Annotated in this window: 44 protein-coding genes (2 of these 44 cut by a window edge); 23 read left to right on the top strand and 21 right to left on the bottom strand. The window is 72.1% G+C overall.

Translation table 11 applies throughout. The features are described from left to right. The 5 genes from WG209_RS09400 to cysK form a co-directional block, all read right to left on the bottom strand. On the bottom strand, nucleotides 1–131 hold the 5' portion of the coding sequence (locus tag WG209_RS09400; RefSeq protein WP_337174769.1) for a hypothetical protein. It extends 88 nt beyond the left edge of the window; only the first 131 of its 219 coding nucleotides appear in the window; the start codon lies at nucleotides 129–131; its stop codon lies beyond the left edge, outside the window. A 41-nt stretch (nucleotides 132–172) separates the two neighbouring features. Then, a complete protein-coding gene (locus WG209_RS09395; RefSeq protein WP_337174768.1) occupies nucleotides 173–457 on the bottom strand; it encodes a hypothetical protein in 285 nt (94 codons plus the stop codon). Nucleotides 458–473: 16 nt separating this feature from the next. Further along, complete coding sequence (gene ndk / locus WG209_RS09390; RefSeq protein ID WP_337174805.1) at nucleotides 474–938, bottom strand: nucleoside-diphosphate kinase; 465 nt, start codon at nucleotides 936–938, stop codon at nucleotides 474–476. 86 nt (nucleotides 939–1,024) lie between these two features. Continuing rightward, nucleotides 1,025–1,498, bottom strand: a complete 474-nt coding sequence (locus WG209_RS09385; protein WP_337174767.1) for a M67 family metallopeptidase — start codon at nucleotides 1,496–1,498, stop codon at nucleotides 1,025–1,027. 4 nt (nucleotides 1,499–1,502) lie between these two features. Continuing rightward, nucleotides 1,503–2,477, bottom strand: coding sequence for a cysteine synthase A (gene cysK, locus WG209_RS09380; RefSeq protein ID WP_337174766.1), 975 nt, complete (start codon nucleotides 2,475–2,477; stop codon nucleotides 1,503–1,505). A gap of 302 nt (nucleotides 2,478–2,779) precedes the next feature. Between cysK and WG209_RS09375 the strand changes: the two genes are divergently transcribed. After that, the gene (locus WG209_RS09375; protein ID WP_337174765.1) at nucleotides 2,780–4,495 is read left to right on the top strand and encodes a porin; all 1,716 of its coding nucleotides are present in this window, start codon (nucleotides 2,780–2,782) and stop codon (nucleotides 4,493–4,495) included. A 16-nt stretch (nucleotides 4,496–4,511) separates the two neighbouring features. After that, nucleotides 4,512–4,886, top strand: coding sequence for a hypothetical protein (locus WG209_RS09370; RefSeq protein WP_337174764.1), 375 nt, complete (start codon nucleotides 4,512–4,514; stop codon nucleotides 4,884–4,886). 47 nt (nucleotides 4,887–4,933) lie between these two features. Here WG209_RS09370 and WG209_RS09365 read toward each other — a convergent pair whose 3' ends face one another. Together WG209_RS09365 and WG209_RS09360 are read right to left on the bottom strand one after the other, a co-directional pair. Further along, the gene (locus WG209_RS09365) at nucleotides 4,934–6,598 is read right to left on the bottom strand and encodes a permease (protein ID WP_337174763.1); all 1,665 of its coding nucleotides are present in this window, start codon (nucleotides 6,596–6,598) and stop codon (nucleotides 4,934–4,936) included. A gap of 40 nt (nucleotides 6,599–6,638) precedes the next feature. Next, on the bottom strand, nucleotides 6,639–7,841 hold the full coding sequence (locus tag WG209_RS09360; protein ID WP_337174762.1) for a sialidase family protein: 1,203 nt from the start codon (nucleotides 7,839–7,841) through the stop codon (nucleotides 6,639–6,641). 626 nt (nucleotides 7,842–8,467) lie between these two features. On the opposite strand from WG209_RS09360, the gene wrbA reads away from it, so the two are divergent. Beyond that, the gene (gene wrbA / locus WG209_RS09355; protein WP_337174761.1) at nucleotides 8,468–9,085 is read left to right on the top strand and encodes an NAD(P)H:quinone oxidoreductase; all 618 of its coding nucleotides are present in this window, start codon (nucleotides 8,468–8,470) and stop codon (nucleotides 9,083–9,085) included. Between the two features lie 30 nt (nucleotides 9,086–9,115). Here the strand turns inward: wrbA and WG209_RS09350 are convergent, their stop codons facing one another. Next, the gene (locus WG209_RS09350) at nucleotides 9,116–11,917 is read right to left on the bottom strand and encodes a hypothetical protein (protein ID WP_337174760.1); all 2,802 of its coding nucleotides are present in this window, start codon (nucleotides 11,915–11,917) and stop codon (nucleotides 9,116–9,118) included. Between the two features lie 80 nt (nucleotides 11,918–11,997). Further along, the gene (locus tag WG209_RS09345) at nucleotides 11,998–13,011 is read right to left on the bottom strand and encodes a methyltransferase (protein ID WP_337174759.1); all 1,014 of its coding nucleotides are present in this window, start codon (nucleotides 13,009–13,011) and stop codon (nucleotides 11,998–12,000) included. Nucleotides 13,012–13,209: 198 nt separating this feature from the next. On the opposite strand from WG209_RS09345, the gene WG209_RS09340 reads away from it, so the two are divergent. Both WG209_RS09340 and WG209_RS09335 read left to right on the top strand, forming a co-directional pair. Beyond that, nucleotides 13,210–14,514 carry a replication-associated recombination protein A gene (locus tag WG209_RS09340; RefSeq protein WP_337174758.1) on the top strand — a complete coding sequence of 435 codons (1,305 nt, stop codon included), beginning with the start codon at nucleotides 13,210–13,212 and terminating at the stop codon, nucleotides 14,512–14,514. A gap of 142 nt (nucleotides 14,515–14,656) precedes the next feature. Beyond that, nucleotides 14,657–16,144 (top strand): hypothetical protein, encoded by a 1,488-nt coding sequence (locus tag WG209_RS09335; RefSeq protein ID WP_337174757.1) that lies wholly within the window; start codon nucleotides 14,657–14,659, stop codon nucleotides 16,142–16,144. A gap of 15 nt (nucleotides 16,145–16,159) precedes the next feature. Here the strand turns inward: WG209_RS09335 and WG209_RS09330 are convergent, their stop codons facing one another. Together WG209_RS09330 and WG209_RS09325 are read right to left on the bottom strand one after the other, a co-directional pair. Next, nucleotides 16,160–17,014, bottom strand: coding sequence for a hypothetical protein (locus tag WG209_RS09330; protein ID WP_337174756.1), 855 nt, complete (start codon nucleotides 17,012–17,014; stop codon nucleotides 16,160–16,162). Nucleotides 17,015–17,275: 261 nt separating this feature from the next. After that, nucleotides 17,276–17,755, bottom strand: a complete 480-nt coding sequence (locus WG209_RS09325) for a hypothetical protein (protein WP_337174755.1) — start codon at nucleotides 17,753–17,755, stop codon at nucleotides 17,276–17,278. Between the two features lie 328 nt (nucleotides 17,756–18,083). Between WG209_RS09325 and WG209_RS09320 the strand changes: the two genes are divergently transcribed. The 3 genes from WG209_RS09320 to WG209_RS09310 all read left to right on the top strand — a co-directional run bounded on the left by WG209_RS09320 (nucleotide 18,084) and on the right by WG209_RS09310 (nucleotide 21,272). Then, complete coding sequence (locus WG209_RS09320; protein ID WP_337174754.1) at nucleotides 18,084–18,917, top strand: hypothetical protein; 834 nt, start codon at nucleotides 18,084–18,086, stop codon at nucleotides 18,915–18,917. A gap of 63 nt (nucleotides 18,918–18,980) precedes the next feature. Next, entirely contained in the window at nucleotides 18,981–19,928 is a 948-nt protein-coding gene (locus WG209_RS09315; RefSeq protein ID WP_337174753.1) for a hypothetical protein, read from the top strand. A gap of 111 nt (nucleotides 19,929–20,039) precedes the next feature. Beyond that, nucleotides 20,040–21,272 carry a DUF362 domain-containing protein gene (locus WG209_RS09310; protein WP_337174752.1) on the top strand — a complete coding sequence of 411 codons (1,233 nt, stop codon included), beginning with the start codon at nucleotides 20,040–20,042 and terminating at the stop codon, nucleotides 21,270–21,272. Here the strand turns inward: WG209_RS09310 and WG209_RS09305 are convergent. From WG209_RS09305 to WG209_RS09280, 6 genes are all read right to left on the bottom strand, one after another. Beyond that, nucleotides 21,262–22,188 carry a VWA domain-containing protein gene (locus WG209_RS09305; RefSeq protein WP_337174751.1) on the bottom strand — a complete coding sequence of 309 codons (927 nt, stop codon included), beginning with the start codon at nucleotides 22,186–22,188 and terminating at the stop codon, nucleotides 21,262–21,264. The two genes, WG209_RS09310 and WG209_RS09305, sit on opposite strands and share 11 nt — an antisense overlap. Before the next feature lie 293 nt (nucleotides 22,189–22,481). Next, nucleotides 22,482–23,930: an FHA domain-containing protein gene (locus WG209_RS09300; RefSeq protein WP_337174750.1), complete on the bottom strand. Its 1,449-nt coding sequence runs from the start codon at nucleotides 23,928–23,930 to the stop codon at nucleotides 22,482–22,484. Nucleotides 23,931–23,936: 6 nt separating this feature from the next. Beyond that, nucleotides 23,937–24,839 (bottom strand): FHA domain-containing protein, encoded by a 903-nt coding sequence (locus WG209_RS09295; RefSeq protein ID WP_337174749.1) that lies wholly within the window; start codon nucleotides 24,837–24,839, stop codon nucleotides 23,937–23,939. Then, entirely contained in the window at nucleotides 24,836–26,911 is a 2,076-nt protein-coding gene (locus WG209_RS09290; protein WP_337174748.1) for an Hsp70 family protein, read from the bottom strand. Before WG209_RS09290 ends, WG209_RS09295 begins: the two co-directional genes overlap by 4 nt. 4 nt (nucleotides 26,912–26,915) lie before the next feature. Beyond that, nucleotides 26,916–27,587, bottom strand: coding sequence for a Uma2 family endonuclease (locus WG209_RS09285; protein WP_337174747.1), 672 nt, complete (start codon nucleotides 27,585–27,587; stop codon nucleotides 26,916–26,918). 22 nt (nucleotides 27,588–27,609) lie between these two features. Further along, a complete protein-coding gene (locus WG209_RS09280; RefSeq protein WP_337174746.1) occupies nucleotides 27,610–29,289 on the bottom strand; it encodes an Hsp70 family protein in 1,680 nt (559 codons plus the stop codon). 216 nt (nucleotides 29,290–29,505) lie between these two features. Between WG209_RS09280 and WG209_RS09275 the strand changes: the two genes are divergently transcribed. Continuing rightward, nucleotides 29,506–30,435: a Uma2 family endonuclease gene (locus WG209_RS09275; protein WP_337174745.1), complete on the top strand. Its 930-nt coding sequence runs from the start codon at nucleotides 29,506–29,508 to the stop codon at nucleotides 30,433–30,435. Nucleotides 30,436–30,618: 183 nt separating this feature from the next. Then, complete coding sequence (ptsP, locus tag WG209_RS09270; RefSeq protein WP_337174744.1) at nucleotides 30,619–32,397, top strand: phosphoenolpyruvate--protein phosphotransferase; 1,779 nt, start codon at nucleotides 30,619–30,621, stop codon at nucleotides 32,395–32,397. Here ptsP and WG209_RS09265 read toward each other — a convergent pair. Then, a complete protein-coding gene (locus tag WG209_RS09265; protein WP_337174743.1) occupies nucleotides 32,388–32,762 on the bottom strand; it encodes a hypothetical protein in 375 nt (124 codons plus the stop codon). The genes ptsP and WG209_RS09265 overlap by 10 nt on opposite strands. Before the next feature lie 173 nt (nucleotides 32,763–32,935). Here WG209_RS09265 and WG209_RS09260 point away from each other — a divergent pair, with 173 nt between their 5' ends. The 8 genes from WG209_RS09260 (at nucleotide 32,936) to WG209_RS09225 (ending at nucleotide 46,778) form a co-directional block, all read left to right on the top strand. Further along, nucleotides 32,936–33,352: an NIPSNAP family protein gene (locus WG209_RS09260; protein ID WP_337174742.1), complete on the top strand. Its 417-nt coding sequence runs from the start codon at nucleotides 32,936–32,938 to the stop codon at nucleotides 33,350–33,352. A 29-nt stretch (nucleotides 33,353–33,381) separates the two neighbouring features. Continuing rightward, entirely contained in the window at nucleotides 33,382–35,475 is a 2,094-nt protein-coding gene (locus tag WG209_RS09255; protein ID WP_337174741.1) for a hypothetical protein, read from the top strand. Between the two features lie 1,193 nt (nucleotides 35,476–36,668). Beyond that, nucleotides 36,669–38,078, top strand: a complete 1,410-nt coding sequence (locus WG209_RS09250; protein ID WP_337174740.1) for a Rieske 2Fe-2S domain-containing protein — start codon at nucleotides 36,669–36,671, stop codon at nucleotides 38,076–38,078. A 58-nt stretch (nucleotides 38,079–38,136) separates the two neighbouring features. Next, on the top strand, nucleotides 38,137–38,913 hold the full coding sequence (locus tag WG209_RS09245) for a cytochrome b N-terminal domain-containing protein (RefSeq protein WP_337174739.1): 777 nt from the start codon (nucleotides 38,137–38,139) through the stop codon (nucleotides 38,911–38,913). A gap of 27 nt (nucleotides 38,914–38,940) precedes the next feature. Next, nucleotides 38,941–40,503 (top strand): hypothetical protein, encoded by a 1,563-nt coding sequence (locus tag WG209_RS09240; RefSeq protein WP_337174738.1) that lies wholly within the window; start codon nucleotides 38,941–38,943, stop codon nucleotides 40,501–40,503. 44 nt (nucleotides 40,504–40,547) lie between these two features. Then, nucleotides 40,548–44,186: a c-type cytochrome gene (locus tag WG209_RS09235; protein WP_337174737.1), complete on the top strand. Its 3,639-nt coding sequence runs from the start codon at nucleotides 40,548–40,550 to the stop codon at nucleotides 44,184–44,186. A 52-nt stretch (nucleotides 44,187–44,238) separates the two neighbouring features. Then, nucleotides 44,239–46,260, top strand: a complete 2,022-nt coding sequence (ligA, locus tag WG209_RS09230) for an NAD-dependent DNA ligase LigA (protein WP_337174736.1) — start codon at nucleotides 44,239–44,241, stop codon at nucleotides 46,258–46,260. Between the two features lie 299 nt (nucleotides 46,261–46,559). Then, nucleotides 46,560–46,778, top strand: a complete 219-nt coding sequence (locus WG209_RS09225; protein WP_337174735.1) for a hypothetical protein — start codon at nucleotides 46,560–46,562, stop codon at nucleotides 46,776–46,778. 152 nt (nucleotides 46,779–46,930) lie between these two features. Here WG209_RS09225 and WG209_RS09220 read toward each other — a convergent pair whose 3' ends face one another. Together WG209_RS09220 and WG209_RS09215 are read right to left on the bottom strand one after the other, a co-directional pair. Continuing rightward, on the bottom strand, nucleotides 46,931–47,890 hold the full coding sequence (locus WG209_RS09220) for a uracil-DNA glycosylase family protein (protein ID WP_337174734.1): 960 nt from the start codon (nucleotides 47,888–47,890) through the stop codon (nucleotides 46,931–46,933). Nucleotides 47,891–47,951: 61 nt separating this feature from the next. Continuing rightward, nucleotides 47,952–49,319, bottom strand: coding sequence for a hypothetical protein (locus WG209_RS09215; protein WP_337174733.1), 1,368 nt, complete (start codon nucleotides 49,317–49,319; stop codon nucleotides 47,952–47,954). A gap of 183 nt (nucleotides 49,320–49,502) precedes the next feature. Here WG209_RS09215 and WG209_RS09210 point away from each other — a divergent pair, with 183 nt between their 5' ends. From WG209_RS09210 to WG209_RS09200, 3 genes are read left to right on the top strand one after another with little or no spacing between them, the layout of a single operon-like run. Next, nucleotides 49,503–52,835 carry a PSD1 and planctomycete cytochrome C domain-containing protein gene (locus WG209_RS09210; protein ID WP_337174732.1) on the top strand — a complete coding sequence of 1,111 codons (3,333 nt, stop codon included), beginning with the start codon at nucleotides 49,503–49,505 and terminating at the stop codon, nucleotides 52,833–52,835. Between the two features lie 17 nt (nucleotides 52,836–52,852). Continuing rightward, a complete protein-coding gene (locus tag WG209_RS09205; protein ID WP_337174731.1) occupies nucleotides 52,853–54,277 on the top strand; it encodes a DUF1501 domain-containing protein in 1,425 nt (474 codons plus the stop codon). Between the two features lie 13 nt (nucleotides 54,278–54,290). Then, nucleotides 54,291–54,821: a molybdenum cofactor biosynthesis protein B gene (locus WG209_RS09200; protein WP_337174730.1), complete on the top strand. Its 531-nt coding sequence runs from the start codon at nucleotides 54,291–54,293 to the stop codon at nucleotides 54,819–54,821. A gap of 7 nt (nucleotides 54,822–54,828) precedes the next feature. Here WG209_RS09200 and rsmG read toward each other — a convergent pair whose 3' ends face one another. Then, nucleotides 54,829–56,274 (bottom strand): 16S rRNA (guanine(527)-N(7))-methyltransferase RsmG, encoded by a 1,446-nt coding sequence (rsmG, locus tag WG209_RS09195; protein ID WP_337174729.1) that lies wholly within the window; start codon nucleotides 56,272–56,274, stop codon nucleotides 54,829–54,831. Nucleotides 56,275–56,553: 279 nt separating this feature from the next. Here rsmG and WG209_RS09190 point away from each other — a divergent pair, with 279 nt between their 5' ends. Continuing rightward, nucleotides 56,554–56,949, top strand: coding sequence for a hypothetical protein (locus WG209_RS09190; RefSeq protein WP_337174728.1), 396 nt, complete (start codon nucleotides 56,554–56,556; stop codon nucleotides 56,947–56,949). Between the two features lie 272 nt (nucleotides 56,950–57,221). Then, on the top strand, nucleotides 57,222–57,671 hold the start of the coding sequence (gene ftsH / locus WG209_RS09185; RefSeq protein ID WP_337174727.1) for an ATP-dependent zinc metalloprotease FtsH. It continues 1,569 nt past the right edge of the window; only the first 450 of its 2,019 coding nucleotides appear in the window; its start codon is at nucleotides 57,222–57,224; the stop codon falls past the right edge of the window.

Below are 57,671 nucleotides of genomic sequence, written 5' to 3'. Positions count from 1 at the left end.
TCGGCCGGCTTCTCGGCCGGCGGGGGCGTCGCCGGGACGACCTCGGCGTCGCCGATCTCGGGCGAGCCGCCGCAGCCGGTCAGGCCGAGGGCGAGCGCCGCGGCCAGGGCGAGGTTCGCGAACTTGCTCATCGATGCGTCTCCAGGGGCGGGGATGGGCCCGTCGTCGTGGTTCAGCGCCGGGGCTTCCGCCGCCTCGCCCGGCCCATCCGGCGGTCGAAGGCGACGAGCAGCGCGGCGGCGGGGAGCATCAGGGCCAGCTCGGCCGCCAGCAGCCGGGGGCCGTGGCGGTCGAACCAGAGGGCGGCCCGGCGCGAGGCGTCGGACGCCCCGGCCGGCGGCGAATCCAGGATGGACCCGCTGACGAGGTAGGCGAGCGACGTGGCCACGAACAGCCCGGCCAGGCCCAGCAGGACCAGGTGGAACGGGTTCGCGAGCACGTCGCCCTTGCGCGCCATTCGACAGCGTCCCGGATCAGGCGCCGTCGAAGACCCACTCGGAGCCGGCGATCGAGTAGTCGACGACCTCCCCCGGCTTGAACCAGAGGGCGATCTCGCGCTCGGCCGACTCGGTGGAGTCGCTGCCGTGGATCAGGTTGTTCTGCTTGCTGATGGAGTAGTCGCCGCGGATCGTGCCGGGCGCGGCGGCCGTGCCGTTGGTGGCGCCCAGCATCGCGCGGACGACGGCCACGGCCTCGTTCCCTTCCAGGACGCCGACCACCACCGGCCCGCCGGTGATGAACGAGATCAGGCCCTCGAAGAAGGGCTTGCCGGCGTGCTCGGCGTAGTGCTTCTCGCCCAGGGCGCGGTCGACTTGCAGCAGCTTCAGCGCGGCGACGCGGAGCCCCTTGGATTCGAACCGGGCGAGGATCTCGCCCACCAGCCGGCGCTGGACGGTGTCCGGCTTGAAGATGATCAGGGTCTTTTGCGGCATGAGGATCAGGCTCGCGGCGCGGGACGCGCCGTGTTATGGGGGGAATGGGAGGCGGGCCGATGGCGATCGGCGCCGGTACGGACGGGCCTAGTCTATTCGCCCGGCGCGGGGTCGTGCAACGCCTCGTCGGCGACGGCGACCCAGCGGACCTCCTCGAAGTCGTCGGGGCCGAGCCGCCAGGCGCGGACGTCGGGCGGGTCCGACATGAGGGAGACGATGATCCGGGGGACCGCCCCGTAGTAATTCCGGTCCAGGTCGGTCCGGCTGGGGACGGCCTCCCATTTCGGGTGGGAGTGGTAGATGGCGAGGATCTCGGCCTCGCGGCGGCGGAGGTCCGTCACGGCGTGGATCAGGTCTTCGGGGTGGGCGTTGTAGCGGGTCTCGGGGTCGGCCGCGGCGTTGCGCAGCGGGTGGAACGAGGAGACCCGCGGCGCGACGCCGCCGAGCAGGCCGCAGCATTCGAGCTGGGCCTCGCGTAGGCAGTGGGCGACCATCGCCTCGACGACGCCCGCCGGGATCTCCAGCGGGCCGTCGAAGCCCTCGGGGTCGAACGAGCGGCGGGCCACGGGCTCAGGCCTCGGGGAACAGCGGCGTCGACAGGTAGCGCTCGCCGAGGTCCGGCAGCAGGACGACGATCAGCTTCCCCGCGTTCTCCGGCCTCTTCGCCACCCCGGCGGCGGCGAAGGCGGCGGCGCCGCAGGAGATCCCGCAGAGCATCCCCTCCTCTCGGGCGAGCCGGCGGGTGGTCTCGAAGGCGTCCTCGTCGCGGACCGGGATGACCTCGTCCACGACCGAGAGGTCCAGGACGCCGGGGATGAAGCCGGCGCCGAGGCCCTGGATCTTGTGCTGGCCGGGGTGGGGCGGCTCGTTGCGGCGGACCTGGTCGATGACCGCGGAGTTGGCCGGCTCCACGCCGATCATCTTGACCGACGGCTTCAGCTCCTTGAGCCGACGCCCGACGCCGGTGATCGTCCCGCCGGTCCCGACGCCCGAGACGAAGATGTCGATCGCCCCGGCGGTGTCGCGCCAGATCTCCTCGGCCGTGGTCCGGAAGTGGATGTCCGGGTTGGCCGGGTTGTTGAACTGCTGGGGCATGAACGCCTTGGGGAGGCTCTTGACCAGCTCCTCGGCCTTGCGGACCGCGCCCGGCATCCCCTCGGACGCCGGCGTCAGCACGATCTCGGCGCCGAACGCCTTGATCAGCCGGCGCCGCTCCAGGCTCATGCTCTCGGGCATCGTCACGATCAGGCGATAGCCCCGCGCGGCGCAGGTGAACGCCAGCGCGATGCCGGTGTTGCCGCTGGTCGGCTCGACGACCACCGTGTCGGCGTCGATGTCGCCGGCCGCCTCGGCCGCGTCGATCATCGCCACGCCGATCCGGTCCTTGACCGACCACAGCGGGTTGGCGCTCTCCAGCTTCGCGGCGACCGTCGCCCCGGCGTCGCCGACGATCCGCCGCAACTTGACGAGGGGCGTGCCGCCGATCGTCTGCGTGATGTCGTCGAAGATTTTCCCGTACGACCAGACCTGCCCCTCGACGTTCATTTGCCCATCCCCTTGGACCATCCTCGCCCGCTCCAGACCTATGACGATAAAGATCGGCCGCGGGCGTCCGTGCAATCCACGGAACTCCGACCTCCCTTTTCCGATCAAGTATCTGGGATACATCCCTCCGTTGCAAGAGCGCCGGCCGACGGCTCCCCGGGGCCGGGGCGAGTCGATGGGAATCCGGATCCGACGCGAGCCGCCGGGTATTTCGGCCGATAGTAAGGGTTGCGTGGGCCGTGCGGTCCGGGCCGCGTCGCGCGCTCGCGGCCGTGCGGACCAGCCGGGATGGAGACCGGGCCATGAGTCGTGGGACATGCGGAGGGCGTTCGAGGCAAGCCCGCGCGATCGCCATGGCGGCGGTCCTCGTCGCGGGGAGCGCCGCCGGCCAGGAGGTCCCGGGGGGGGCGCCGGCGTCCGTCGACAAGCTCCTGGAGCGCCTGGAAGCCCTGGAGAAGCGCGACGCCGAGAACGCGGCGCTCCGCGAGCAGGTCCGAGTGCTTCAGGAGCGGTTGGAGAAGCTGGAAGGGACGCCTAAGCTCGATGGCGACGACGGCGACGCCGGCCCGGCGGGGGTGCCTCCCGCCGCGACGGGCAAGCCGGACGATGGGCCCCCGCGCGTGGACTTCGCCACCGTCGCGGGAGGGTCGGTCGAGGCCGGGGCCGAGCCCGACTCGGGATGGACCGAGGTCGGCAAGAACCTCGACATGAAGGCGACCTGGAACAACGGCGTCCAGTTCGCGACCGGGGACGACGCGTTCCGGTTCCATATCGGCGGCCGAGTCGACTTCGACAGCGCCTGGTTTCGGCAGGATTCCAACCTCCTGGTCGGCGACACGGACACCGACCGGCTCCGCGACGGCGGCGACTTCCGTCGCATGCGGCTCCGGGCCGACGGCCGGTTCTGGGACAACGTCGACTTCGTGTTCGAGGTGAACTTCGCCAACTTCCAGGACTTCTCGAACGCCGGCCAGCAGGTGACGATCGGCAGCGTGGGCCTCACGGACGTCAACGTCACCTTCCGCGACCTCCCCGTCCTGGGGAACCTCAAGATCGGGCACCTGCTGCCGCCGATCAGCCTCGAACACATGACGAGCTCGAATTACGTCTACTACATGGAGCGCTCACCCGCGTTCGACGCCTTCATCAACCGCTTCGACTACGCCAACGGCGTCAACGCCTTCGACACGTTCCTGGACGACCATGCCACGCTCTCCGCGGCGTTCCTGCGGACCGGCAGCCGGACGGTCAACCCCTTCGGCGCCGGGGCCGGGAACGGCGAGTACGGCGGGGCGATCCGCGCCACCTACCTGCCGATCTACAAGGACGAGGGGCGCCGCCTGGTGCACCTGGGCGTGAGCTTCATGCGCCGGGCGCTCGACGAGGACTCCACCTCGCCGAGCGATCGGTCGCTGGTCCGCTCGGGTGCCGGGCGCGAGATCCCCAACGTCATGGCGACGGGCCGCTTCTTCGCGCCTCGCGGCCAGTACTACATCAACCCCGAGATCGCCGCCATCTTCGGCCGGTGGTCGATGTCGGCCGAGTATCTCTTCACGGGCCTCCCCGAGACCTACGCGCGGCAGCTCAATCGCAACGTCTTCCTGGACCCCCGCGGTTCGGCCTTCTTCCAGGGCCTCTACGCCGAGATGGGGTACTTCCTCACCGAGGGGGACCACCGCCGATACAACCGGAAACTGGGCGCCTTCGACCGGACCGTGCCGCTGGAGAACGCCTGGATCATGAAGACGGGCCGAGGCCGGCCGTCCGTCGGCCGGGGGGCCGTGCAGGCGCTGGCCCGCTATTCCTTCCTGGACCTGGTCTCGGGCAATCCGTCGCTGACGCCGAACGCCGGGGCGAGGGCCGGCATCGAGCACGACATGACCCTGGGGCTCGCCTGGTATCTGAACTCCCAGGCCAACATCCAGCTTAACTACGTCCGGACTTACATAAACTCCGTGGTCCGCGGCGCCAGCGGCGACTTCGACGCCCTCGGCGTGCGGGTCCACTTCGACTTCTGACGCCGGGGGCCTAGCCATGACCTACGTCCGCCTCATCGCCCTCGCGGCCTTCGTCGCCGCGGCGCCGTCGGCCCTGGCCCACGACACGCCGCCCGCGCCGGACTGCGAGTGCCTCGCCTGCGCGGCCGTCCCGACCACCAAGAAGACGACGAGCTACGAGCGCCAGACCAAGGACTCGCCGAAGTGCTACGTGAAGGCTCGTTTCGACCTCTTCCGCCGGCTCTGCCACAAGCCGCCGGCCGAACCCGAGGTCGTCCCCCTCCGTCGCCGCGTCCTCATGAAACGCGAGGTGACGAAGGAGAAGCCCGCGGTGAAGTACGAGGCCAGGACCTTCACCGGGACGTGCGCCGCCCACCGTCGCGAGCACTGCCACGCCTGCCACGGCGGCTGACCGCCACGCTAGAGCCGCTTCGCGTCGCCGCTGGCCCTCCGCATGCCTCAGGTCCTGTCGACCTCGACGTCCGGCGCTTCGGCGAATCGGGCCACGGCCAGGACGACGGCGGCCATCGCGAGGTAGGCGGCGGCCCACGAGTACGGCGACTGGCTCGCCGAGGCCCCCGCGCGGCCCATCGATTCCAGCTCGGCCATCACCGCGGCCGGCGGCATCACGGCGCCCGACGGCAACGGCGAGTGGATCACGCCGAACCAGGCGAGGCCCGCCGCCAGGGCCAGCACGCCCGCCGTCGCGCGGGCGCGGCCGTCGATCAGCATCGCCAGGGTGGCGCCCCACAGGAGGCTGGTGACGATGAACCCGCCGGAGAGGGCCGTGACCGTGGCGATCCACCGCCGGAGTTCCGGCGACAACTCGGCGAACGGCCTGCCGACTTCCGGCAGCACCTGGCCGACGGCCACCGTCGCCAGGTACGCCAGCGCCGGCACGCACGCCAGCGCGACGGCCGGATAGTGGCGGGTCGGCGTGGCGGCGAACGACTGCGCCGTGATCTCCAGGCCGATGAAGATCAGGATCGGGAAGACGACCGCCTTGGGGAGCAGGTGGAAGATCCAGTCGAAGCAGCCCAGCACGCCGACGGCCCCGACGAACAGGGCCGTGGCCAGCGTGTAGGCGGCGCGGGCCCCCATCGCCTTGTAGGCGGGATGGCCGATGTAGGGCGTCGACTGGATCACGCCGCCGAAGAACCCGCCGATCAGCGTCGATAGCCCCTCGACGCCGACGATCCGGCCGGTGTGGTAGTCGTCGCCGACGGCCGCGGCGCTCTCGGTGCAGTCGACGCCGCCGATGATCGTCGCCAGGGCCAGGGGGAGCGCCACCGGCAGGTAGCCGGCCGCCTCGCGCCAGTTCGCCTGGAACCAGGCCCACCAGGGCACCATCGGGAAGGGCAGCGACGGCCTCAGCCAGTCTTGTGGCCGCTCCCCTTCCGGGCCGGGGCCCAGGCCCGACAGGAACATCCCGTAATAGAGGACGCCGCCGACGGCCACCGCGACGAGCATCGCCGGGGCGCGGTTGGGGAGCTTCCAGCGGGCGGAGAGGGTCGCCAGCACGACGGCCAGCGAGGCGAACCCCGCCACCGGCTGGGCGGCCACGTCCAGCAGCGGCAGGAAGCTGATGAGGACCAGCGCAATCGCCGTGAGCGACCCCAGCAGCCCGGCCCTGGGGACGACGCGCCGGATCCAGCCGCAGAACGGGGCGCACGCCAGCTTGAACAGCCCCGAGGCCAGCAGCATCGCGACGCCGACGAACCAGGCGTGCTCGGCCGCCGAACTCGGGTCCAGCCCCCTGCCCCTGGCGGCGACGAACGCCGGGCCGAGGATCAGGAAGACCGAGCCGAACGTGCTGGGGGTGTCCAGCCCCAGCGGCATCGCCGTGACGTCCGTCCTCCCCTCGCGCCGAGCCAGGCGGAAGGCCATGACCGTGAAGATCAGGTCCCCCGCCAGCACCCCGACGGCCGTGCCCGGGATCATCCGGGTCAGGACGAAGTCGCGCGGGAAGCCGAACCCGACGACGAGCAGGCTCGTCATCAGGATCATGCCGCCGATGTTGTCGATCATCAGGCCGAAGAAGGCGTTGACGTCCCCCGGCCGGGCCCACTCGTACCGGGGGCGGCTCTCCAGGTCCGGCGGGCCGGGCTCGGCGGCGATGCTCAAGGGGGCGTGTCTCCGGGGATTCGGCGAGGGTCGCGCGGGGTCAATCTCCCTGACGGACCCACGCCTCGTCGAAGGCGGCGTGCATCATGGTGCTTTTCTTGGCCGTGCCGGCGCCCAGGCCCAGGGAGTAGGTGTAAGTCGCGTGGATCTTGCCGTCGCGGGCCTGGGTCATGGAGGGGTAGTGGAACGACGAGCCGGGGTCGCCTTGTTCCAGGTGGCGCTTGATGGGCCAGGTGCGGCCCTCGTCGTCGGAGAGGGAGACGGCCAGCGTGTGGCGGCCCCTGGGGAGGTCGTTGTGGATCAGCGCCCAGGCGCCGCTTTGCAGCTTGATCGCCTCGACCCCCGCGCCGGGGTTGTCGAGGTCGGTCGTCTCCACGTCGGTCCAGGTCATCCCCTCGTCGGGGGAGGTCGCCACGCGGATCTTGTTGAAGGGGCCATTGTCGCGGAAGTACGAGACGAGCGTCCCGTCATTCCGCTGGACCACCGTCGGCTGGATCGCGCCGAAGCCGACGGTCGGGCGGCCGGCGGTCCAGGTCTTCCCCTGGTCGTCGCTGACGGCCATCAGGGAGATGGAGAAGGTGTCGCAATATAGAGGAAGGAGCCAGCGCCCGGAGGGGAGGACGATCCCCCGCGCCCGGGGCATCCAGCCGAGGCGCTGATAGAGGAGGTCGGCCGATCGCTCCGCGAAGGGGGCGAGTTCGTCGGCGTAGCGCGCCTTCTGCTCGTCGGTGAGCTTGGCAAGGGAGTCGGCAACGGCCTTCTCGATCGACCCCGGCGCGGGGGTGACGTGCAGGACGTTGGTGGACTCCCACTTGATCGGCCCCGGCGCGCCCTGCGAGGGATCGGCGATGTTCCACTTGAGCAGGGCGCTCTCCCAGCGATGGTCGAGGATCGTGGGCCAGAACATGTGGATTCGGCCGTCGGGCGCGACCAGCAGCGCGGGGTTGCAGTCGGGGTAGCCGGAGGTGTCGGCCGTCTGGAAGCGGGGCGACCAGGCGTCGGCGCCCTTGGGGAGCCAGGCGGCCTGGATGATCACGTCGTCGGCCTTTCGCTCGCCGGTGCCGTTGTACCAGACGGCTAGGAGGTCGCCGTTGGGGGTCTCGGCGACGCACGAGGCGTGGTTGTGCTTGGGCTCGGCCTCGAAGATAGGCCGCTTGACCAGCCCCGGCGATTCCGCCCCGGCGGCCCCCGTCATGAGCCCCAGCAGCCCGATCCATGCGACGGCCTTCGTCGTTCGCGTCATCGTCGATGCGTCCCCGTCCGGGTCCGAGAGAGGAGAATGGCGACGGCCCCGAGTCTAGGACGACCGTCGCCCCGGAGCAAGGAGCGAGCCCCGGATCGACGCTGGCTCCGCTTGGCTTCGTTCGTCATCCACGCGCGCCCGGTGGTTTGACGCAAGTTGATCCAGGTCGAGGAATTGGGGCGTAATCGAGTTGGCTTCGTTCGTCGAGAACGATATGGAAAACCGTGCCCTGTCCGTCGCCTCTCCCGCGGGGGGGCGGCCCGAAGGCCCAGGCGGGGGCTTTCGCATTATCGGATGTGGCGACGTTTTTCCCAAGCGCCGCCGACGCACACCCTGGAGCGTGAAGGCCCTCGCCCGCCGCTTCACGGTTGCTCGCGGGTCGGTGAATGCGAATTGTCAAAGATCGAGATTCGTCGAAGAGGATGATCTGCGGGTTGGCTCGCCGGATTCCAGCTTTCCGATCATAATTCCCGATCTCGATGAAGGGGACCACGCGATGCGTCCGCTCCCCGATGCTTCCAATTGGAGCGGTCGCGGCCTACTTGCCGTCGGGCGCTTGATGGTTATGCTTGGCGGAACCCATCCGCCGCTCACGTCCAAACGCGCCTTCGCGCGGGAGTCCCGACATGGCAGCCAAGGTCCAGGTCGTCTTCTACAGCCTTTATACGCACGTCTACCAGCTCGCCCAGGCCGTGGTCGAGGGGGCGAAGGAGGCCGGCGCGGAGGTGACGCTGGCGCAGGTGCCGGAGATCCTGACGCCGGACATCCTGGAGAAGATGGGAGCGACCGAGGCCAAAAAGTCCTTCGCCCACGTCCCCACGGCCGACCCCCACGCCCTGGCGGACGCCGACGCGATCATCCTTGGGGCCCCGACCCGCTACGGCGCGGCGGCGGCGTCGATGCAGGCGTTCCTGGACGCCACCGGAGGCCTGTGGGCGAAGGGGGCCCTGATCGGCAAGGTCGGCAGTGCGTTCACCAGCACCGCCAGCCAGCACGGCGGCCAGGAGACGACGCTCGTCCACATGCATACCTTCTTCTACCACCAGGGGATGGTGGTGGCCGGCGTCCCCTACTCGGAGAAGGGCCTGTCGATCCTGGACGAGGTCTCCGGCGGCACCCCCTACGGCGCCTCCACCATCGCCGGCCCCCGCGGCGAGCGCAACCCGACCCCCAACGAGCTGGCCATCGCCCGCTTCCAGGGCCGCCACGTCGCCGGGATCGCCGCCAAGCTGGCGGCGAAGTAACGAGGCCCCGGACGCCCCGCCGCGGGCCGCTCACCGCGCCCGCGGCAGTTCCAGCGTCTGGTTCGAGGTTGGCTTGCCGTTCAATTCGGCGGCGCGGACGATGAGCGAGGGGCCGGGGTGGCGGCCGGCGGGGGCGTCCAGGGTGTTCCGTGCCGTCGTCGCCTTGAGTTCTCGGGGGTCGCGCGAGCCTTCCTCGCCCAGGACCATTCCCAGCAAGGGGCGACGGCCGGGCTTGTCCTGGCCCCGCTCGGCGGCCATCTGGCGCAGGAAGGGCTCGGTCCAGCGGACCACGTTGTCCTCGGCGGTCGCCGACATGTAGACGCGGCCCTTGCTGAACTTGACGTTCCGGGCGTCGTGCTGGACGCTCAGCACGAGCGACTCGCGGGCGTCCTCGAAGGTGTTCCCGCGGACGACCATCTCCATCGCGGGGCAGTGCGACCAGCCCCAGTGGATGGGCGATTCCGACGCGCAGGCCGAGGCCGCCAGCCCCTGCGCCCCGCCGAGGAAGCGATTGCGCTCGACCACCGTGCCGAACTGGTTCCCCGGCAAGACCAGGCCGTAGCTGGTGGAACTGCCCCGGATGTCGACCGTGTTGCCGACGAACCGGAGGCCCGAGAAGCCGTCGACGATCGACACCCGGTCCGTTCCCTTCGGGACCGGCGCGTCGAGCAGGATCGTCGTCGCGTCCAGCGGCAGGGCGACGCGCCGGAACGTGCCGGCGGCCGGGCCGGTCAACAGCGCGACGAACCTGCCGGCGCGGATCGGCTCGCCCTGGCGTCGCCCGACGCGCAACACCTGGCCGTCGGCCGAGGGGCGCGCGATCCCCTCGTAATTCACGCGGTACGACTCGGTGAGCATGACCTCCGGCGCGTTGACGCGGGGGACGCCGTCGTCATCGAACTCGCCGACCCCTTCGACGACGTTGTCCTCCACCGCCACGTTCCGCCCGGCGTGGGTGGAGACGAAGAAGCGCCAGAGCTTCCCCCCCGGCTCCGCCTTCGCGCGGTTGCCCCGGACGGTCACGTCCAGCGGGAAGTGCGCGGCGATGGCGCCGTTGGACCTCGTCCCGCGCGGGGCGCCCCGGAACGTGTTGTCGAGGATCGTCCAGGGGCCGTTGAAGAACTCGATCGGGCCGGCGAGGATCTTGCAGCCCTCCACCCGGCCGCCGTCGGCGTTGGTGAAGCGCATGGCCTTCAGGGCGTCGCCCCAGTTGCCGGGCTCGGGGTTCGCGGAGGCCTCGATGTCGAGCTTCAGCAGCGAAAGCCCCCACTTCTTCTCCCAGGGGTCCTTGTCGCGGCTGTCGCTGGTGCCGATCACCGCGGGGCCGTAGCTGACGTCTCCTTCCCACCGGATCGGGCCTTCGAAGCGGATCGCCAGCCCTTCGAGCGTCGTCCGGCCCTTGTGGATCTTGATCGCGGTCGTCCAGGGCGCGGAATCCGTCGGCTGCGAGAAGACGAGCGTGGCACCCTGGGGGGCCGTCAGGACGACGGGCTGATTGAGCGTCAGCGTCTGGTTGAGCCGGTAGGTCCCGGGGGCGAGGGCGACGGTCCCCCCCTGGTCGACGAGCGCCTGGAGGTCGTCGCCGGGCCTGGCGTCGCGGCGGGAGGTCGACGGGGCGGGGAGGCGGAGGGCGGGGTCGCTCTGCCCGCCGGGGAAGCGGACGACCGCCGAGCGGCCGTCGCGGCCGATCAGCCGCAGCGTGAACCAGGCGTCGCGCTCGTCGCGGGCGATGGGGAAGAACACGTCGATCGGGCCGGCGCCGCTCGGCTTGACGACCATCGGGTCGGCGCCGTTCCACTCGGGGGTCGACTTGAGGGCGTCGCCCGACGCTTCGAAGAGCCACGCCCCCCGCGCGGAGTCGGAGAGGGTGGCGGCGACGACGTCGCGCGGCAGCCCCGCGCCCGTGATGGCGACGTGGACGTCGCCGGGGCCGATCGCGTCACTGCCGTCCTGCCCGAGCCAGCGGGCCTCGGCCTTCGGGAAGGTCAGCGAGGGCTCGCGAGGCTCGGCGGCCTTCCGCGCGGTGTCGAAGCGGCCGACGGCGACGGTCGCGCGGTCCGTGGTGTCGTTGGCGTAGAGGACGCGGACCGCGAGGTTTCCGCTGGCGATGGGGCGGGCCGGCTGGAAGTAGAGGTCCCCCTCGCCGGGCTTCTCGGGATCGGGGTGGAACTCGCAGGCGGGGAGCATCTCCGGGTTGGTGTGGCTCTCCCACTTGAGCCCGCCGGGGGCGTCGATCCTGAGGGCGCGGATGGGGACCCTGGTGGAGACGCCGGAGAGCCGGAGGCGGGCGTCGGGGAGGCCGTCGGGCCCGATCTCCGGGCCGGGGCCGACGGCGTCGCGGCCGTCCTGATCGGCCCAAATCGCCTTGAGCGCGGCGCCCGCCGTCCGCAGCGACGGGTCGACCTTGCGCCCCTGGACCGAGGCGCGATGCTCCACGCCGTCGTCGTAACGGATCGTCACGTCGTGCCGCCGGGGCGCGGTGTATGTGGATGGCTCGATGTAGAGATCGGCGCGGGTGGAGCCCTTCTCGCGGACGAGCGCGGCCTTCCAGGCGAAGGAGTCGGCGTTGTAATGCCAGGCGTTCAGGTCGCCGCCGACGGCCAGCACCTCGATGTACGCCACCTCCCGGCGAGGGTCGAGGCCGGTGATGGCGAGGTGGACGTCCTGGACGTCGCTGGGCTCCACGCGGTTGTGCGGCCCGACGAAGTCCTTGCCGTCCTGCCCGATCCAGCGGACCTGGGGCCCCCGCCCCGCCTGGGCCGAGGCCTCGATCGTCGCCCCGAGCGCCGAGGCCAGCGCGAGCCCGATCACCGCCGCGCGTCGCACGTCCATGAGCAGCCCTCCCTCGCGAAATGTCGGTGGAAGGGAGCTTACCACACCCGGGGCGGCGACGCGCGGGCGGCCGGGGCCGGTCAGCCGGCGACGGCCTCCACGATGCCGTAGGGGGAGCCGGTCTCCCGGACGCGGACGTCGCGGAAGCCGGCGGCCTCCAGCAGCCCGCGATACTCCGACGCCGAGCGCTCCCGGCCGCCGGTCATCGCCATCATGTTCAGGTCGCTCAGGCGGCCCGGGGACGGGGCGTCGCCGTCGGGGAGGACCGACTCGATGACGAGGATTCGCGCCCCCTTCCCGGCGGCCTCGCGGCAGTTCCGCAGGATGACCGCGGCGCGGCGGTCGTCCCAGTCGTGGAGGATCCACTTCAGGACGTAGAGGTCGCCCCCCGCCGGGACGGACTCGAAGAAGTCCCCCGCGACCCGCTCGCAACGGCCGGCGACCCCCCGGGCCTTCAGCAACTCCTCGGCGCCCGCCAGGCCGGCGGGGGTGTCGAACAGGACGCCCGACGCCCGGGGCGCGGACACCAGCGCGGCGGCGAGCAGCCCGCCGTTGCCGCCGCCGACGTCGATGATCTTTCGGAACGCGGAGAAGTCGAACGCCTCGCGCAACGCGGCCTCGACGACGGCCGAGAGCGAGGTCATGGCGGCGTTGAAGTCGGCCGAGGCCTCCGGGCGCTTGCCGTAGTACTCGAAGACCGGCACGCCATGGACGTGGTCGAACGCCGTCTCGCCCGTCCGGACGCTGTGCGACAGCTCGGCCCAGGCCCGCCGGTGGTCGTCCGACATCACCCCCAGGATCATCGAGCGGAACGACCCCGGCGTCCCCGACGCCAGCCCCCGGCCGAAGTCGGTCAGCCCGTAGCGGCCCCCTTCGGCCGTCAGCGCCTCCAGCGTCACCAACGCCTTGAGCAGGCGCCCCAGCGACGGCGCGTGGGCACCCATCACGCCCGCCAGCTCCTCCGCCGTCCGCGGCCCGTCGACCAGGTGGTCGGCGACCCCCAGCCTCGCGGCGGCGAGCATGGTCTGCGAGGACCAAAACCCGCAGATCACCCCGAACGCCCGCCCCTGTAGCGACTGTCCGCTCGATTCCATGGAAGCTCCCATCCAGGTTTCACCCGACGTCCCGCGCGGCATCGACTCGCGATGCCGAGCCGAGATCAGACGAGATCGGCGCCGGCGCGACGACGGGAGGGACGCGATTTCCTCCCGGGAGCCGGCCGGCTCGCCGTGTTATAATGCACGGCTGGACAGAGACGGGAGAGAAGGCCGGCGGAAGGGTGGGACGCTCGCATGGGTCGCGAATCGACGGGCTCGTTGTTCGAGCGGGGGGACGAGCCGGGGGCGGGCGAGGGCGCGCCCGCGCCGGCACCGGCCGACGCGCCGTTGGCGGAGAGGATGCGGCCGAGGAGCCTGGACGAGTACGTCGGCCAGGGGCACCTGCTGGGCGAGGGCAGGCTCGTGCGGCGGCTGGTCGACGGCAAGGGGACGCTGCCGTCGCTGATCTTCTGGGGGCCGCCGGGGACGGGGAAGACGACGATCGCGCGGCTGCTGGCGAGGGCCGGCGGGGCGAAGTTCGTGCCGCTGTCGGCGGTCCTCTCGGGCGTGAAGGAGCTGCGCGAGGCCGTCGCCGAGGCCCGCGACGCCCGCCGTCGCGGCTGGCGGACGACGCTGTTCATCGATGAGATCCATCGCTTCAACAAGTCCCAGCAGGACGCGCTCTTGCCCGCCGTGGAGGACGGCACGGTCACGCTGATCGGCGCGACGACCGAGAACCCCTCGTTCGAGGTCAACGCCGCGTTGCTCTCCCGCGCCCGCGTCCTGACTCTCCAACCGCTGTCGCCCGACGACGTCGAGGCGCTGCTCCGCCGGGCGCTGGCCGACGCCGCGCGCGGGCTGGCCGGGCTCAATCCGGCCGTCCCCGACGAGGAACTCGCGAGGCTGGCGCGCGGGGCGGCCGGCGACGCCCGCGTGGCGCTGACCGCGTTGGAGGCCGCCGTCCTCGCCACCGAGCCGGGCCCCGACGGCGTCCGCGCGGTCGACCGCGACACCATGGCCGAGGCCCTCGGCCGCGCCCGCTACGCCTACGACAAGGGGGGCGAGGAGCACTACAACCTCATCTCCGCCTACATCAAGAGCCTGCGCAACTCCGACGTCGACGCCGCGCTCTACTGGCTCGCCCGGCTGATCGAGGGGGGCACCGACCCGGTTTTCATCGCGCGCCGGCAGTGCATCTTCGCGTCGGAAGACATCGGCATGGCCGACCCCCGGGCGATGGTCCAGGCGGCGTCGGCCGCGCAGGTCGTCCAGATGATCGGCCTGCCCGAAGGGCTGTATCCGCTGAGCCAGGCGACGATCCTGCTGGCGCTGGCGCCGAAGTCGAACGCCATCAAGCGGGCCTATTTCGCAGCCGCCGCCGACGCCGCCGCCACGGCCCGCGAGCCCGTCCCGCTCCACCTCCGCAACGCCGTGACCTCGCTCATGAAGGCGAGCGGCTACGGCGAGGGCTACCGCTACGTCCACGACGACCCGGACGCCCGCGGCGAGATGGACTGCCTCCCCCCCGGGCTGAAGGAACGGCGATACTTCCTCCCCTGAACCGTCGGCCGTCCGGCGGGACCGGTCGTGCGGGATAAGCCTGGATAGGCCGCGAGTCGCGCCGGTTCGCCCTGCGCCATGCTCCCCGCGCGGGCCGAAGGTAATGGCGAGGATTTGTCGCGCCCAGGGATGGGGAGGGGTCATGAATCGGTCGATGTGGGCCTGGACGTTCGGCCTCGTCGTCGCGTCGACGGCGGCGGCCGTGGAGCCTGGGACGAGCCCCGCGTTGCGCCCGCTGGCGCTGGGGGCCGTGGAGCGGCTGGAAGGCGATCGCGGCCTTTTCGGTGTCTTCGTCCCCACCCGCTTCGGCGGCGTGCTGACGGTCTCGGCCTCCTCGGGGGCGGTCGGGCCGATCGAGGGGCCCGACGGCCGGACGACCGCGAGCGGCGAGGACGTCGGCGCCGACGCGCCGGGGTGGTACACCTTCGAGGTCGTCGGGGCCGAGCCGGGGGCCGAGGTCTCCGCCGCCTTCGTCCAGGAAGGGCGGAGCGCCCGCAAGCCCTGGAACTTCTACTACTGGCCCACCAAGGCCGACTCGATCCACGAGCCCTGGGCCGAGGGCAACGGCGTCGTCGACGTGACGGCGGTCATGGGGGACGACGTCCTGGCGGCGCCCCCCGGGGCGGCGATCGAGCCGGGCCGCGACATCGTCCGCGCCGGCCCCAACGGCCTGCTGGAGACCCACGTCCCGCCGGGCGACACGTCGACGTGGTTCCCAAACCTGTTCGACGCCGCCACGTTCCAGGGGGCCGACGGCCAGGTCTTCGAAACCCCCTGCCCGCTCCTGAAGTACGACATGCTCTTCGGGACCCCGTCCCGGGCGTGGGAGGCGGAGCACGACCAGAGCCAGGGCGAGGCGCGCTGGCTGGGGCATTGCCTGGGGGGGGCCGTGGCCTCCATCATGCTGAACGAGCCGGTCCCCTCGCCGGAGAGCGGCCTCACGAGCGACGAATTGAAGGGCCTATGGGCGGAACTCGGCGAGGACGCGACGAACCATCGGATCGGCGAGCACGTCGTCGACATCCCCGCCGGGCCTCCGGTCCCCGGGCCCGATCCCTGCGACCCGTTCGTCGCGCCGGTGCATCGGCTGCTGGAGGACAAACTCGTCGGGCTGGGCCGCCCGCTGCTGGGGAACCTGCGCGCGTTCCCGCCGCGAGGCACGACGGGCGAGGTCTGGAACCACGGCGTCGGCCGGTTCACGGCGAGCTACTCGGGCGTGGCGGGGCGAGACCCCCGGATCGTGCGCGTCGACGTCGAGATCGAGGCCAACTCGGGCTCCAGCCTCAACGGCGAGGGGGACGAGCCCCGCGTGGCGCGGTACGCCTACACCCTCGCCTACGATCGCGACGGCCGCGTGGACCTGGCCCGCCCCGACGCCTGCGACTGGATCGCCGTCGACGGCGACGCCCTCTTCGCGCCCCTGAACCTCATGGAGGTCGAGGCGACCCGATGGGTCGGCCGGAACCCCTACGTCACCGAGGCCAACGTCCGGTCGATCGACCTGGCGAACGGCGGCGGCGGGGGCGTTCCGCCACGGTACGTCCCCCAGCCGCCTCGCGTCCCGATCGCCGCGATCCCCCCGGCCGAGCCCTCGCGAGGCGGCCTGATGCGCTGGCTCGGCCGGCGTTGATCGGAGCCTCCGCCGTCAGAGGACCTTCTCGCCGGGGCCCTTCGGCCTCGCGGCCCCTCCACCGTCGTCGGGCGGGTTCGGTCCGTCCGGTTCCGGTTCCGGTTCGGAGTCGGGGGCTGGCTCGGGCACCGGGGGCTTCGGCGTGTCATCGTCCGGGTCGGGCTTGGGCGTGGGAGGATTCGGCTTGGGCTTGGGGGGCTTGGGCCGGGGCTTCGGCGGCTTCGGGGAGGCGTCGCCGATCTCGATCCGGATGATGTCGACGTCCGGCGGGACCACGACGGTGACGGTCCTGCCGTGGCCCGGCCGGTCGGGCCTCCTGGCTTCGCCGCCGTCGTTCGGCGTCGGGGCGGCTTCACGCTCGCCGATGTACCGGGCGACGATCATTTCGAGGACCCGAAGCTCGCGCTCGGTGGGCTCGAGCCTCGTCGCGTTCCGGTACATGATCGTCGCCAGTTCCAGGCCGACGCGCATCCCGTATTTCCGGGCGGCGTTGCCGAGGTTCTGGTAGATGTGGGCGGCCAGCATCCGGCTGTTCAGCAGCGCCGAGTAGTCGGCGATCGGCGCCATCTGGGCGTAGCCGTCGCAATCGTCGAGCAGGCCTCCCGGCGACGACGGGACGGCGGCCGGTGACTGGTGGGGATAGCTCGAGGTTCCCCACGCCGCGGGGGTTGCCTGGTAGGGATAGACCGCGACCGGGGCGAGGACCGGGAAGACCGGCGCCATACCCGGCTGTGCGACCCCCCAGGTCTGATAGGTCGCGCAGGCCGAGCAAGACGCGAGGCCATGCCAGCAGCCGGCCGACGCCTGGCCGCATGCGACCAGCGGCCCGACGATCGCGGCCGACTTCAAGAGACGCGCTACGTGACTCAAGGTGAATCTCCCAGGGGCATGACCACCCGAGATCGACGCTGGTCGCCGTTTCTTAGGCAGTTTTTCCATGCTGCCTAATCGTTTCACTTTTCCAGCCATTTTCAAGTCGGGCCCCTGAAAAAGCGAGATCGACGCGGCCCATGGGGCAAGGGGCTTCGTCCAAGGCCGGACCCGGGATGCCGGCGAGGCGTTCGAAACGCGAACCGCCCCGCCGGTGGGACGCGGCGGGGCGGCCGGAAATCTCGCGGCGGCGGGCCCGCCTCACTGCTGGCCGGAGGGGCCGGCCGGGGGCCGTTGCGGGCTGGGTGGGGCGTAGCTCGGGGCCATCGGGGGCGCATAGCTGGGTGCCATCGGAGGGGCGTAGCTCGGGACCATCGGCGGGGCGTATGCCGGCGCCATCGGCGGGGCGTAGGCCGTGGGGGCGAGCGGGGCCGCAAAGTAGGCCGGTGCCGGCGCGGCGTAATAAACCGGGGTCGCCGGGGCGAAGTAAACCGGCGTCGGCACCGGGGCGGCGACGGGGAAGGCGAACGGGACCGCCGCGGCGACGGGGGCGGCGACCGGGGCGGCGACCGCCGCGGGGGGATGGCCGTGGACCACGGTCTTCGTCGTGGTCTTGCTGTAATAGGTGTGGAACAGCTTGTCGAGGCCCGCGGCGCTCGCGGGGGAGGCGGCCGAGAGCGCCCCGAGGACCGCCAGGCAGAGCCCCGCGCGGGCGGCCGGGAATCGGCGACTACGGATCATTTCTGCAAGCCTCCGTTCGGGATGCGACGCGAGGCGTCCCGCCCCTCCGTGGGGGGGCCCGGCGCGTGACCGCGGATTTTGAGATTAAATTTACACGATGAATCGGGGCGCCCCCGCCGCGAGCCGGGACGAATCCCAAGAAGGCGGGGCCGGCCGGGACGGATGGCGCGGGGGGCGAGCTTTATCGGGATGGCGCGGTTTTCCCCAAGTCGCGGGCCGGGACGGTCGATCCAGATGGATGTCTTCTTATGCCGGGCTTCGAAGCGGCGGCCGGACGGCCACGCGGCGGCGGCTCGGACTTCCTTCCGGGGGGGCCGCGATGACTCTTATGGGACGCAACGCGGGCCGGGCCGCCCGACGCGCCTGGGGGGCTCGCGTCCTTTCGCTGGCGATCCTGCTCGCGCCGGCCGGGGCGCGAGGCGACGATCCGCCGACGCCGAGAACGCGTCCGGCCGCCTCCCCGGCTCGGCGCGAGGCGGCGGCGCCTCGCGCGGACGCGGGGGACGATCAGATCGGCCTGGTCGGGCGACGGATCACCCTCAACGCCGGGTCCAGCACCCCTCGGGACGCCACCTTCAAGTGGTTCCTCCTCTCCGGGCCGAAGGTCGACCAGTCCACGCAGGACGGGTGCTACTACTCGTTCACGCCGACGACCGTGGGGACGTATCGCTTCGGCCTGGTGGTCGCCGCGTGCCGCGGGGAGGTCGCGGTCATCTCCGACATCGACGAGGTCGTCGTCACCGTCGGCGAGGTCCCGGCCGGCGTCCTCGGCGGGGGCGTCCCGGCCCCGACGACCGCCGCCATCGACCGGATGCTCCAGGGGCCCGGCGCGGCGGCCGGCCGGGCGACGCTGGAGCAGGCGGCCGTCGCGTTCGAGTCCGTCGCGGCCAGGGCACCTCTATACGCCAGTTTCTCGGACCTCAGCGCGGAGTTGATGCGGCGGCTGGACGTCGTGATCCCCGCGGACCCGAATTGGCGGCGCTACTGGTCGGAGGCGATCTTCGCCCCGCTGACGGATCACGTCGTGGTCGAGATGCGTCGCGAGGGCCTGGACCTGAGTGGCCCCCAGGGGCGGGACCAGCCGCTCGACAAGGCCCATCAGGAACATCTCCAGCGACTGTTCGCCTCCTACGCCCAGGAATTTCGGGCGCGCGCCCGCTGATCGCCCCGCGGGGGCGGTTGTCCGGACGATCATGTTTTCGAGTGTCGATGAGGAGTGCTCGCCATGGATGGGCGGAAACGAACGACCCCGGGCCGTCCACCGGCCCTGCCCCTGGCCCTGGCCCTGGCGGTCGTGGCGATCTCGGTCTCGGCGTCGGCGTGCTTCGGGCAGGCGTCGTCGGGCCAACCGCGATCGGAGCGCGTCGAGATCCCGCCGCCCGCCTCGCGGGCGAGCCGGCCGGACCCCGCGGTCGATCGGGCGGGGTACGATTTCGCCCAGGCGTCCTCGCAGCGGCCGTCGACCCCGCCGGCCCAGGAGCCCCCGGCGCAGCCGCCGGCCCTCGCGCCGCCCGCGGCTCCTCCCGCCTATCCGGGGTACGCCCCCGGGTATCCTCCGGCCTATCCGACGCCTTATCCGGCCGCGCCCCCATACGCGATGATGGTCCCCTACGCCCCGCCCCCGGCGGCCCCCCCCGCCCCGGCGGCGCCCGGGAATTTCTTCCTGCCGACTGCGCCGCCGGCCTACGCCGCCCCCCCCGCCGCGTACATGGCCCCGCCGGCGTACATGGCGCCGCCGGCCTACATGGCGGCCCCCGCGCCCCAGCCCGCCGTGGCCGCCGGCGTCGGCGTGACCGGGACTTCCGTGTCGGTCCCGACGTCCAGCACGAAGACGACCGTGGAGGTGAAGGGGCCGAGCCTGCTCGCCGCCGGCCTCGCCAGGGTTGGCGACCGGCTCTCCCAACTCGGCCGGACGCGAATCCGGACCGTCCAGGAGACGGTCATCCACAGCCCAGCGTCGCAGACCCACGGCGGCACGGCCACGATCGCCACGATGGGCCTCGCGCCGGCCGCTCCCCCGCCGTCGCTCGCGCCGCCGGCCGCGCCTCCCGCCACGCCGCCGGCCGCGCCGCCCCCCGCGGAGCAGGTCCCGCCGACGCCGATCCCTTCGCCCCAGGGCCCTTCGTCGCAGCGCGAGCATTCATTGTTGAGGCACTTCAACGGGCGGAATTGACGACGAGACGCGGTGGACTTCGCCCCACGGGTCGGCTTATCCTGGACCGCCGACGCCCATCTCGATCAGCCTCCGGCGCCTCCTCACCTCAATTCCAAGGACGAGAGCCCGATGAGCGACCGATATCCGTGCGGGACGTTGAAGCGACGCGGATTCCTGGGGGCGGCGGCCGTCGCGGCGGCGTCGCCCTGGATCGTCGGCGGGTCGGCCCGGGGGGATGGCCCCGCGGCGACGGCCGGCGCGACGGCCCACGGGCCGAAGGTCGAGCCGAGCAAGTTCGACCTCCCCGGCCTCTACCCCGGGCGCGTCGTCGAGGTCCGAAACCAGGCCATGATCCACAAGGGCCGGAAGGACCGCGACGCCATCAAGGCGAGCCTCGACCGCGGGCTGACCTCGCTCACCGGCGCCGACGACGCCGTCGAGGCGTGGAAGACCTTCTTCGAACCGGGAGACGTCGTCGGGATCAAGGTGGTCCCCAACGGCTACCCCCACGCCTTCTCCTCGCACGAGCTGGTGCTGGAGACCATCGAGGGCCTGAAGGCCGCCGGCGTGAAGACGAAGGACATCTTCGTCTTCGAGCGGTTCCGCTCCGAGATGGTCACGGCGCGCTATCAGGACGTCCTCCCGGCCGACGTCCGCTGGGGCGGCCTCACGGCGACCGGCGCCCCGCAGATCCAGATGGAGTTCGAGGGCTTCAAGGACGACCCCATCGCCGGGTACGACCGCGACGCCTACGTCCAGATGGACCTGGTCCACTACGGCGAGGACCCCAAGGACGACCGCCAGTACCGGTCGCACCTGGGCAGGCTGCTGACGAAGACGGTCAACAAGGTGGTGTCGATCCCCTGCCTGAAGGACCATGCCTCCGCCGGCGTGACCGGGGCGCTGAAGAACATCAGCCACGGCTCGGTGAACAACGTGGCGCGGTCGCACGCCAACAGCTTCACCAACGCCTGCGGCCAGTTCATCCCCCAGGTCGTCGCCCATCCGACCCTGCGGTCGAAGTTCGTCCTCCAGATCATGGACGGCGTGCGCGGGATCTACCACGGCGGGCCGATGTCGCGAGAGGACGGCCGCTGGTCGTGGGACAACAACGCCCTGCTCTTCGCGACCGACCCGGTGGCGCTGGACCACGTCGAGCTGCGGCTGATCGACGCCAAGCGGAAGCTGGAGGGGCTGCCGGTCGTCGCCGCCTCGGGCAAGGCCACCTCCGACCCGACCGGCGTGGAGGGCTTCGACATCCGCCACCCGCAGCACATCGCCCTGGCCGGCACGCTGGGCCTGGGGACCTATCTGCTGGAAGGCAAGGGCACGCTGGTCAAGCATGACCTGATCACGATCTGACGCCCGATCCACGCCCGAGCCGCGACGGCAGGGCCGCCAGCGCGGCGAGGCCCGCGGCGAGGGCCAGGAACAGCGGGGACCAGCCGCCGGCCGGCACGACCATGCCGGGGATGAAGACGGCGGTGGTCCCGGCCTTCCGGCTCGGCTTGTAGAAGACCTCCACCGGGCGCAGGGTGCCGTCGGGGATGCGGCGGTCGCTCTGGTACGCCAGCGAGTAGCCGGCGCCGATGCGCTCGGCGATGGCCTCGTAGACCTTGCGCAATTCCTCGGACTTCCGCGCCGGGTAATACTCGGCGCGGGTGGCCCGCGCCAGCGCCTTCAGCTCGGCCACGGCGATCTCGCGCTCGTCGCCCAGGCCGAGGGTATAGATGGGGAGGCCCAGCTCGCGCGCCCGCGCGGCGACGTCCTCCAGCGCGGTCGTGCTGTGGGTGTCCTGGCCGTCGGTCAGCGCGATGATCGCGCGGCGGCCGCGCTGCTTCGCGAGCAGGTCGACGGCCTCGGCGACGGCGTCGTGGAAGCGCGTGGGGCCGTCGGCGAACAGCTCGTCGACGGTCGCGCGGATCTTCCGCCGGTCGGTGGTGAACGGCTGGGCGAGTTCCACCTGGGCGCTGAACGAGACCACGGCGACCTTCGACCCGCGCGGCATCCGCTCCACGAACCGCGCCACGGCCCCCTTGAGCGATTCGAGCCGCTCCTCCACGTTCATGCTGCCGCTGCGGTCGACGACCAGGACGATCGTGGTCGGGACTTCCTCGGTGGCGACGGGAGCCTGGAACTCCAGGATCGGCCGCTCCGAGCCCTCCTCGGTGACGCGGAAATCCTCGCGCTTCGCGTCGCGGACGAACGTCCCGTCCTCGCGCCTCAGCTCGAACTGCACGCCGATGCGCGGGAAGTCGTCCTGGCTCGTCCCGGTCACGACGACGGAGAGGTCGTCGGCCGCGGGCGGAGCCTCCTGGGCGCGCGCGGGGGGGGGGACCGAGACCGCCAGCGCGAGGAATGCGATGCGCCATAGTGTGAAGATAGCCCTTCTCCCCTGGTGGGAGAAGGTGCCCCGGAGGGGCGGATGAGGGGGACGCGACCGAAGGCCGACGGCTTCAAAGCCCCCGCGGGCGGCGGGACGCGGCGCCGGTCGCCCCCCCGTCCGGCCTTCGGCCACCTTCTCCCACGAGGGGAGAAGGATGCTAGTCGTTGATCTTTCCCAGTCTCGCGTCATCCTTCGCCCCCTCTCGCCGGGAAGACGACCAGCGACGCGACGGCCAGCCCGAACCCCAGCGCCAGCGCCGAGACGGCCGGGGAGCCGAAGACCCCCTCGACGCTCTGGATCGTCGCGAAGACGAGCGCCGAGGCCAGCAGCGCGACGACCGCGCCGGCGAACGCCGAGGCGAAGGCGTCGCGAAAGCCCCCCCGCATGCCGGCCCCCCAGCCGACCACCAGCCCGGCGAGCGTTGGCAGCGTCGCGGCGCCGGCCAGCTTCAAGGCCCCCCCCGGCGTTACGTAGGGCAAGCTCGCCCCCAGCCCGACCAGCCCCCGGATCGCCAGGACGACGAGCGGGAAGAGCCAGAGCCGTCGCCATCCAGAGACGCCCGAGAGCCCCGCGCCGATGGGCTCGGCCGGCGACCATCCGGGGGGGGCATCGGTCGGCCCGTTCGGGATCGTCTCGACCCGCGGGCGCTCCACGCGCACGGGGACGCGCCTGGTGACGCCCCCCGCGCTCACGACCACCGCGCCGAGGTCGACCCCCGCGGAGCCCTCGGGGGGCTCGATCTCCACGACGTACTCGGCCTCGTCGATGATCGGGCCGACGGGCTCGCGAGCCACGCGGATCGCGCCGGCGAAGCCGGGGGCGGGCTCGATCGCGATGACGGGCCGGAGCAGGCGATGGCCGACGTTCGCCACGCGGAACGGCCGCCGCGTCACGCCCCCCGCCGCGCCCGCGGAGACCGTCAGCTCCGCGGCGAGGACGTCCAGCTCCGGCCCGCTCGGCATCGTCGTCGGCAGGCGGCCGAGCCAGTCGTCGAGCACGTCGTCGGGCGACCAGCCGGGTTCGCGACGCGGGAGCAGGTCGCTTCGGCCCTGCCGCCTCAGGTGCTCGCCGATACGCCCGGCCGCCAGGTCGTCCCGGACCATCGCCCAGCGCTGGGCCGAGAGCGTCAGGAAATCGTCCCAGGTCCGGCACGTCGCGCCGTCGGCGAATGAGTAGGGCGCGGCGAGCGGGCCGGTCCGCGCGACGGGCGGAGGAGGCGGGGAGGGTTTCGGGGGCGGGGCGGCCGATTTCGGCGGGGCGGCCGGCCTCTTCTCGGCGGGGGGCTCCGCCGCTTCGGCCCGCACGACGAGCTGGACGGCGCCGACCTGGATCACGTCGCCGGGGGCGAGGACTCGCTCCTGATTCGTGAATAGGCGTTGGCGATTGACGAACGTGCCGCCGGGACTGTCGAGATCCCGGATCGCGAGACGCTCCCCGGCGTTCGCGACGACGGCCTGCCTCGCGGCCATCCGGCGCGGGGTGTCCCCCTCCTGGTCTCCCAGGCTGAGATGGGCCTTGGTCCAGGGGGCGTTGCCGATGGTGGTCTCGCCGCGGTCGAGCGGATACCGCCGGCCGGGCTCTCGGCCCCTGGCGATCTCCAGGCTCCATCGCGTGTTGGTCGCGGTCACGGGCATGGTTCGCTACCGCCGTCGGAAGATCATGGAAGTCTTGCCAAGCTCGATCCGGTCGCCGTCCGAGAGGCGGGTCTCGCTCGGGGCGCCGCGGCCGTTGACGCGGGTCGCGCCGGAGCGCGAGATGTCGCGAAGGACGTAGGCGTCGCCCCGGCGGACGATCTCCGCGTGCGACCGCTCGACGGCCGAGTCGCCGAAGATGCCGACGTCGGCGCGCTCGTCCAGCCCGAGCCGGCAGACGGAACGAGCGAGCAGATAGATCCGACCCTCCTGCCGACCGCTGGCGACCTGGACCCACGCCCGGCGCAACGCCTGCTCCACCAGCGCCAGGAACAGCCCCAGCCCCGCGCCCAGGATCACGATCCCCAGCGCCTGGCTCAGTCCGAAGCGGTTCCCCAGCGCGACGCGCAGGGCCTCGAAGCACAGGCCGCCGACGAACCCGCCGAGGGCCCCGCCGATCAGCCCGTATAACAGCCTCTGAAACGAGCGGTCGGCGATCCCCTGCCCCAGCCCGATCCCCAGGCCGAGCACCGCCCACGACGAGGCGCGGCCGATCAGCCCCCCCTGGAAGTAGCCGATGACCAACTCGCCGAGGACCAGGCCGACGGCCCCGCCGACGGCCGACGCGGGCGTGGCGCGGGCGGTCGCCAGCGCGGCGCGACGCCACGAGCCGTCGCGGAGCGGGCCCCAGGCGTTGAGCAGGAAGCCGGTCGCCCCGCCGATGATCGCTCCGGCCAGAGCGTCGCGCGTGTAGACCGATTTCGCGTCGACCGTCTCGACGTACAGGTAGAGCCCGAAGAGCGCCCCGAGCGCGCCGGCGATCGCCAGGTCGTAGGCCTGGCGGACGCTCGCGGCGAGGCGGCCGGGGGAGGGGCGACGCGTCGAAGGTTGCGGTTCGGCCGTCGTGCTCATCGGTCGATGATCCGCATCGAGCGGCCCCCCTCGGCGATGACGCGGGCGATGTGGCCGAAGGTCTGGACCAGCTCGCCGCCGTGGACGAAGATCGACGCGGCCTCGCCGCTGGCGAGCCGGGCGAGGTATTCGGAGTCGGCGGCGCCCATGCCGATCGCGACCACCTCGATCCCCTGCCGCTTCGCCGCCTCGGCCTGCTCGACGGCCGCCTCGGCGGCGTCGGGGAAGCCGTCGGTCAGCAGGACGATGTAACGCCTGGCGTCGTCGGCCACCAGCGCGCCGCGGGCCATCTCCAGGGCGTCGGCCAGGGCCGTGCTCCCCTCGGCCTCCAGGCGGTGGATCGCCGCGGAGAGCCGCCGGGCGTTGTTCGTCAGCCCGCATTGCATCGCGACGTGCGACGCGAACGAGATCAGGCCGACCTCCATCCTGGTGAAGTCGCAGCGGTCGAGGAACTCGCGCGCGGCGTTCTGGGCCTCGGCCAGCGGCTCGCCCATCATGCTGGAGGAGCCGTCGATCAGGAGCATGACGCGCGTCTTGCCGGCGGCGACCTCCTCCGCCGCCCGGGGAGGCTCGGCGAGCCACGACAGGTCGTCGGGGACCGGCTCCACGGTCATCTTCAGGCGATGGCCGCTGTCGCGCTGGACGGCGCGCACCTGGACCACGCCGTCGGCGTCGTAGGAGAGGCCCACGTCCACGGCCACCTCGGCGTCGGTCGCGGCGATCCCCTCGAAGGCGTACTTGCCCAGGATCGCGCAGTCCAGCGGCGCGGCGCTCTCCCCCTGGGTCAGGTAGACTTCCAGTCGCGTGTTCGCGCCTCCATGCGTCGCGTGCATGTAGGAGCGGACCTGGTCGGCCGGGATGGGGACGTTGCGGCGGATGACGACGTCGTTGACGTAGGACTTGCCGTCGGCCGAGACGGCGACCACGCCCAGGCTGTGGGACATGACGTCCACGACCCTGCGCGGCGGCGGGGCCGAGCCGAGTGTGAACGTCGGCCGGGCGTCGCCGATCTCCTCGCCGGCCTCCGTCGCGGCCTGGACCGCCGCGCCCAGCGCGACGACCTCGTCGACGTTCACGCCGGCGCGCGGCGGCTTGCCGGCCATGTCCGCGACGTACGAGCGGACCATCGGCATGCGGGTCGACCCGCCGACGAGCAGCACGCCGTCGAGCCGACGCCAGTCGAGCCCCGCCTCCGCGAGCGCCTCCTCGGTGAGCCGGCGGGTCCGGTCCATGAGCGGCGCGGTCATGGCCTCGAACTCGCCGCGGGAGATCTCGAAGGTCTTCCGATGCGTACCGAGCTGGAGCGTCACACGCGCCGAGGACCGCTCGGAGAGCGTCCACTTGGCCTGCTCGCCGCGGACCAGAACCTCGTTCAGGGCGACGGGGTCGTCCAGCGGGTCGTGGCCGGTCTCCTCGGCGAACTTCTCGGCGAGGTAGGTGGCGATGCGGTCGTCCCAGTTCTTGCCGCCGAGGTCGTGATCGCCGGCCGTGGAGAGGACGGCGACGTCGCCGGGGGAGATCCGCGCGACCGTCACGTCGAACGTGCCGCCCCCCAGGTCGTAGACGAGTACCGTCTCCTCGACGTCGGCCGAGCGGTTCAGGCCGTAGGCGAGGGCGGCGGCCGTCGGCTCGTTGATGATCCGCATCACGCGGAGCCCGGCGGCCTCTCCCGCGGCGATCGTCGCCTTGCGCTGGGCGTCGCCGAAGTAGGCCGGCACCGTGATGACGGCGCGGTCGACCACCTCGCCCATCGCGGCCTCGGCGTCCTCCTTCAGCCGCTTCAGGACCAGCGCCGAAAGGTCGGCGGCCGAGTATGTCTTGCCGTGGAACTCCAGCTGATAGAGCGGGTTCCCCATGTGGGGCTTGAAGAAGCTGGCGATCTCGGCGTCGCCCAGCCGGGCCCACTCCTTGGCCTCCTCGCCGATGGCCGGCGGGTCGGTCCCGAAGTAGATCACCGAGGGCGTGATGTTCGCCCCCTCGCGATTCGGCACGACCTCCGGCCGCCCGTAGGCGTTCCGCCGCGCCACGGCCGAATTCGTCGTCCCCAGGTCGATCCCCACGAACGCGGCCATCGGTTCAGCCCTCCCTCGGGGCGGGGATCGTCTTCAGGAGCCAGTCGCGGAATTCGCGCGTCCAGGCGGTGTCGTCGCCCATGTTGTACCGCATGAGAAACCGCGTCATCTCCGCGATGGGGGCCGAGGGGAGGACGACGCTCGCGGCGACGGGCCGATAGGCGTCGCCATCCAGCCGGAGTACCCGCAACGCCTCGCCGTCGAACCGCCAGACCTCCGGGATCTTCAGACCGGCGTGGATGCCCAGGCGGAAGGCGGAATCGCTGGTCACGTCGATCTCGACGGCGAGATCCGGCGGCGGGTCGACGTCCAGGTCGACGCGGCCCCAGTCGGCGACCCTCGCGGCGTTCGCGAGGTAATAGCACTGGTCCGGTTCGATCCCCCTCAGGACCGCCTCGCTCCGGAAGGTCGTCGACCCGGCCGCGACGATCCGGATCCCCCACTCCAGCGTCATGACGTCGATCATCCGGCCGATCAGCATCTTGTACCGTTCGTGGAGCGAGAGCGGCGTCATGAGTTCGAGCGTCCCGCGATCGTACGAGAGGCGGAGGGGCTGGTCCTTGAACAGGTCGAGGAGCGCCTCGTACTGGTCCCAGGAGACGCCCGCGAGGACGATGCGACCCTCGGCCCCGCGAGTGCCGGCCGCCGGCCTCGATCGTTCCACGGTCGTCGGCATGATCATTCCTCCGTGTTCGGCCTCAAGACACCGACAGCATCCGCAGCGCGGTGGAGCGCTCGGCGACGGCCTCGGAGTCGGAGACGGCCTCGGTCTGGAACTCGACGTCGATGGCGCCGCCGGCGGTCAGGTCGACGGCCGTGACGTTGAGACGGCCGTCGCGGGTGATGGCGAACTTCACGCGGATCGGGCTGCGCGCGGGGAGGCGTTCGGGGAGGTGAAGCGTCGCCAGGCCGACCTCCTGGCAGTCGGCCGGGTCGGGGCTGTCGCGCTCGCCGGACATCACCCGGATGTCGACGGCCGCCTGGCCCTCGGCGTCGGTGCCGAAGTCGGTCGACCGCTCGAAGGGGACCTCGCTGTTGCGCGGCAGGAGGTAGACGACGACCTCCTTGCGGTCGGCGTCGATCGCCACCACGCCCAGGCTCTTGGACAGGACGTTGACGATCTTCGTGCCGACCAGCTCGCGGACCGGGCCGGTGAGCGTGAAGCCGAGTTGGCCTTCCAGGCGGTCGAGCGCCTCGGCGACCTCGGCCTCGGAGACCTCGGACAGGTCGATCGGCCCGTTCTCCCCGTTGATCACCGCGGCCCCTTCCTCGGACCCGGCGAGGATGTCTCGCACCCCTTCCTGGAGCGACTCCTTCAGCCCGTAGAGCGCCGCGCCCTTGGCGACGGCCTCGTCGGGGTCGTAGGACTCGGGCTCGACGCCGAACTCGGCGACGACGCGGTCGCGCACCTGGGGCATGCGGGTGGCGCCGCCGACGAGGACGATCTTGTCGAACGCCTCGTGCCCCTTGGCCCGGGCGTCGTCCAGCATCTCGCGGGTCAGCTCGATCGTGCGGTCGAGGAGGTGGCGGGTGATCTCCTCGAACTTCGCGCGGTCCAGCTCGACGCGGGCCTGCTTGCCGGCGTGGGTCACGCGGAACGGGGCCTTCTCGCGCTGGGTGAGCGTCTTCTTGCCGCGCTCGGCCTGGAGCGCCAGGTCGTTGAGCACCTCGGGGTCGTCCAGCGGGTCGGACTCCTCGCCGGTCTGCTCGCGGAACTGCTCGGCCAGGTACATCACGACCGCCTCGTCCCAGAGCGCGCCGCCGAGGCGGTGGTCGCCGCCGGTGCAGACGACGCGGATGAGCCGGTCCTTGATCTCGATCATGGTGACGTCGAAGGTGCCGCCGCCGAGGTCGTAGACCAGCACCGTCTGGTCGGCCCCCTGCTCCAGCCCGTAGGCGACCGCCGCGGCGGTGGGCTCGTTGAGGATCGCCCGGACGTTCAGCCCGGCGAGCCTGCCGGCGTTGGCGGTGGCCTCGCGCTCCGGGGTGCCGAAGTACGCCGGGCAGGTGATGACGACGTCGGTGATCGGCTCCCCCAGCGCGATCTCGGCGTCGCCGACGACCTTGCGGAGGATGAACGAGGAGACGTCCTCGGCGTTGTAGGTCCGGCCCTCGTGCTCGAACACGAAGTTCGGGTCGCCCATGTGCTGCTTGACCCGCGAGACGACGCGGTGGGGCTCCACCTTGGCGGATTCCTTGGCGGTGTCGCCGACGATGACGGCGTCGCCGTCGAACAGGACGACCGACGGGGTGATCCGCTCGCTCTCCTGGTTCGGCACCACGACCGCCTTGCCGTGCTCGTCGACGTACGAGATCACGGAGTAGGTCGTCCCCAGGTCGATCCCGAAGACGCGCTTCAAACCCTCGGCCTGAGACATGGCTGCGCTCCGCGTTGGCGTCCGGGGCCGGCGACGGTCGAGGCGACCGCCCCCGCGTGATTTCGTCGTCGGCGCGCGTTTCTTCAAACGCCCAACCATTATTAGTATCGCGCCGGCGGCCGGAAAGCGCCCCGGCCGTCGGCCTGGATCTCCGGCCCGGCCCGTGCTAGAACTTGGTGGACGTTTGAATCGACACGACGCGCGGGGGAACTTGTCATGAGCACCGCCCGGCACGATCGGCGGGAATCGAGCCCGATCCCGCTGCTGGACCCGCCGTTCTGGGACGCCTACGACCCGAACTTCCCCGACAGCGACGGGCGCCCCATGGCGGACAACCAGACGCAATACAAGTGGATGGTGACCATCGCCGAGGGGCTGGACGACCTCTATCGCGATCGGCTCGACGTCCTGGTCGCCTGCGACCTCCTCTGGTACTTCGACCCGGACGACCGCCGCCGCTGCTGCGCGCCCGACGTGTTCGTGGCGTTCGGCCGACCCAAGGCGCCGCGGCACTCCTACAAGGAATGGCTGGAGGGCCACGCGCCCCAGGTCGTCTTCGAGATCCACTCGCCCAGCAACACCCCGGCGGAGATGGGCCGCAAGCTCCGGCTGTACGACGGGCGCGGCGTCGAGGAGTATTACTACTACTTCCCCGAGGAGGCGGCGGGCCAGTTCGACGGCTGGCGGCGCGGCCCCGGCGGCCTGGAGCCGATCGCCTCGACCGACGGCTGGACCAGCCCGCGGCTGGGCGTGACGTTCGAGGCGCCGCCGGTCGACAACGCCCTGGTCCTGCGTCGGCCCGACGGCGAGGCGTTCCAGCACGTCCAGGACATCATGAAGGACCGCCGCGCGATGCGCCGGCTCGCCCGGGTCGAGCGCCGGCGGCGCAGGGCGGAACAGGGACTCCGCGAGGAGGCCGAGAGCCGACGCGCGGAATCCGAGCGTTTGGCGCGGGACGAGCGGCTCCGCCGCGAGGAGTCCGACCGGCTCCGCGAGGAGTCCGACCGGCTCCGCGAGGAGGCCGTCCGCGCCGCCGACGACGAGCGCCGCCGTCGCGAGGCGGCCGAGGCCGAGGCCCGCCGGGCGCGGGATCGGGCCGAGCGGATGGCCGCCAGACTTCGCGAGATGGGGCTGGAGGAGGACTGACCCCCGGGCGCATGCCTCTGGACGATCGGGCCGGGAATCCCTAACCTAGAGCCTGTTCCGGTTGTGAGTCCTTGCTTGTGCGCCTTGTTTGGCGTGTGGGTGGGCTCGGAGACTCGTCGGTGGTGGGTGCTCAGACGGTTTCGGGCGACGGGTCCACATCAAGACGATAGGGCGAATTCGTCCATGCATAAAGGCATCGGTGTCAGCCCTGGCGTGGTGGTGGGGGTCGCGTATCGCGTCGAGTCCGTGCTCGGCTCCGGCGAGCCCCGGACGCTGGACGACCCGGCCCGGGTGCCGGCCGAGGTGGCCCGGTTCGACCGGGCGGTGGAGGAGGCGACGGCCGAGCTGGAGACGTTCATCGAGCGGGTGGCGCTCGAACTGGGGGCGTCCGCGGCCGAGATCTTCAAGTCGCACCTCCAGATCGTCAGGGACCCCGAGCTGACGGCGAAGGTCCACGCGGCCATCGAGACGCGGCGGCTGACCGCGCTCTCGGCGCTCCAGGACGTGATGAACGCCTACGCGGCCCAGTTCGCCCGCATCGACCACGAATACTTCCGCGAGCGCGTCACCGACGTCCGCGACGTCATGACCCGGATCGGCTCCCACCTGACCCGCGAGCCCGAGGCGACCGGGTGCGACGACTGCGTCACCGACTCCCGCCACGGCGAGGAAGAGCCGGTGATCCTGGTGGCGCACGAGATCCTCCCCAGCCAGGCGATGAGCCTGGGGGACCTGCCGATCGCCGGGATCGTCACCGAGATCGGCGGCTCCACCAGCCACGCCGCCATCCTCGCCCGCAGCCGCGGCATCCCGGCCGTCTCCGGCGTCGAGGGGGTGATGGAGAACGTCGCGGCCGGCGACCTCATGATCGTCGACGGCCGCGAGGGGCTCGTCATCGTCCGCCCCGACCGCGAGGCCACCGCCGCGTATCGCAAGGTCCAGCGCGAGTTCTTCCACTACAAGGACAGCCTGATCGCCAACCGCGACCAGCCCGCGGTGAGCTGCGACGGCACCCGGGTCGAGCTGCTGGCGAACATCAACAACCTCTCCGACGCCCAGGCCGCCGAGTCCGTCGGCGCCACCGGCGTCGGGCTGTTCCGCACCGAATACCTCTTCCTCACCCACCACGACGTCCCGGGCGAGGAGGAGCAGTACGAGTATTACCGCCAGATCGTCCAGAACTCCCCCGGCAAGTCGGCCGTCATCCGCACGCTGGACCTCGGCGGCGACAAGACCGTCCCGTACCTCGGCCGGCGCAACGAGCCGAACCCGTTCATGGGATGGCGCTCGATCCGCATCTTCTTCGAGAACCCCAAGCTCCTCGTCACCCAGATCCGCGCCATCCTCCGCGCGGGGAGGCATGGCAAGATCTCCATGCTCTTCCCCATGATCACCACGGTGGAGGAGCTGCTGAAGCTCAACCAGATGGTCAAGGAGGCCAAGGCGAACCTCCGGCGCGAGGGGGTGCCGTTCGCCGAGGACGTCAAGACCGGCGTGATGGTCGAGGTCCCCGCCGCGGCCGTCTGCATCGACGCCCTGCTGCGCCACACGGATTTCATCTCGATCGGCTCCAACGACCTGATCCAGTACCTCGTCGCCGCCGACCGCGACAACCCCAAGGTGGCCCACCTCTGCGAGCCCCTGAGCCCCTCCATCTTCCGCGTCATCCACATGGTGCTGGAGGCCTGCCAGCGCACGGGGACCCCCGTGACCGTCTGCGGCGAGATGGCCGGCCAGGCGCGCGCGGCCCTGGTCCTCTTCGGCATGGGGCTGCGGCGATTCAGCATGAGCCCGGCCTTCATCCCCCAGGTGAAGGCCCTGCTCGCCTCCGTGACCACCGCCCAGGCCGAGCGGTTCGCCCATCACGTCCTGCAGCTCTCCTCCAGCGAGGAGATCCGGGAGTACCTGTCCGACCGGCTTCGCGAGGTCTCCAGCATGCTGGAGGCGATCGACTACGCCTGACCCGCCCCCTCGCGCCAGCCCAGGGCCCGGGCGATGGCGAAGCAGGCGATCGGCGCGAGGTTGATCAGCGGCAGGGCGAGCGACCCGCGATAGCCGATCGCCAGGAAGAACGCCGCCGTCGTCGCGACGGTCGCGATCGCCCCCGGCCCCTCCCGGAAGATCATCGTCGCCAGGCCGAGGAGCATCGCCAGGTGGAGCGCCTGCGCGAACCACGTCGCCGGCGGCGGCCAGCCGGCCTCCGGGGCGATGAACCATTCGCCGAGGTGCTCGACGAAGAAGACCCCCCAGAACGCGAACAGCAGGGCCGCCAGCCCCTTCCCGAGCCAGACGAACCCCCAAGCCTCATCGCCCGTCGTCGCGCGCATGGCCGGCCTCCCGAGTTCGGCGATTCCCTCCGCCTTCCCCGATCACCCATGGTCGAATCGCCGCCGCGCGTGCCACCCCGCGCCCCTTGAGCCGCCCCGGCCTCCGTGCTACAACGTCGGACGGATGTCGTCGCGGGTTCGCGACGGCCGATTACGCCGGAGGAACCCCCCCGATGCGCGTCGCCCTCGTCCTCTCCGTCGCCCTGCTGGGCCTCGCCGTCACGATCGCCGCCCCCGCCCGCGACGCCCGGCCCGCCCGCGTCTTCGAGCTGCGGACGTATCACACCCCGGACGGCAAGCTCGTCGACCTCCACAAGCGGTTCCGCGACCACACGTGCGCCCTGCTGACGAAGCACGGCGCGGAGCTGGTCGGCTTCTGGACCCCGACCGACGAGAAGGACGGCAAGGATCGGACGCTCGTCTACCTCGTCGCGTACCCCAGCCGCGAGGCCGCCACGGCGACCTGGCAGGCCTTCCGCGACGACCCCGAATGGAAGCGCGCCAAGGCCGAGAGCGAGGTCGACGGCCCTCTGACCGAGAAGGTCGAATCCGTTTACCTCGAACCGACCGACTACAGCGCGATGAGGTGACAGGCAGGGGCCCCGATCGGAGGCTCGTCATGTCCGACCCCGGGTCGCCGCCGATCCGCCGCTTCCCCGAACTCCCCGCGCTGGCGATCGCCGCGTGGGCGACGTGGCTGGGATGGCTGGGACTCATGCTCGCGATGACGGCCGCGGGGCCGTGGCACCCTCACTTCTTCCCGGCGACGGCCACGCTCGGCCTCTTCCTCGTCGCCTGGCTGGCGGTCGTCATCGGCGGTATCTGGCGGCTGGCCCGGGGGCCGGATCGGCCCCGCGCGGCGACGTGGCTCCTGCTGGGCGTCGCGCCAGGGCTGATCTTCGCGGCCCACGGCATGTACGGGCTGCGGCTCAACGCCAGCCGGCTCCTCGTGCTGGACGCGGCGATCAGGCCGCTGGTCCCGCTGGGCGCGTCGCTCATGGACCTGGAGGCCCGCCTGCGCTACCCGGAATGGACCGAGGGGGCGACCGTCGTCATGATCGCCGAGCCCTCGCCAATCGCGAGGGATCAGGTGGCCGCGATGGACGAGCACGTCCGGGCTCTCCGCGCCCGGCTCGGCGGCCGATCGAGCGGGCGGAAGATCCACTGGGTCCGCGGCCCGCTGCTGGGGGCCGACGGCCGCGCCGCGCTCGGGATCGGCATGGGGAGCCGCGCCGGCGAGGCCGGCGCGGAGGACGACCCGCTCGCCCACGTCGACCGCCACGAGGTCGCGCATTGCGTCCTGAACGACTTCGTCCCCGCCCTGACAATCGACCCCCCCGCGCTGCTCATCGAAGGCTGGGCCGAGGCCAATGCCGGCCGGTCGCGCGGGGACGTCCGGCGTCAGGTCTGGAGGATGCGGGAGGATGGCGAGGAGCGGTCGCTCCGGTCGCTCGTCGGCCCCGCCTGGTATCACGCCCACGCCGGCGCCGTCTATCCGCAAGGGGCGATCCTGGTCGACCACATCCTCGACGCCCACGGCCCCGAGAAGTTCCTGGAACTCTACCGGACGTGCCGGCCCGCGACCTTCGAGGCCGACTGCCGCCGCGTGCTGGGCGTGGGGCTCGACGAACTCGACGCCGCCTGTCGCGCCGAGGTCGACCGCGCGGCGCCGTCGGAGCCGGACCTCGTCGCGGCCCTCGCCGCGCTGGAACCGGGCCCGGACGTCGACGCGGCGGCGTGGGCATCGTTCGTCGGCGAGTTCCTCGCCGGGGCCGAGCGATCGAACCGGGCCCACGACCAGGCCCGCGTGGCCTCGGAGATGGAGTGGTCGGCGAGGCATCCGACGGAGGGCCCCGCGCGGGGGAAGGTCCGGTGGACCTATCTGCATTCAGAGCCGTTCCACGCCGTCGTGGTCGAGGAGTCGGGGACCAAGGAGGGGGACGTCTGGTCGACTCCCCCGGGGCCGTCGCGGTGGTCCGCCTGGTCCGCCACGCCCGGGCGATCGTTCCGCGCGACTCGCGAGGCGCCCGGGGAACCCTGGGTGCTCGATGAATATCGCGACGCCACGGCCGAGGCCGCGTACAGCCGCGCCCGCGCCGAGGCCGAGCGCCACGGCCCCCCCGACCCGACGCCGGGGGTGAGCGTCCTTCAAAGGACCCAGCGTCCCGACTTCGCGGCGAGGCTGAGCGTGACGGAGCTTGTGACGTCCCCGGGGCCCGGCGGGCGCCGCGCGCGGCTCCGCCTGGAGTACGAAGCCGTCGGCGAGCCCGAGGCCCCGGAATCGTTCGAGTGCGTGTTCGACGCCGACCGCGGCATGGCGGCGCTCTCGGAAGTCTGTCGCTTCAAGGACGGCGGCGAGACGAAGACCAGCTACCGCCATGATGACGGCGACCCTCCCCTGCTCCGCTCATGGAGGCTGACCGCCGTCGGGCCGGGCCGGAACGATCGGGTCGTCGACTGGAGCGTGATCGATCGACGGCTCGGCCCAATCCCGGAGGAGGCGTTCGCGCCGGAGGCCCTTCTCGACGGCCCCGTCGTCGCGAGCACGTCGTCGGACGCGCCGTGGACCGACCCGGAGACCTTCGCCGACTGGTATCCCGCGCCGCTTGCGGCCGGGGTCGCGGCGGCCCTGGCCGGTACGGCGCTCGGCCTCCTCGGGGGATTCCGCCGACCGGGGGCGTGCCCGAGTCCTGGACGGACGGAGGCCGCGTGATCCGACATGAGACGTGAGATCGGCCGACGGGTCGCGTCCGGAGAATAATCGAGATTCCTGAAATCCCGCCGCGACCGCCGCCGACCATGCAGGCGTTCGATGACTGTGCTCCTTGACATCCCGGAAGCAGATGAGCCCCAGGGGGCCCGGGCGATCGCATGCTGTCTCCCGGATCCTCCCCCGCCGGCCTGACGGCCCGACATCGTTTCGTCGACGGCTCCATGGACGCGCTCCCCCTTCTCCCCTGGTGGTGCTCTGTCGAAAACCCCGGGGAGGGCGACGACACGCCTCCCTTCTCCCCTCGCGGGAGAAGGTGCCCCGGAGGGGCGGATGAGGGGGCGCGTGACCGGATGCTCTCTCGACGCCCCCCTCATCCGGCCTTCGGCCATCTTCTCCCGCGAGGGGAGAAGGGAGGCGTGTTCGCGCGGCCGTCGCGGAAAAAGTGTCGGGCCGCCAGTCCCCCGGGAGAGGGCCGCCGCGCCAGAGGCGGGCGTGGATCGACGCCGCATGGAGATACCGCCGGGCGCGTGTCGTGAGCCACCGCGAACCCCGAAACCCGACGACCCCCGTCCGGCCCTCCGGGCACATTCTCCCGACGGGCGAAGGGACGCGCGTTTCACGCTGGCTGGGCGAGAAAACCACTTCGAACACGACGAACGAAGCCAACTCGATTCCGACGCATATGCTTGGTCCGCTTGATCTTGAATGCGTCATCACGAGAGGCGCGGCGCGCGAACGAACCCAACTCCGCGCGGCATCCTCCGCCCTCGCGATCGTCGCGTCGGACAGGGTCGATCGGCGTCGGCCGTCGGGACGTGCCGCGCGATCCCGGAGGCTGGTCCGTCGCGGGATTCGCGGGTGGGCCGCCGAAATCGAAAGGCATGCCCCCGATCGGTGCTGAGTTGAACCCGGAGCGGGTCGATGATAGGCTTGGGTGGTCCGGTGCCCACGCCGCGACGCGCGGCCAGGCGACCCGGATCGAGGCCCTCGCGGGCCCTCGCTCGCCACCACGGAGCGCCGGGATCGAGGCGACGCCGACAGTCGCCGCGGACCCATGGTCGCGCCCGCAAGCGGCCCCCCCCCACGACGCCGTCACAGGGGAGGAGGCCCACCGCGCCCGAATCGATGGCCGTCGTCATGAGGACGACCGGCCGTCCCGAGGGCCTTTCGAGCCAGAAGGCCGGAATCGAACGATGGCCAAACGTCCCAGCGTGCAGGAGATTCTGGAAGCCGCCCGACGCGGGACCTCCATCCCCGCCCAGGGCGAGCCCCCCGCGCCGGCGGCATCGGCGCCCCCGACCCCGCCGGCCTCGACCCAGCCGACGCCGACCCCGGGGCCCGACGGACCCCGGCCGCGGCTGTCGCTCCAGGAGAAGCTGGATAAGGCCGAGGCCGAGCGCGCAGCCCGCGTCGCCGCCCGGGAGGCCGGCGCGGCCCCCGCGGAGGCGACGGAGTCCGGCAAGCCCTCGATCCGCGAGAAGCTCGAACTCGCCCGCGCCGCCCACCCGATCCGGGACGTCGCCCCCCGCGAGGCCGAGTCGAAGGCCGAGGAGGCGGAGGACGCCCCCCCCGCGCCGGCCGCCCCATCGAAGGCGATGTCGCTCAAGGATAAGCTGGCCGCCGCCCGCGCCGGCGGGCCCGTCGCCGCGAAGCCGGACGCCCCCGCCGAGACGCCGGCCGCCCCCGGGCCGAAGAAGGCGTTGTCATTGGCGGAGAAGTTGGCCGCGGCCCGCGCCGGGGGGGCCGTGGCGAAGGAGCCCCCCGCGTCGACCGAAGCCCCGGCCTCCCCCGACGCCGACGCCCCGAAGAAGGCGCTGTCGCTGGCGGAGAAGCTGGCCGCCGCGCGGGGGACCGCCCCGAAGCCGTCGGGGCCGAAGGCCGAGGCGGCCGCGGCCGCCGATCGCGAGCCGCCGTCGGCCGAGGTCGCCGGCACGAGGGAGGTCGCCGAGGCCCTCCGCGACGCCGGCGCCCGGAAGGCCCAGGAGGCCGCCGGCCGGCCGTCGGGCCCCGCGCCCGCCGGGCCACGCGCCCCGTACTCGCCCGAGTCGCGGCCGGAGCCGGCGGCGATCGAGACCCCGCCGGGGTCGCGACTCCAGCTCGACCGTCGCGGGCTCCTGGTCTTCGTGTCGTGGACCTTCATCGCCTGGACGGCGCTGGCCGCGGCGCTCGCGATGTTGTCGTGGATGATGGTCCGCTTCCTGTTCCCCAACGCCGAGGCCGAGCCCCCCAGCACCGTGAAGGTGGGCCGCCCCCTGGACTACGAGCCGGGCGAGGTCAGCGAGCGGTTCAAGGACCGTTGGGGCTTCTGGGTGGTCCGCGACGTGGACGACCAGGGCCGCGACGTCATCTACGCGCTCCAGACCTACTGCACCCACCTGGGCTGCCCGCCGACCTGGCTGGCCGGCGAGCGGAAGTTCAAGTGCCCCTGCCACGGCAGCGGGTTTTACAAGGACGGCGTCAACTTCGAGGGGCCCGCCCCACGCCCCCTCGAACGCTACAAGATCGGCCTCGCCGACGACGGGCAGATCGTCGTCGACAAGGCCCAGACGTTCCGCAAGGATCTCGACCAGTGGTCGGACCCGGACAGCTACCTGGCCGTCTGACGGCCCCGCCCGCCCGGCTCGACCACGCCCCGCCTCCCCCCCTCCCCCCGAGGCGCCCATGTCGCTCCGCGACCGCATCGCCGGCTCTCAGGTCTGGAAGAGCGTCTTCCGCCACGGCCCGCCGACCGACCGTCGGAACCGGACCCAGGCGATCCTCTCCAACCTGTACCTGCACATGCACCCGGTCAGCGTGCGGAAGCAGGGCCTGGCGCTGAGCTACACCTGGTGCATGGGGGGGGCGACCTTCTTCCTGTTCCTGGTCGAGGTCGTCACCGGCGTCCTCCTGATGTTCTACTACCGGCCGACGCTGGAGCACGCCTACAACGACGTGCTGGCCCTGCGCGACGTCGCCACGCTGGGCGTCCTGCGCGAGCTGCACCGGTGGGCGGCGCACGCGATGGTCATCGCGGTGATGCTGCACATGTACCGCGTGTTCCTGACCGGCAGCTACAAGCCCCCGCGCGAGTTCAACTGGGTCGTCGGCGTGCTGCTGCTGGTCCTCACGCTGTTGCTGTCGTTCACCGGCTACCTCCTGCCGTGGGACCAGCTCGCGGTGTGGGCGATCACGGTGGGCTCGAACATGGCGCGGGCGACGCCGATCCTGGGCCTGGAGGGCCCGGGGGCCGACCTGCTGACCCTGGGCGACGGCGTGAGGCTCATCACCCCCGGCTCCGACGCGATGTACGTCATGCTGGGGGGGCGGAGCGTCGGCGAGGCCGCCCTCAATCGGTTCTACGTCCTGCACTGCGTGGCGATCCCCCTGGCCGCGTCGCTGCTGATCATGGTCCACTTCTGGCGCGTCCGGAAGGACGGGGGGATCAGCGGCCCCCTGTGACCTGGGGCCCGTCGCGAGTCGCGAGCCATGACGCCCCAAGACGTCAACCCCGACGTACTCTCCGGCCTCGCCTGGTACTTCCTCCTGGCGTCGGGCCTCAACGCCGCCGCCGCCGCGCATGTCGCCCACGGGCGGATGGTCGCGGAGGGCGCCGACGTCGCCGGCCTCGCCCCCCAGACCCGGCGCTTCCCCGATTGGTTGCGCGCGGCCCTGGCCGTCCTGTATGGCGCCGCGATCGTCGCCCTGCCGCTCCGGGGCTGGCTCCCCGGCGGGACGATGCTGGGCTACCTGCTGGCCGCGTCGGGGAACGTCCTCCTGGCGCTGACGGCCGCGGCCGACGCGGCGCGCTTCGCCGAGCGGCGCCCCGCCGACGCGGCGCCTTCGCTGGACGACCACCTCCCGGCGGTCGGGCTGGGGGGGCCGATTAACCGGACGCTCTGGACGGTGGTCTGGGGGCTCGTCGCGGTCGTCTTCCAGGTGATGGGGCTGACGTACCTCCTCGCCGCCCCGCTGGTCCTGCCGACGCCCGTCCGCGCGTGGGTCGACGCCCTCTCCGGGCCGACGACCTTCTTCCTCGGCTCGGCGCTCCTGTTCGCGGCGGCCCTGGTCTTCCGGCGCGCGTTCGCAAACGGCTTGGTCGCGTTCGGGGCCGTGAACCTCTCGATCCTGGCGTTCGGCCTGAGCCTCGCCGACGTCGACTTCCGCCAGATCGTCGTCAAGCCCGACAACGTGCCGATCGTCGGCCTGATCGTCCTGGTCGCCGGCTTCACCTGGCTGGCCCTGCGTCGGGCCGTCATCAACGACGCCCGCCGCGCCCGGGGGATGCCGGTCCTGGAGCAGCTGGAGATGGAGCGGGTCCTCTCGTGGCCCGACCTGGTCTATCCCCAGCTGATCTGCGCCGTGGGGCTGACGCTCTTCCTGATCGTCTGGGCGGTGGCCCTCCCCGCGCCGCTGGAGCAGCCGGCGAAGGCCACCGAGGCGCCGAACCCGTCGAAGGCGCCTTGGTACTTCCTCGGCCTCCAGGAGATGCTCGTCTACTTCGACCCGTGGCTGGCCGGCGTGGCGATCCCGGTGCTCATCATCGTGGGCCTCTGCGCCATCCCGTACATCGACGCGAACAAGGAGGGCGTGGGCTACTACACGGTGGCCGACCGGCCGTTCGCGATGGTCGCGTTCCTGTTCGGCTTCCTCGTCCTCTGGGTCGTGCTGATCGTCCTGGGGACGTTCCTCCGCGGGCCGAACTGGAACTTCTTCGGCCCCTACGAGCGCTGGGATCCGCACAAGGTGGTGCCTCTGAACAACGTCGACCTCTCCGACCTGGTGTGGATTCGCGCCCTGGGGCGCGCGAAGCCCTCCTGGACGCTGATCCGCGAGCTGCCCGGCCTGACGCTCCTGGCCCTGTACCTGGTCGTCCTGCCGGTCATCCTCCTGCGCACGCTGTTCAAGGAGTACGTCGCGAAGGCCGGGACCGCCCGCGCGGCCGTCGCGGTGGTGTTGCTGCTCCTGATGGCGGGGCTGCCGCTGAAGATGATCCTGCGATGGACGCTGAACCTGAAGTACGTCGTCGCGATACCTGGCTTCAATATCTGACCATGGGACGAGCGTGCCGTGACGCCGTCTAGAGGACCGTCGCCATGCAGGCCTCCGAACAGACGTATCGCGACCAATCGACGCTGCACCGCATCTTCGCGATCGCGTCGGTGGGGATGCTGGCGGCGGTAGTCTGGATGATCGCGGTCGACCACGACCGGCCGTGGAAGCGGGTCCAGCGCGACTTCCAGGAGATCGAGGCCGCCAAGCTCCGCGCCGCCGAGGCGCGGGCCCTCGCCGATCGCTCCGAGGAGACCAGGGCCGCCATCGCCGACATCGACGCGCGGATCCTGGCCGCCAGGGAGGAGGCGGGCCGCCGCGGCGACGAGCTGAGGGCGATCGACGCCGAGCTGTCGGTCCTGGCCGGCGCCGCCGAGCGCGTCGACACCGCCCGTCGCTTCAAGCGGGCCGAGGTCGACGGCCTGCGCACCGAGTACGACGCCCTCGTGGCGGCGGGCCGCGCCCACCGCGCCCGCGAGTTCCTCGACGGCCCGGTCGCCGAGGCCGAGCATCGGCTGGCCGAGCTGGACGTCGAGGACCAGCGGGCCCGCGCCGCGCTGAAGGCGAAGCAGGCCGAGCGCGAGACGCTCCTCGGCGGCGTGGAGGCGTTGGAGCGAGACCGGGACCGGCTCACCCGCGAGGCCGACCGGATCCGCCGCGTGCTCGAGCGGAAGGAGGCCCGCGAGACCGGCCTCGCCGCCTGGATCCGCGGCCTGCCGGGGCTGGACATGGCCGCGCCGCCGACCAAGATCGACCAGATCACGCTCCCGGACCTCACCATCAGCTACAACTTCAAGGACGTGCCCCGTCGCGACCGCTGCGCCACCTGCCATCGGGGGATCGACCGGCCCGGATATGACGTCGACGCCGAGGGGAACCCGACCCCCGCGGTCTTCGCCTCGCACCCCCGACTGACCGACGGCGCCACGGCCGTCGACCCCCACGGCAAGGTCGCGCCGGCCGGGCTGTTCCTGGACTCCAACGGCCCCCACCCGATCAACGACTACGGCTGCACCATCTGTCACGGCGGCCAGGGCTCGGGCGTCGATTTCGTCCACGCCTCCCACACCCCGGACTCCGTCGCCGACGCCTCCCGCTGGCGGTCCGAGCACGCCTGGGAGCCGGTCGAGCACTGGGACCATCCCATGCTCCCGGCGCGGTTCGCGGAGTCGAGCTGCCTGAAGTGCCATTGGGACGTGACCGACGTCCCCCAGGCCGAGAAGCTCCAGGCGGGGAGGGCGCGCATCGCCCGCCACGGCTGCTTCGGCTGCCACGAGATCGGCGGCGGCGACTCACCCGCCCCCAGCTTCGCCGACGAGCCCCGCGTCGGCCCCAGCCTCCGCGAGGTCGGCGGCAAGGTCTCCCCGGACTGGCTGTTCCGCTGGATCAAGGACCCCTTCGCCTTCCGCCCCGATACCCACATGCCGCGCTATTTCGGCATCGACGACGACCAGCCGGGCGACGCCGCGCGGGCCGACGCCGAGGTCCACGCCGTCGTCCGCTACCTGATGGAGAAGTCCCGCCCCGCCCCCCGCGCGTCCGAGCCCCCGGAGGAGCCCGACGCCGACCGCGGCAAGGAGACGTTCCTGGCCCGCGGATGCCTCGCCTGCCACCAGCATCGGCCGTATCCGTCGAGCGACCCCTCGTACCAGGTCGACCCCGACGACACCTTCGACCCCTCCGTCTTCCCCGAGTCGGCCCGGCCGTTCGCGAAGGCCGACCTGGGGCCGAACCTGGTGAACGTGGCGGCCAAGTTCGCGGACGACGAGTCGGGCCGTGCCTGGCTGGCGAGCTGGATCAAGAACCCCGGCGCGCACGACCAGGACAGCCGGATGCCCGACCTCCAGCTCAGCGACCAGGAGGCGGCCGACGTCGCCGCCTGGCTCATGTCCGTGCCCGGCGGCTGGCCCGCGAAGGTCGACGCCCCCCCCGTCGACTCGCCCCCCGTCCGCGACGCCCTCGACGAGCTGGTGCGCCTCTACGTCAGGAAGGGGGGATACAAGGACGGCTCCGGGATCGTCCCCGTCGCCCCCGGCGAGGTCGAGTCGTTCGTCGCCGGCCTCCCCGCCGACGACAAGCTGATGTACCTGGGGGAGAAGACCATCGCCCGCCTCGGCTGCTTCGGCTGCCACGACGTCCCCGGCTTCGAAGGCGCCAAGCCGATCGGCCCGGCGCTCTCCGACTGGGGCTCCAAGAGCCTCGCCCAGCTCGACTTCGGCCACGTCTCCTCCGCCATCGCCGACACGCCCCCCGACGCCGCCGGCGCGCGCGACGGGGTCGACCCGTTCTACCGCGACCAGATCGACCGCGGCACGCGCGTCGGCTTCCTCTACCAGAAGCTCCACCGCCCCCGGAGCTTCGACCACATGAAGCGCGACCCGCTCTACAAGAGCCGCGACGACCGCCTGCGCATGCCCCAGTTCTCCTGGGCCGACGACCCGAAGGCCGTGGAGGAGGTGATGACCTTCGTCCTCGGCCTGACCGGCGAGCGCGTCCACCCGCGCTACGTCGCCCGGACGCACTACGACGACGCCGCCATCGCCCGCGCCGAGGGGGCCAAGATCCTCGAACGCTACCAGTGCGCCGGCTGCCACGTCATGCGCATGCCCCGGTTCACGATCCCCGCCGGGACCACCGTGGCCGACGCCCTGCCCGCCTTCGCGTCCAACCTCCGCGGCTCCTACAACGCCCGCTCCGCCGACTTCCCAGCCGCCCCGCACGCCCCGCCGACGTTCGACCCGGACCTCAAGCTGGGGGGCGACGTCGAGGAGGTTCTAAAGCTCGGCCCCGACGACGGCTCCGCCGTGACCATCGAGGGGATGCCGACGGCCGAGTTCGACGACGAGGTCTCCGTCCAGCTCTGGCAGCCCGTCGTCATCCGGGGATACCGGTTCGACGTGGGCGACGTGCTGACGCTCGACAGGACCATGGTGAAGGCCGAGCCCGCCGTCGGCGGCGGGTTCGCCTGGCTCTACGCGGCCTATCAGGCGGAGGAGGAAGGCAGGCCCTATGAGTCCTACTGGAACCGACTCCCCCCGCCGCTGATCCGCCAGGGGATGAAGGTGCAGACGCCCTGGATGTCGCTGTACCTGAAGGACCCCTACGCGATCCGCCCCGCGGCGCAATTGCGGATGCCGCGCTACCACTACCAGCGCGTGGGCAAGGAGACGGACGCCCTGGCCGACTACTTCGCGGCGCTCGACGGCGTGGAGTTCCCCTACCAGACCATCCCCAGCCAGCTCCAGGGGCACCTGGCCGAGCGCGAGAGGGTCCACCCGAACTACCTGAACACGGGCTTCGGCATGATGGCGACGAAGGGCTCGGTCTGCACCCAGTGCCACGCCGTCGGCCCGTTCAGGCCCGACGGCGGCCCCGACCAGGTCAACGGGCCGGACCTCCGCCAGGTCGCCAACCGCCTCCGGCCGGACTTCCTGGAACGCTGGCTGGCCAACCCCCGCCGGCTGCTCCCGTACACCGGGATGCCGCAGAGCGTCGCCCCGCGGGGCCCCTCGCAGATGCCCGTGCCGCCGTCCTTCGAAGGCCAGCCGCTGGAGATGATCCGCGCCATGCGCGACGCGCTGCTGAACTATTCGAGGGCCGTCGAGCACCGGCTGATCGAGGCGGCGGCCGAGGCCGAGGCCGCCGGCGAGGCGGCCGGCGCGGGCTCCGACCCCCCGCCTTGATCGTCGGGGGGGCCTCCGGCCGATAATGAGAGAATCCCACGGAGGCCCGACGATGGTGAAGGACGACCTGAGGCGCGAGGCCGAGGCGCTGCGCGTCGAGATCGAGCGGCACAACCGCCTCTATTACCTGGAGGCGGCGCCGGAGATCAGCGACCGCGAGTACGACCGGCTCCTGGATCGGCTGAAGCGGATCGAGGCCGATCACCCCGAGCTGGCCGACGACGACAGCCCGACCCGCCGCGTCGGCGGCGCGCCGCTGGCCCAGTTCGCCACGGTCGTCCACGCCGTCCCCATGCTCTCGATCGACAACACCTACAACCACGACGAGATCCGCGAGTGGGACGCGCGCGTCCGGCGCGGGCTCAACGCCGGCGAGCCGGTCGGCTACCTCGTCGAGCTGAAGGTCGACGGCGTGGCGGTCTCGCTGCGGTACGAGGGGGGCCGGCTGGTCCTCGGCGCCACCCGCGGCGACGGCGAGCGCGGCGACGACGTCACCGCCAACCTCCGCACGGTCCGCGAGATCCCCCTGACCCTCCGCGGCGACGCCCCCGAGATCCTGGAGATCCGCGGCGAGGTCTACATGACCAACGCCGAACTGGCCCGCCTCAACGAGATCCGCCAGGCGGCCGGCGAGAAGCCGTTCGAGAACCCCCGCAACTCCACCGCCGGCTCGCTCAAGCTGCTGGACTCCCGCCTCTGCGCCCAGCGCCGGCTGCGGTTCGTCGGCCACGGCCTGGGGGAGGTCCGCGGCCTGGACGATTCGTCGTTCCACGAGGTCTACGGGAAGCTCAAGGCCCTGGGGCTCCCGGTCAGCCCCCACATCGCGCGCTTCGACGCCATCGACGGCGTGATCGAGTACGCCCGCGAGTGGGAGACCCGCCGCAACACGCTGGACTTCCAGACCGACGGCCTGGTCGTGAAGGTGGACGACCGCGGCCAGCGGGCGCGGCTGGGGCACACCAGCAAGTCGCCGCGGTGGTGCATCGCGTTCAAGTACGAGGCCGAGCAGGCCGTCACCAGGATCACGAAGATCACCGTCCAGGTGGGCAAGACCGGCAAGCTGACCCCGGTGGCCGACCTGGAGCCCGTCCGGCTGGCCGGCACGACCGTCAAGCGCGCCACGCTGCACAACGCCGACGAGATCCGCCGCAAGGACGTGCGCGAGGGGGACACCGTCGTCGTCCAGAAGGCCGGCGAGATCATCCCGCAGGTCGTCCGCGTCGAGAAGGAGGCCCGCGACGGCTCGGAGGTCGAATTCGTCTTCCCCGACCATTGCCCGAGCTGCGAGGCGCCCGTCGTCCGCGACCCCGGCGAGGTCGACTACCGCTGCTCCAACCGCCCCTCCGCCTGCTCGTCCCAGCTCGAACGTCGGCTGCGGCAGTACGCCCACCGCGACGCGCTGGACATCGAGGGGCTGGGGGACAAGCTCGTCGACCAGCTCGTGAGGACCGGCCTGGTGCGCAGCATCCCGGACCTGTACCGGCTGGACGTCCCCACGCTCGCCGCGCTGGAGCGGATGGGGACGAAGTCGGCCGAGAACCTCACGGCGGCGGTCGCGGCCAGCAAGACGAAGACGCTCGACCGCCTGATCACCGGCCTGGCGATCCGCCACGTCGGCGTCCGCACGTCCGAGGTCCTCGCCGAGCGTTTCCCGACCCTGGAAGCCCTTCGCGCCGCGTCGCTCGCGGAACTGGAGGCCGTCCCGGAAGTCGGCGCCGTCGTCGCGGCGAGCGTCCACGAGTTCTTCCAGGACCCCGACCACCAACGGCTGATGGACGAGCTGATCGCCCTGGGGGTCGACCCGCGGCCGTACCAGCCGATCGCCGCCACGTCGACCGAGCTGCCGTTCCTGGGCAAGACGTTCGTCCTCACCGGCACCCTGCCGAAGCGGACCCGCCCGGAGACCGAGGCGATCATCAAGGGCCTGGGGGGCAAGGTGACGGGCTCCGTCTCCAAGTCCACCAGCTACGTCCTCGCCGGCGCCGACCCGGGGAGCAAGCTGGAGAAGGCCAAAAATCTGGGCGTCACGACCCTGGACGAAGGGGAATTCGAAAAGCTCGCCGGCATCTCCTGACTCGGTGCCCCGAACGCGCGACCGCCCTACGAGCCCACCGTGGACGTGGCTCGGTGCCCCGACCAACCTGGCCGAGTGGCGTCCTCGCGGGATCGCGAGGGAATCGAGCTCCACGGTGGGTTTTCGGAAAATAGCATTTATTGCGTGTTGATTGATCGGGTCGGTTGATATTGTTGTTGACCAGGCCGGCCCGACGTGGCGGCGGGCTCGATGGGCCGTTCATGCCCACCCCGCGAGCCGGGAACTTCGGCGGGATGTCGCGCTTTCAAGTCGTACGTCCAATCACCAGGAGCCACCCCATGTTTCGCACGTCCCACGCGAGGCGCTCACGCTCGTTCCGCCCCGGCGCCCAGGGCGACATGCGCCTGGAATCCATTCGGCTGCTCACCACCCCCACCGCTCAATTGCAGACGACGATCACGAACGACCCGCCAGGTAATCCAACCCCCATCCCGTACGACAACGACGACCTTGAGGACGCGCCCGCGACCGGCCCGGGGAACACCCCGGCGCCTTAATCGCCGTAACGGGGGCCGTCGACGACGTCGAGGGACGATCTGGCGCGACTTCGAAGGGCCCGCCTCCGCGATTCAGCGGCGGTCCGATCACGGCCGGACGGCGCGGGGCGTTTCAGTAATCGTCGGGAATCATCGCGCGGCAAGCGGCCCGGTCAGGCCTTCTTCCGGGGGATCACCAGGCCCATGGCTCGCATGAGCATCTGCAAGTCCTCCCACGCTTCCTTCTTGGCCGCGGGGGTGCGCAGGAGGTACGCCGGGTGGTAGGTGGCGACGGTGGGGATGCCGTGGACGCGGTGCCACCGCCCGCGCAGGCGCCCCATGCTGAGCGCCGTGTTCAGCAGGGTCCCGGCGGCGACCTTGCCCAGCAGGCAGATGAACTCGGGGCGGACGATCTCGATTTGCCGGTCCAGGTAGCCGACGCAGTTGGCGACCTCCGCCGGCATGGGGTCGCGGTTGTCCGGGGGGCGGCACTTCAGGATGTTGGCGATGAAGACGTCCTCGCGACGCAGGCCCATCCCCTTGGTGATCATGTCGGTGAGGAGCTGGCCGGCCTTGCCGACGAACGGGACGCCGGCGCGGTCCTCATCGGCTCCGGGGGCCTCGCCGATGAACATCAGCCGGGCCGTGGCGGCGCCGTCGGCGAAGACGGTCTGCGTTCGCGACGCCGCGAGGTCCGGGCACCGGACGCACCCCGCGACCTCCTCCCGCAGCACCGCCAGCGCCGCGGGACGCTCGGCGGGATCGAGCGGGGGAGTCGAGAAGCCGGTCGACCCGAACAGCGACGGCGCGGCGATCGGCCGCGGGGGCGTCGGCGGGGCGGCGGGCCGAGGGCGCTCGACGGCGGGCGGCGCGGGCCGCGGACGCTCGACGACCGGGGACGCGACCGGCGCGGGCCGAGGGCGCTCGACGGACGGGGGCTCGGCCGCCGGCTCGGCGTCATGGGGGGCGATGGCCGGCGAGGGACGCGAGACGGCGGGGAGTTCGGGGGATTTCGGCAGCGCGACCGCGCCGGCGCGGGCCAGGGATTCCAGCCGCCCGCGCGCCTGGCGGGCCAGGCGCGCAAGCTCCTCCGCGTAAGGGTCGGTCGCGGTTTCGGCGTCGATCTCGGCCAAGGTCCCCTCCGTTCGCGGCGTCGCGCCCGGATGGTACGCCGCGGCCGCCGATCGATCAAGTTCAGGGCTGCGGCGCCTTGCGTTCCGGATTCGGCCGGGGGTTGAACGACCGCGCGACCCACGCCCGCCAGGTGGCCTGGTCGTAGCCGAAGTCCTGGCCGGTCAGCCGGTTCAACGCCCCCAGGACCTCCACGTTCCGCGACGTGAACGTCATCAGCGCCGGCTGGGGGCCCCGGTCGGCGCCGACGAAGCCGGAGCCGGCGAAGCCGTCGGGGCCTATGGTGATCGGCCCTCCGCTGGGGGTGAAGCCGACGGTGTTCGGGACGACGGTCGCGCCGAAGGCCGCGACGCCCGGCCCCACCACCGGCCCGGTCAGGTAGGCCGCCGCGATGCCGTTGTACGCCATCAGGGCGCCGGGCGGGCGCCCGTAGTTCAACCCCCCGTAGTTCCCCCCCCCGTAGGCCGGCCCCCCGGAGGGGACCATCACCATCCGCTCCTCCGACGTGACCAGCACGTCCAGCAGCCGGGGGACCGCCGCGAAGACCTCCAGGTGTCCCAAGGCCCATGCCGCGCGGTTGATGACCCGGACGTCTCGCGACCTCAGCGCCCGGACCAGGCGCGAGGCCACCACGTCCCCCTCGCGCCGTCGCAGCGGCTCCAGGACCGCCTCGCGGACGGCGTCCTCCGGCTCGCGCAGGATCATCTCCACGAGCGCCCTGGACGCGGCGTCGCCGGGGATCCCGTCCAGCGTCTGGGCGAGCAACATCCGCAGGTCCGGCTCGCCCGAGCCCATGACCTTCACCAGCGGCCCGACGGCCTCCGGCTCCTTCAGGTCCATGAGCTGGGCCTCGGCCTCGCGGCGGCGGTCGATCGACTCGGAGGCCAGGCCCCGCAGGATGATCTTGATCCGACGGGTCCACGAGGCCGATCCGCCCGGCTCCCGGGCCCCCTCGTCCTCGCCTTCCGCCTCGTCCCCCTCGCCCTCGTGGCGCATTTCGTCGGGGGTGAGCCAGCGGCCGTCTCGCTCGGAGTGGCCGAGCTTCGCCCGCGCCGCGGCGAAGTCCGGGTCGCGCTTCAGGGCGGCCTCGAAGTGGACCTCCGCGAGGTCCGGGAGGTCGTTCGCCTCGCACCACTCGCCGAGTTCCTGCTCCGCCGCCGCGGTCGGGGCGAGCTTCTCGCGCCTGGCCGCGTACTCGTCGAGCGGGCCGGCCTTCGGGATGATCTCGCGAATCTGGTCGCGGCGGAGCGACAGCGGAGTCTTCCCGCGCGGCAACACCACGAAGACACGCTCCTCCCCCTCCTTCGACGCCGGGTCGGGGATCACCTTCCCCTGGACCTGCCCGCCCCCCCGGAACACCACGACGTCGCCCCGCGTCGGGAGGGGCGACAGGGCGATCGAAAGCCCGACGACCAGCGCCGTTCGCATCATGATGGACCCGCCTTTTGGCCGAACCGCCCCGATCGACTCCTCCGAATCCCATTGTAGGGCGACCCCTCCCGCGCCGGCAACCGAACGGCGCGCGCCGCCGCCCCGCGTTGCTTGCCGCGAGGATGTTGAATAGACTTTGGACAGCGGCCGTGGCGTCTCGGTACACCTGTCGAGGGTCGGACCATGAACGGACATCGCCCGAAGACATGGGGGGCGCGACACAAGGCCGGCGGATCGCGCTGGCTCCCGGCGCTACTCGCGCTCGCCCTCCTCTCCCCCTCGGCACTTGCCGACGACGCCTTCGAAACCGAGATCCGGCCCCTCCTCGTCGAGCGCTGCCAGGGCTGCCACGGCCCCGACAAGCAGTGGGGGAGCCTGCGCCTGGACAGCCGATCGGCGCTCCTGGAAGGGGGCGACACGGGGCCGGCGATCGAGCCCGGCGACCCGGAGGCGTCGCTGCTGATCGAGGCGGTCCGGAAGACGGGCGACCTGGCGATGCCGCCCAAGGGGAAGCTCTCGCCCGAGGAGGTCGCCGCGCTGGAGCGCTGGGTCGCCGCCGGCGCGCCCTGGACCGACGAGGCCGCGACCGCGTCCGACCCCAAGGAGTCATGGGCCGCCCACTGGGCGTTCCAGCCCGTCGCCGATTTCCCCGTCCCGACGGCCTCCGACCCGTCGTGGAACCGCACCCCCGTCGACGCCTTCATCCGCGCCGGGCTCGACGCCGCCGGTCTGCCCCCATCGCCCGAGGCCGACCGCCGCACGCTGATCCGGCGGCTGACCTTCGGCCTGACCGGCCTGCCGCCGACGATGGAGGATGTCCGCGCGTTCGAGGCCGACGAATCGCCCGACGCCTACGAGAAGCTCGTCGATCGCCTGCTGGCGTCGAAGGCTTACGGAGAGCACTGGGGCCGTCGCTGGCTGGACGTGGCGCGCTATTCGGACTCCAAGGGCTACGTCTACGCCCGCGAGCAACGCTTCTTCGTCCAGGCGCCCGCGTATCGCGACTGGGTCGTGAGGGCGTTCAACGAGGACATGCCCTTCGACCGCTTCCTCGTCGCGCAGATCGCCGCCGACAAGGCCTTCCCCGACCGACCAGCCGACGCCGCCGCGATGGGCTTCCTCACCGTCGGCCGCCGCTTCCTGGGCGTGGCTCGCGACGTGATCGACGACCGCATCGACGTCGTCACCCGCGGCACGATGGGGCTGACCGTCGCGTGCGCCCGCTGCCACGACCACAAGTACGACCCGATCCCCACCGCCGACTACTACTCGCTCTACGGCGTGTTCATGAATTGCACCGAGCGCCTGGCACGCGTCGGCGACGCCCCGCCGGGCGGCCAGCCCGCCGAGGAGTTCGAGTCCGAGCTGGACAAGCGCGCGAAGGCCATGAGCGAGGGCATGGCGAAGGCGCGCGAGGACGCCGCGACCCGAGCCCGCGGCAAGATCGTCGACTACCTCATGGCGCAGCTCGACATGTCGGTCGTGCCGCAGCAGGGCTTCGACATCATCGTCGCGCCGGACGACCTGATCCCCGAGACCGCCCGCCGGTGGCAGGCGTATCTGGAGGCCCGCGCGAACGCGGACGACCCGATCTTCCGCCCCTGGCGCCGCCTGGCCGCCATCCCCGAGGCCGAATTCCCCGCGAGGGCCGCCGCCGCGCTCGCCGAGCCCTCCCCGCCGGACGCCCCGGGGCTCAACCCGAGGGTCGCGTCCGCCTTCGCCACGCCCCCCGCCACGATCCGCGAGGCCGCCGAGCGCTACGCGCGCCTCCTCGCGGAGGTCGACGAGCAGTGGAAGGCGACGGTCCAGGCCGACCCCGCCGCCACGTCGCTCCCCGACCCCGACGCCGAGGCGCTCCGGCTGGTCCTGTACGCCGCCGAGTCCCCCTGCGTCGTCCCCGACGAGCCGATCGTCACGACCGAGGGCTATTTCCCCTCCTCCACGATCGACGCCATGTGGCGGCTCCAGAACGAGGTCGACAACCTGCTGATGCAGCCGGGGGCGCCTCCGTTCGCCGTGGCCGTCGTCGACGGCGCGGAGCTTCGCGACCCCCACGTCTTCAAGCGCGGCAACCCGGCGACCCCCGGCGACGTGGTCCCCAGGCGCTTCCTCCAGGTCGTCGCCGGCCCCGACGCCCTTCCCTTCCGGGACGGCTCCGGCCGGCTGGAGATGGCCCGCGCGATCGTCGACCCGACGAACCCGCTCACCCCCCGCGTCTGGGTGAACCGCGTCTGGGCCGGCCACTTCGGCGCCGGCCTGGTCCGCACCCCCAGCGACTTCGGCCTCCGCGCCGAGCCCCCCAGCCATCCCGAATTGCTCGACTGGCTCGCCAGCCGGCTCGTCGAGGGGGGCTGGAGCACCAAGGCCGTCCATCGCCTGATCGTCCTCTCCGCCGCCTACCGCCAGGGCTCCGGGCCGCCGGGCGACGCGGACCTCCGCGCCAGGGCCGACCAGGTCGACCCGGAGAACCGCCTCCTGTGGCGGATGAACCCGCGTCGGCTGACCTTCGAGGAATACCGCGATTCCATGCTGGCCGCGTCCGGCGAGCTGGACCCCCGCATGGGAGGCCGCGCGACGCCGCTGTTCGACGGCGCCAACCCCCGGCGGACGCTCTACGGCCAGATCGACCGCCAGTTCCTCCCCGGCGTCTACCGCACCTTCGACTTCGCCAACCCGGACCTCAGCACCGCGACGCGCAGCGAGACGACCGTCCCCCAGCAGGCCCTGTTCGCGCTCAACCATCCCTTCGTCGCCGACCGCGCCCGGACGATCGCCGCCGGGCTGCCGAAGGATCGCCCGGCGGAGGCCGTCGCGCGGCTGTATGAGCGGGTCTATCGACGGCCGCCCACGCCGGCCCAGGCCGACGCGGCCGTCGCGTTCGTCGTCGCCTCGTCGGACGAGTCGGAGCCCGCGCCCCCGCCGGAGACCCTGGCGTGGAGCTACGGCTTCGGCCCGGTCGACCCGGCGAAGGGGCCCGACCCGGCCGCCTTCGCCCCCCTGCCCCACTTCGACGGACAGGGCTGGGGCGGCGGCCCGAACTGGCCCGACCCGAAGCTCGGCTGGGCGCGGATCACCGCCGAGGGGGGCCACCCCGGCGACGACCTGGCGCGCTCGACCTACCGCCGCTGGACCTCGCCCATCCGCGGCGAGGTCGCCGTCGAATCGACCCTCGTCCACGAGGGCGCGCAAGGCGACGGCGTCCGCGCGTGGTTGGTCCACAACCGGCTGGGCGTCCTCAAGACCGCCCCGGTCCACGACGGCCGCGAGGACTTCTCCGCGACCGTCGCCGTCGAGCCGGGAGACACCATCGACTTCGTCGTCGACATCCGCGACAACCTGAACAGCGACGATCACGCCTGGGCTCCCGTCGTCCGGGCCGTCGCGCCGGAACCCTCGACGTCCTCCGCGTGGGACGCCCGCCGCGACTTCACCCGGCCGTCGAGGCGCTCGCTCGGCGCGTGGGAGCAGCTCGCGCAGGTGCTCCTGATGTCCAACGAATTCAGCTTCGTCGATTGATTTGGGAGGGCCGGACGATGTTCGAGGATCCCCGCGGGCCGTCCGCGTTCAGCCGCCGCCGCATGCTCAAGACCTCCGCGCTGGGGATGGGGGCGCTCGGCCTGGCATCGATTCTGGGGGACGAGGGGGCGCTGGCGGCCGGCGCCTCGCCCGGGGGCCTGCTGTCGGCCAGGCGGCCGCACTTCCCCGGCAAGGCGAAGCGCGTCGTCCACTTCTTCCTCAACGGCGGCCCGAGCCACGTCGACACCTTCGACCCCAAGCCGGCCCTCGCGAAGTACGACGGCCGGGAGATCCCCACCAACCTCGCCACCGAGCGCAAGACCGGCGCGGCGTTCGCCTCGCCGTTCAAGTTCCGCCGATACGGCGAGAGCGGCCTGGAGATCTCCGAGCTGTTCGCCCGCACGGCCGAGCACGCCGACGACATCGCCGTGATCCGCTCGATGGTCGCCCAGGTGCCGAACCACGAGCCGTCGCTGATGCTCATGAACTGCGGCGACTCGGTGCAGGCCCGGCCGAGCGTCGGCGCGTGGGTGATGTACGGCCTGGGGACGGAGAACGAGAACCTCCCCGGCTTCGTCGCCATGTGCCCCGGCGGCTACCCGATCAAGGACGCCGAGAACTGGAGCAACGGCTTCCTACCCGGCGTCTACCAGGGGACGTTCGTCGACCCGAGGCATCGCGAGATCGACCGGCTCATCGAGAACATCCGCAGCCCCCACGCCGCTCGCGAGGCCCAGCGGCGGCAACTCGACCTCCTCCGCGCGATCGACGAGGAGCACCGCCGCGCCCGCGAGGACGCGCGGCTCGACGCCCGCATCCAGTCGTTCGAGACCGCCTTCCGCATGCAGATGGAGGCGGCCGACGCCTTCGACGTCGGGCTGGAGCCGGAGTCCGTCCGCGAGATGTACGGCGACACCGTCCACGGCCGCCAGACGCTCATCGCGCGCCGGCTGCTGGAGCGCGGCGTGCGCTACGTCCAGCTCTGGCACGGCGCCGGCCAGCCCTGGGACGACCACGCCAACATCGCCCAGAACCACCGCGCCCGCGCCGCGGAGATCGACGGCCCCATCGCCGCGCTGATCGCCGACCTGAAGCGACGCGGCATGTTCGAGGACACCCTCGTCATCTGGGGCGGCGAGTTCGGCCGCACGCCGACGGTGGAGCTGGACGGAGGCGGCAAGGCCGCGCTGGGGCGCGACCACAACCATTACGGCTTCTCCGTCTGGATGGCCGGCGGCGGGATCAAGGGGGGGACGGCCCACGGCGCGACCGACGACTTCGGCTTCCAGGCCGTGCGGGACCCCACCAGCGTCCACGACCTGCACGCCACCATCCTGCACCTGCTGGGCTTCGATCACGAGCGCCTGACGTACCGCTACGCGGGCCGCGACTTCCGCCTCACCGACGTCTCCGGCGAGGTCGTCCGATCCATCCTGGCCTGACCGAGGCGCGACCGTGACCAACAGCCCAAGCGTCGACCAGCATCGCGCGGAAGCCCCCGCCACGCTGACCCTCGCCGTCCTGACCGTCTCCGACACCCGCGCCGAGGCCGACGACAGGTCCGGCGCGCTCATCGTCGAGCTGGCCGAGGCCGCCGGCCATCGCGTCGCGGCCCGCGCGATCGTCCCCGACGAGCCCGAGCCGCTGCGGGAGTTCCTCGGCACCCACGCCGGCCGATGCCCCGGCGCGCCGGCGGTCGACGCGGTCCTCGTCACCGGCGGCACCGGCGTCAGCCCCCGCGACCGGACGTACGAGGCGGTCTCCGCCCTGCTGACGAAGACGATCCCCGGCTTCGGCGAGCTGTTCCGGATGCTCAGCTATCAGGAGATCGGCCCGGCGTGCATCCTCAGCCGGGCCGTCGGCGGCCTGCTCGACTCCACCGTCGTCCTGGTCATGCCCGGCTCCCGCGCCGCCGTCGAGCTGGCCATGACCAGGATCGTCCTGCCGGAATTGCCCCATCTGGTCCGCGAGGCGCGGAAGAAGTAGGGCGATATCACCGCGTCTTCGACCACGCGTAGAGCGCCACGGCCGTCGCCACGGACGCGTTGAGCGATTCGACCCCGTCGGCAATGGGCACGCGCCGCCTGGGGCCGCGACGCAGGCGGTCGGGGAGGCCGGGGCCCTCGACGCCCACCACCAGGCCGAAGGTCTCCGGGAACGGCTCGGCCTCCAGCGGCTCGCCCGACGCGTCCAGCGCGATGAGCGGGCGGGAGGCCGACGCCAGGTCGCGGATCGACGGCCCCGCCATCAGCTCCACCTGGAACAGCGCCGGGCCCGCGGCGCGGCTCGCGCGGGGGTGGAACGGGTGGGCGGCCTCCTGGAGCAGCACCACGCGCGGCACGCCGAACGCCGCCGCCGACCGGATCACCGCGCCGACGTTCTCCGGGTCCTGGAACGGCACGAACAGCGTGCAGCCCGCCGGCCAGTCCGACTCGTCCGACCACGCCTCGATTCGCGGTGCCCTCGCCAGCAGCAAGGGCGCGTGAGTCCCGGCCACGTCGAGCGCCTTGAACAGCGTCGAGGACAGCCGATGCCAGGTCCACGAGGCGTCGGCCGGCGGCGGGCCGTCGGCGTCGGTGATCCAGCCTTCAACGCGGTCGGGGAATTTCTCCGCCACCTCCGCCGTGATCCTCGGCCCGGACAGGATCGCCAGCCCGTGCTTGCGGACCCCCCGGCCGGTCAGCAGGTCGGCGAGCAGCCGATACGTCGCGTTCGACTCGCTGGTGATCTCGCGGACCACCCCGCCGAACGACCGAGCGGCGCGCGCCGACGAGTCCTTCTCCGCCAGCGGCGGGTCGGCCTGGGTGCGCTCGTAGACGACCAGCCGCCGGTGATGAGTGGTGCCGGGGATCGTGTAGGCGTGGTCCATCTCCAGGTGGAACCACTCCGACCAGTCCTCCCGGGCCTCGTCGATCTCGGGGTCGCAGCCTGGCCCCTTCATGAAGATCATCCGGCCGCCGGGCTCGATGCAGGCCGCGACGCGCTCGAACGTCTCGGCGATCGACGCCACCGCGCGGGTGATGACCCCCTTCACGTGGCCGGGGTAGTCGGGCCCCAGCTTGTGGCCGTACACCTCCACGCCCGAGAGCCCCAACGTCTCGCAAACTTGCGACAGGAACTCCACGCGGGCCGACCGGGGTTCGCAGAGGATCATGTGGACGTCGGGCCGGGCGATCTTCAGCGGCACGCCGGGGAGGCCAGGGCCGGTCCCCATGTCGATGATCGGCGACGGGAGGTCGAGGAAGTCCAGGACCAGCAGGCTGTCGACGTAGTGCTTCAGCACCATGTTTTCGAAGTTGTGGATCCGCGTCATGTTCAGCGACGCGTTCGCCGCGCGGAGCATCTGGTGATAGCTCCACAGGGCGTCATACTGCTCGCCGGACAGCTCCACGCCGCAATCGCGCAAGATCGCTTCCAGCCCCGCCCGTCCAGGTCTCAACGACGCCTCCACCCATTCGAACCCAGGAGACCACCCGCCTCGCCGCGGGCGCTCCCCCATCGTACCGCCGGCGGGTCGTCTCGGCGACGCCTCGCGTCGAGCGTGGGGCCACGCCAGGCCCCGTCGCCGGCGCCCCATCCCCGCCGGCGCGATCGCCCGATGGAACCATAAGCTAACGTTAATGTCCCGCGCTGTCACCGGTCGGGGCCGCCCGATCATGGTGAGTTTGGCCGATGAGTCACATCGGGTTTCGGATCGGACACGAAAGCGAGGTGCATCATGCGTCGTCTGACGAGTCTCGCGGCGGCCGTGGCGTTCGGGATCCTCCTGACCTTCGCTGGGGCCGACGCCAACGCCCAGGGGTGGGGCGGATACGGGCCCGGCCGAGGTCATCACCCTCACGGCGGCCATGGCCCCGGTCGCGGCCATCATCCCCACGGCGGCTGGGGCCCCGGTCGCGGGTGGGTCGGCCATGGGCCCGGTTATGGCCACGGCCGCGGGCATGGGTGGGGCGGATACGGGCCGGGCTACGGCCGGGGCGGCCGCGGGCCTTTCCCGCCGCCGAGGGTGTACGCCGTCCCTACGATCTACCTGGGCTCGCCGGTGGGCTACATCATCACTTACGGCGGCGTCCGATATCGCGTCATCGGCGGCGGGTCGATGGTGATCTACTGATTCGCCGCGGCGCGGCGAGGCGGGCCGGGGCCTGAGTTGTCCCCGCTCGCCTCCCGCCGGCCCCGTCTCGCCGCGCGTCGGCCGGGCCGATCCCCCGGCCGGATCGCGAGACTTCCTCGCTCGTGGATTTTCTTCGGACCCTCGCGCCTCCCTACCCCATGACCTTCGGGCCGATCTTCGCTACAATTCCCAAGTGAGCGCGCCAGGCCCGCGCCCCGCGCCAGGTGACGAGAACGTTGGAAGTCCGACCGATCCTTGACGAGTGAGACCGCATGGAGAACCGACCTCAGCAGCAGGAATCGCCCCGACGGCCCACGCCCCCGCCGGCTCGGAAGCCCAACGGCGCCGCCGGGCCGTCGACGCCGCCCTGGCTCTGGGCGGTCCTGCTGGCGGGCTTCGCCATCATCTTCTACAACCTGGTCCCCCCCACCGAGACCCCGGTCCCCTACGCCCCCTGGTTCCTGGACCAGGTGGAGGCCGAGAACATCAAGAGCGTCTCGCTGATGGGGCTGGAGATCCAGGGCGAGCTGCGCGAGCCGCGTAAGTATCGCACGACGCCGACCGCGACCAACGAGATCGAGGTCCGCAAGTTCGTCACCCACTTCCCCTCCGAGCGGGCCATCCTGCCCATGGTGGAGAAGCTCAGCCAGAAGCCCTCCAAGGCCGGCGCCGAGCCGGTGCGCATCGAGTCCACCCCGACCAACCAGGTGTGGGGCATGGTC

The sequence above is a fragment of the Paludisphaera sp. genome, assembly GCF_037189885.1.
GTDB lineage: Bacteria > Planctomycetota > Planctomycetia > Isosphaerales > Isosphaeraceae > Paludisphaera.
Note: the sequence above shows the minus strand (reverse complement) of the source record. Positions and strands in the feature narration are given on the sequence as shown.

Bases quoted from the DNA above. Each gene is read 5' to 3' on its own strand.
- WG209_RS09395 (WP_337174768.1), bottom strand. From the start codon at position 457: ATGGCGCGCAAGGGCGACGTGCTCGCGAACCCGTTCCACCTGGTCCTG.
- cysK (WP_337174766.1), bottom strand. From the start codon at position 2,477: ATGAACGTCGAGGGGCAGGTCTGGTCGTACGGGAAAATCTTCGACGAC.
- WG209_RS09375 (WP_337174765.1), top strand. From the start codon at position 2,780: ATGAGTCGTGGGACATGCGGAGGGCGTTCGAGGCAAGCCCGCGCGATC.
- WG209_RS09370 (WP_337174764.1), top strand. From the start codon at position 4,512: ATGACCTACGTCCGCCTCATCGCCCTCGCGGCCTTCGTCGCCGCGGCG.
- WG209_RS09360 (WP_337174762.1), bottom strand. From the start codon at position 7,841: ATGACGCGAACGACGAAGGCCGTCGCATGGATCGGGCTGCTGGGGCTC.
- wrbA (WP_337174761.1), top strand. From the start codon at position 8,468: ATGGCAGCCAAGGTCCAGGTCGTCTTCTACAGCCTTTATACGCACGTC.
- WG209_RS09350 (WP_337174760.1), bottom strand. From the start codon at position 11,917: ATGGACGTGCGACGCGCGGCGGTGATCGGGCTCGCGCTGGCCTCGGCG.
- WG209_RS09345 (WP_337174759.1), bottom strand. From the start codon at position 13,011: ATGGAATCGAGCGGACAGTCGCTACAGGGGCGGGCGTTCGGGGTGATC.
- WG209_RS09340 (WP_337174758.1), top strand. From the start codon at position 13,210: ATGGGTCGCGAATCGACGGGCTCGTTGTTCGAGCGGGGGGACGAGCCG.
- WG209_RS09335 (WP_337174757.1), top strand. From the start codon at position 14,657: ATGAATCGGTCGATGTGGGCCTGGACGTTCGGCCTCGTCGTCGCGTCG.
- WG209_RS09325 (WP_337174755.1), bottom strand. From the start codon at position 17,755: ATGATCCGTAGTCGCCGATTCCCGGCCGCCCGCGCGGGGCTCTGCCTG.
- WG209_RS09320 (WP_337174754.1), top strand. From the start codon at position 18,084: ATGGGACGCAACGCGGGCCGGGCCGCCCGACGCGCCTGGGGGGCTCGC.
- WG209_RS09315 (WP_337174753.1), top strand. From the start codon at position 18,981: ATGGATGGGCGGAAACGAACGACCCCGGGCCGTCCACCGGCCCTGCCC.
- WG209_RS09310 (WP_337174752.1), top strand. From the start codon at position 20,040: ATGAGCGACCGATATCCGTGCGGGACGTTGAAGCGACGCGGATTCCTG.
- WG209_RS09300 (WP_337174750.1), bottom strand. From the start codon at position 23,930: ATGCCCGTGACCGCGACCAACACGCGATGGAGCCTGGAGATCGCCAGG.
- WG209_RS09295 (WP_337174749.1), bottom strand. From the start codon at position 24,839: ATGAGCACGACGGCCGAACCGCAACCTTCGACGCGTCGCCCCTCCCCC.
- WG209_RS09290 (WP_337174748.1), bottom strand. From the start codon at position 26,911: ATGGCCGCGTTCGTGGGGATCGACCTGGGGACGACGAATTCGGCCGTG.
- WG209_RS09285 (WP_337174747.1), bottom strand. From the start codon at position 27,587: ATGCCGACGACCGTGGAACGATCGAGGCCGGCGGCCGGCACTCGCGGG.
- WG209_RS09280 (WP_337174746.1), bottom strand. From the start codon at position 29,289: ATGTCTCAGGCCGAGGGTTTGAAGCGCGTCTTCGGGATCGACCTGGGG.
- WG209_RS09275 (WP_337174745.1), top strand. From the start codon at position 29,506: ATGAGCACCGCCCGGCACGATCGGCGGGAATCGAGCCCGATCCCGCTG.
- ptsP (WP_337174744.1), top strand. From the start codon at position 30,619: ATGCATAAAGGCATCGGTGTCAGCCCTGGCGTGGTGGTGGGGGTCGCG.
- WG209_RS09265 (WP_337174743.1), bottom strand. From the start codon at position 32,762: ATGCGCGCGACGACGGGCGATGAGGCTTGGGGGTTCGTCTGGCTCGGG.
- WG209_RS09260 (WP_337174742.1), top strand. From the start codon at position 32,936: ATGCGCGTCGCCCTCGTCCTCTCCGTCGCCCTGCTGGGCCTCGCCGTC.
- WG209_RS09255 (WP_337174741.1), top strand. From the start codon at position 33,382: ATGTCCGACCCCGGGTCGCCGCCGATCCGCCGCTTCCCCGAACTCCCC.
- WG209_RS09250 (WP_337174740.1), top strand. From the start codon at position 36,669: ATGGCCAAACGTCCCAGCGTGCAGGAGATTCTGGAAGCCGCCCGACGC.
- WG209_RS09245 (WP_337174739.1), top strand. From the start codon at position 38,137: ATGTCGCTCCGCGACCGCATCGCCGGCTCTCAGGTCTGGAAGAGCGTC.
- WG209_RS09240 (WP_337174738.1), top strand. From the start codon at position 38,941: ATGACGCCCCAAGACGTCAACCCCGACGTACTCTCCGGCCTCGCCTGG.
- WG209_RS09235 (WP_337174737.1), top strand. From the start codon at position 40,548: ATGCAGGCCTCCGAACAGACGTATCGCGACCAATCGACGCTGCACCGC.
- ligA (WP_337174736.1), top strand. From the start codon at position 44,239: ATGGTGAAGGACGACCTGAGGCGCGAGGCCGAGGCGCTGCGCGTCGAG.
- WG209_RS09225 (WP_337174735.1), top strand. From the start codon at position 46,560: ATGTTTCGCACGTCCCACGCGAGGCGCTCACGCTCGTTCCGCCCCGGC.
- WG209_RS09215 (WP_337174733.1), bottom strand. From the start codon at position 49,319: ATGATGCGAACGGCGCTGGTCGTCGGGCTTTCGATCGCCCTGTCGCCC.
- WG209_RS09210 (WP_337174732.1), top strand. From the start codon at position 49,503: ATGAACGGACATCGCCCGAAGACATGGGGGGCGCGACACAAGGCCGGC.
- WG209_RS09205 (WP_337174731.1), top strand. From the start codon at position 52,853: ATGTTCGAGGATCCCCGCGGGCCGTCCGCGTTCAGCCGCCGCCGCATG.
- WG209_RS09190 (WP_337174728.1), top strand. From the start codon at position 56,554: ATGCGTCGTCTGACGAGTCTCGCGGCGGCCGTGGCGTTCGGGATCCTC.